The following is a 56,124-nucleotide window of genomic DNA, read 5'->3' on the forward strand; positions in this document are numbered from 1 at the left end:
TTTCCTGCGCGGTGGGCTGGTTGTTGGCGCGCGCGCGCATCACCGAGCGTATGCCGAAAACCACCACGCTGATCACCACGAACATGAAGATACCGCACAGGCTGGCGTTGATGTAGTCGTTCATGACCACGCGGCCCATCTCCTGCAAGGACTTGGCCGGCGCCAGCACCTTGCCCTCGGCGATGGCGGCGTTGTAGCGCGCCGCGTGGGCCAGGAAGCTCACCTTGGGATCGGCGTCGAAAATCTTCTGCCAGCCGGCGGTCAGCGTGCAAGCCAGCAGCCAGAGGGTCGGCAAAATCGTGACCCAGGCGTAACGGTCGCGCTTCATCTTGAACAGCACCACCGTGCCCAGCATGAGCGCCACCGCGGCCAGCATCTGGTTGGCGATACCGAACAGCGGCCACAAGGTGTTAATGCCACCCAGCGGATCCACCACGCCCTGATGCAGGAAATACCCCCAGGCAGCCACGCACAGGCCGGTGGCGATAAGGTTGGCAGGCAAGGATTCGGTGCGCTTGAGCGACGGCACGAACGTGCCCAGCAGATCTTGCAGCATGAAGCGGCCAGCGCGGGTGCCGGCATCGACGGCCGTCAGGATGAACAGCGCTTCGAAGAGAATCGCGAAGTGGTACCAGAAAGCCATCAGCGCCGGCCCGCCCAGGACCTGGTGCAGAATGTGCGCCATGCCCACGGCCAGCGTGGGTGCGCCGCCAGCGCGCGAGATGATGGTGCTCTCGCCCACGTCCTTGGCGGTTTGCACCAGTTCGGCCGGCGTGATTACGAAGCCCCAGCTGGAGACCACCTGGGCCACCTGATCCGGCGTGGTGCCAATGACGGCTGCCGGACTGTTCATCGCGTAATAGATGCCCGGCTCGATCACGCAAGCCGCCACCAGGGCCATGATGGCCACGAAGGACTCCATCAGCATGCCGCCGTAGCCGATGTAGCGCGCCTGGGTTTCGTTTTCGATCAGCTTGGGCGTGGTGCCCGAGGAGATCAAGGCATGAAAGCCCGACACCGCGCCGCAGGCGATGGTGATGAACAGGAAGGGGAACAGATTGCCCGACCACACCGGACCGCTGCCGTCGACGAACTTCGTCAGCGCCGGCATTTTCAATTCAGGCGCCACGATCAGGATGCCGATGGCCAACGCAAGAATGGTACCGATCTTCAGGAAGGTCGAGAGGTAATCGCGCGGCGCCAGCAGCAACCACACGGGCAGCACCGCGGCGACGAAGCCATAGCCGATCAGAACCCAGGTCAGGCCCACGCCGTCGAAATCGAAATGCTGCGCCCAGGTGGGGCTTTCGGCGACATTCTGGCCAAAGATGATGGCGGCCATCAGCAACACGAAGCCGATGACGGAGATCTCACCGATGCGGCCCGGCCGGATGTAGCGCAGATACACGCCCATGAAGATGGCGATCGGTATCGTGGCGGCCACCGTGAACGTGCCCCAAGGCGAATGCGTGAGCGCCTTGACCACGATCAGGGCCAGCACCGCCAGAATGATGACCATGATCATGAAAGCGCCGAACAGCGCGATCACGCCCGGGACCGTGCCGAGCTCTTCTCTGACCAATTCGCCCAGCGAACGGCCATCGCGGCGCGTGGAGATGAACAGGATGGTGAAATCCTGCACCGCGCCGGCAAAGACCACGCCGGCAAGAATCCACAGCATGCCAGGCAGATAACCCATCTGCGCGGCCAGCACGGGACCGACCAGGGGGCCAGCGCCCGCGATGGCGGCAAAGTGGTGGCCGAACAGCACGTGCTTGTTCGTCGGCACGTAATCCAGCCCGTCGTTGTACTTCCAGGCCGGCGTCATGCGCGTGCCGTCCAACTGGAAGACCTTATTGGCGATGAAACGGCTGTAATAGCGGTAGGCGATCAGGTAGACGCAGACGGCGGCAATCACCACCCACAGCGCATTGACGGTCTCGCCACGCGCCAGCGCAACGGTGCCGAGCGCGAACGCGCCCAGAATCGCCACGGCCACCCAGACCAGATGTTGGCCCAGTCCCTTACTGGTATGCATAGAACTCCTCCTGCAGGCTGATCGCGAACTGACGATCCTCGGGGCGGGTCTGCCTTGCCTGCTGTGTTGTCGTGGAGCGGCTGACCGCCACCCACCCGTTTCGGGCGGCAATAGTATTTCCATTCGGCACACGGCAAACAAGCGCGCCACTACGCAGGCGGATTACGTATTGCTGCGTAATTTTGGGGACGCATTAATGCCCAAGGCATGTCTCAATCTCGGCGAAAATGCTCGAAAAATCAACCCCCGGTTCTTGGCATTCCATGAAACTGCGTTCAAAAATCCTGCTGCTGGCGGTGGTGCCTCTGCTGGTCGCTGTCAGCGCCATTGCGCTGGGCATCACCATGCAGACGCTGGAACTGGCCCGGCACCAGAAGGAAGTGCTGCGCGCGGCCTGGATCGACACCAAGGAAGCCGAGTTGCGCCACTATGTGCGGCTGGCCCACAGCGCCATCGCGCCGCTGCTGGCCGCGCCGGACACCCCTCAGACCCGGGCGCGGGCCCTGGAAACACTGTCCAACATGGAGTTCGACCGCGACGGATACTTCTTCGTCTACGGCCTGGATGGCGTCAGCCTCATGCATCCCCGGCAGCCGGAGCTGGTAGGCCGCAATCTGCGCGATATGCGCGACCGCGAAGGCAATCTGGTCATCCGCGACCTGCTGGCCGCCGCGCGGGCCGGCGGCGCGGCCGGCAGCCCCATCCGCTATCTCTGGGAAAAGCCCTCGGCGCACGATACGGTGCGCAAGCTGGGCTACGTCATGGAAGTCCAGCCGTGGGGCTGGATGATAGGCACCGGAATCTATATTGACGATGTCCAGCACACCCTGGCCGAGGTCGATGCGGCCGTGCAGAGCAGCATCAGCGAGATGATCGGGTGGGTCGGCGGCATCTCTGCCCTGTGCCTGGTTTTCGTCGCGGTGTGCGGCCTGGCCCTGAACATCAGTGACCAACGCCAGTCCGACGCCAAGCTGCGTCTGTTGGCGCGGCAGGTGGTGCGCAGCCAGGAGGACGAACGCGCCAGGCTGTCGCGCGAACTGCACGACGGGCTCAGCCAGGTGCTCGTGTCCATCAAACTGCAACTCGAAGCCGCGCGCGCCCGGCTCAAACGCAGCCCGGCCGACGCCACGCAACAGGTCGATCCGCTGCTCGAAGGCGCGCTGGCGCGGCTCAATGGCGCGGTCGGCGAAATGCGGCGCATCTCCCACAACTTGCGCCCCACCCTGCTCGATGACCTGGGCCTGCCGGCCGCCCTGGAACATCTCACGCACGAACCTTGGGAAACACCGCAAGGAACACTGCACGCACAATTGCGCGTGCAGGGCACGCCCAGGCCGCTGCCCGAGAATCAGGCCACGGCGCTGTTCCGCCTGGCTCAGGAAGCCCTGGCCAATACGCTGCGCCATGCCCGGGCCACCCGGGTCGACATGGACCTGCGTTACGCTGTCGAACACACCGAGCTCATTATTCATGACAATGGCCGCGGTTTTGACCTGCATGCCGTGCGCGATGACCCGCGTGATGGCATCGGTCTGCACAATATGACCGAACGTATGGCCACCCTGGGCGGCGAGCTCGACATACAGAGCGGCCGCCAAGGCACCACCCTGCACGCCAGGCTGCCCCGCGCAGCCGCCACCGAGGCCTTTGCATGAGCCCCACGCGTATTTTGCTGATCGACGATCACGCGCTCGTGCGCGATGGCCTGAAGCTGCATCTGGAATCTCACCCCGATTGCGTGGTCGTGGGTGAAGCCGACCACGCCCAGGCCGCCCTGGATCTGCTGGCGCGCTGCGCCCCCGAAGCGATGCCCGACCTGGTGCTGCTCGACCTGTACATGCGCGGCATCGACGGGCTGGAACTGGCCCGGCTGCTGCACGAACGTTATCCCCAGACCGCCGTGCTCATCCTCTCCATGCATGACAACATGGAGTACATGCTGCAAGCCGTGCGCGCCGGCGCCCGGGGCTACCTGCTCAAGGACGAACCGGCCGAAGACATTCTCACGGCCATCGAGGCCGTGATGGCCGGCCGCAGCTATTTCAGCCCCCGTGTTTCCATGAAACTGGCGCAAAGCTGTGCGCCCGCGTCGCTGCTGACGCAGCGCGAGCGGGAAATCCTGCGCCATATCGGGCTGGGCCTGGCCAATAAACAGATCGCCCAGGCGCTCGACCTGTCGGTGCGCACGGTCGAAACCCATCGCCAGAACCTCAAGCGCAAGCTGGGCATCGAAGGCCAGGCCGAGCTCATCAAATACGCCATCGAGCACCGCGTCCTCTGAGCGGGGCCGCGCAGTGCGATCTGGCGGCCACGCCGCCGGCGCCGCCTGCCTGCTACGCTTGCGGCTGGCTCTTCTTTCGCTCTGCCCGCCATGCCCCTGCAACACAGCCCTGATGAACTCGCCGCCTGGCTGCGCCTGTCCCTCGAACCCGGCGTGGGCCCGGTCACGGCCTGTGGCCTGCTGCGCGCCTTCGGCCTGCCGCAGGCGCTCTACGCGCAAAGCGCCAGCGCGCTGGCGCGCCAACTGCCGCAGCATCTGGCCATACAGTTGGCCACCGAGGCCGAACCGGCGCTGCAAGCCCTGGTGGCCCGCGGGCTCGAATGGGCCGCCGCCCAAGACCAGCACATCCTGACCCTGGGCGATGCCGCCTATCCGCAATCGCTGCTGAGCATCACGGACCCGCCTGTGCTGCTGTATGTCAAAGGCCGGCCGGAGCTGCTCAACCGGCCGACGCTCGCCGTGGTCGGCGCCCGCAACGCCACGCCCATGGGAGCGCAGACTGCCCGCGCCTTTGCCCGCCACCTGGCCGCGCATGGCTGGTGCGTGGCCAGCGGCCTGGCGCTGGGTATCGACGCGGCCGCGCACGAGGGCGCCTTGGCGGCGGGCCCCGACGGCGGCGGGACCGTGGCGGTGCTGGGTACCGGCATCGATCGCATTTATCCGGCGTCCAATCGCAATCTGGCGCATGCCATCGCCGCGAGCGGCGCCCTGGTCTCCGAGTTCGCCCTGGGCAGCGGCGCGCAAGCGCATCACTTCCCGCAACGCAACCGGCTGGTCGCAGGCCTGGCGCGGGGGGTACTGGTCGTGGAGGCGGCGCGCCAGAGCGGCTCGCTCATCACCGCCCGGCTGGCCGGCGAAAGCGGCCGCGAGGTCTTTGCCATCCCGGGTTCGATTCATTCGCCGCTGTCGCGCGGCTGCCACGCCCTCATCCGGCAGGGGGCCAAACTGGTCGAAACCGCCCAGGACATCACCGACGAGCTGGGTTCGCCGCAACGCCCGGGCCCCGCCCGCGAGCCCGCCCCCGCCGCGCCGCCGGCCAGCGCGGTCCAGGCAGCCCTCGGCCACGATCCGCTGGACCGCGACACCCTGGCCGGCCTGAGCGGCGCGGATGCGGCCACCCTGGCCGCCGAACTCACCGAACTGGAACTCGGCGGATGGGTGGCGCGCCTGGACGATGGCCGCTACCAGCGCATCCGCTAGCCTGCCCGCCTGCCGTGCGCAGGCTGATCTACACTTGGCGATCTTCCGGATTCGCGCCACCCATCAGGAACAGACATGCCTTTGCCTTCCCGCGTCAAGATTGTCGAAGTCTCCCCCCGCGACGGTCTGCAGAACGAAAAAGAATTCGTCCCCACCGATATCAAAGTGGAGCTGGTCGACCGCCTCAGCGCGGCGGGCTTCCCCAATGTGGAAGCGGCGTCCTTCGTCTCGCCGAAATGGGTGCCGCAGATGGCTGACGGCGCCGAGGTCATGGGCCGCATCGCGCGCCGGCCAGGCACGATCTACTCGGTCCTGACGCCCAACCTGAAAGGCCTGGAAGGCGCGCTGGCCGCCAAGGCCGACGAGATTGTCATCTTTGGCGCGGCCAGCGAAGCGTTCTCGCAGAAAAACATCAATTGCTCCATCGCGGAATCCATCGCCCGCTTCGAGCCGGTGGCCGAGGCCGCGCGCGCTGCCGGCCTGCGCGTGCGCGGCAGCATCAGCTGTGCGCTGGGCTGCCCCTATCAGGGCGAGGTGGCCATCGACAGCGTGGTGGACGTGGCGCGCCGTTTCCAGGCGCTGGGCTGCGATGAGATCGATGTGGCCGACACCATCGGCGTGGGCACGCCGCGCCGCGTGCGCGAGGTCATGAGCGCGGTCAGCGCCATCGTGGATCCCGCCAGGCTGTCGGGGCATTTCCATGACACCTATGGCCAGGCGCTGGCCAATATCCTGGCGGCCCTGGAAACCGGCATCACGATCTTCCACAGCTCGGTCTCGGGACTGGGCGGCTGCCCCTATGCCAAAGGCGCCACGGGCAACGTGGCCACCGAAGATGTGCTCTACATGCTGCGCGGCCTGGATATCGATACCGGCGTGGATTTCGACGCCGTGGTGGACATCGGCCAATGGATGGCCGCCAACCTGAACCGCAAGGGATCCAGCCGCGCCGGCAACGCGATTGCCGCCAAGCGCCAGGCCTGAGGCGCACAGGCCGCGTAGAATCCAGGTTTTACGCCTGAGGCCATCCATGACTGCAACCGCGCCATCGCCCCAAGCACGGGCCGCGCTCCTGCAAGAGATCGGCCCGCTGCCCCTCAATGGTCAAGCCTGGCCCGATTGGGTCCGTATCCTGGCCTGGATTCTGCTGGCGGCGCTGGGCGTGCAACTGTTCAGCAGCGCCGCGCAGATGCCGCCAGGCCAGCTCAATCTGCTGCTGGCTGCGGTGGTGGGCCTGAGTTTTCTTGGGCTGGGGCTGGTGTCCTGGTTCATGCAGCAGTCCATCACCACGATCGATGACCAGGGCCTGCACCAGAGCTGGTTCACGCGGCGCGAGGTCGCCTGGGACGACATCCGTTTCGCCCGCTTCATGCCCTGGCTGTTTTCCAAACGCCTGGTGGTGTTTACGCGCCAGGGCCGTCCGGTGGTGTTTCAGGGCGGCACACGCGAACTGCAGGCCGCCTTCGCGAAGATTTCGCAGTTATACCGCCGCTGACCCGGGCGGCGCGCGCCCGGGTGGGGCGCTGGCCTTGCAGGCCAGCGCGGCCCCGCCTCAGCGGATGGGCAGGGCGTACATCAGGCCGCCCTGGTTCCATTGCGCGTTCAGGCCACGCGCGATTTTCAGCGGGCTGCCCTGGCCGACGTTGCGGTCAAAGCTCTCGCCGTAATTGCCCACCTGCTTGATGATGTTGTAGGCCCATTTTTCGTCCAGGCCCATATTGGCGCCCGCGCCCGGCACCACGCCCAGGATGCGGCGGATGTTGGGATTTTCGCTCTTGGCCTGCTCATCCACATTGGCCGACGTCACGCCGTATTCTTCCGCCTCGATCATGGCCGACAGCGCCCAGTGCACGATGTTCAGCCAGGCATCGTCGCCCTGGCGCACGAAGGGGCCCAGCGGCTCCTTGGAGATGATTTCCGGCAGCACGACGTAATCATCCGGTTTGTCGAGCTTGGAGATGCGGATCGAAGCCAGGCCCGAGGCATCGGTACTGAAGACATCGCAGCGGCCCGAGGCAAAAGCGTTGACCACTTCATTGAAGGTCTCGATCACCACAGGCTTGTAGGTGACCTTGTTGGCGCGCGCCCAATCCGCCAGCGTGTTCTCGTTGGACGTACCGGTCTGCAGGCAGATGGTCGCGCCATTGAGATCCTTGGCGCTCTTGACGCCCAGTTTCTTGGGCACCAGAAAGCCCTGGCCGTCATAGAAGTTGATGCCGGCATGAATGATGCCCAGGGCCGTATCGCGCTGCTGGGTCACCGTGGTGTTGCGGGTCAGCACATCCACCTCGCCCGACTGCAGCGCGGTGAAGCGCTGCTGGGAATTCAGGGGCACGATCTTGATCTTGTCGGCATCGCCCAGGACCGCCGCGGCCACCGCCCGGCACAGATCGACATCCAGGCCACGCCATACGCCCTTGGCGTCGGGTGCCGAAAATCCGGCAAACCCCGTCGTCGTACCGCACACGACTTCGCCGCGTTTCTTGACCACGTCCAGCGTGGCGCCCTGCGCGCTTTGCACGCCGGCCAGGGACAGGGCGCCAAGCGCCACCAGAGCTGCAATCTTCATACCGTACTCCTCTCTTTACCCAGCATGGCGCCTTGGGCGCCGAAACGTCCGCAAGCGTACCGAGAACGGGCGCGCAGGCAAAATAACCTGCGCGCTGCCCGATATAGCCGCAAGGCCTAAGGCCGCGACGCGCCGCTCAGGCGGCCAGTGAAATCGACACCGGTTCGTTGGCCTCGCAGGCCGCCAGCGCCTGGGCCAGCCGATTGATGCCCAGCGCGATCTTGGCTTCGTTCATCGTGGCAAACGACATGCGCATGGCGTACCTATCGGCCTGGGACTCATCGGGGTAGAACGCCTTGCCGGGCACATAGACCACTTCTTTTTCGATGGCGTAAGGCAGCAGCCGCGTCGCATCGATGTCGCCATTGAGCCGCGCCCAGAAAAACATCCCGCCCTCCGGCTTGGAGAACACCACCCGGCCCGGCAGCTCCCGCGCCAGGGCTTCGGCCAGGGCGTCGCAGCGCAGGCCATAGGCCTGGCGGATCCGCGGCACGTGCCGGGCATAGTGGCCATCGGCCAGATACTGCGCCACGATCTCCTGGATCCAGGCCGAGCAGGCCATGTCGTCGGCCGCCTTGGCGCTCACGCAGCGGCGGCGCACCTCGGCCGGGGCGATCATCCAGCCGATGCGCAACCCGGGCGCCATGGTTTTGGACATGCTGGAGATATAGACCGCCCAGTTGCGCTGTTCGGCATCGGCCAGCGCGGCGATGGGCGGCAGCATCTCGCCGGCGAACCGCAATTCGCCGTACGGATCGTCCTCGACGATCAGGAAGCGGTGCTTGACCGCCAGCTCCAGCAGACGCAGCCGCCGCTGACGGCTGATGGTCGCGCCGCAGGGATTGGAAAACGAAGCCACCACGCAGACCATCTTGGGCTTGACGCGCGCGGCCAGCTCATCGAGGGCATCGACGTCTATGCCTTGCGGCCCGGACTCGACGGTATGCACGTTGGCGCCCGTGTACAGCAGCGCCTGCACCGAATTCGGGAACGACGGGCTTTCGATGATGACGTTGTCGCCCTTTTGCAGCATCACCCGGGCCAGCAGCGCCATCGATTGCTGCGAGCCGCCGGTGACGGCCAGCTCGGTATCCGCGTCGCAATGCAAGCCGCGCTCGGCCGACAGCCGGGCCAACTCGTGGCGCAGACTGGCCTGCCCGTCGATATTGGAATACTGCAGGCAGCTCCCCAACCGGGTCAGCACCTGGTTCGAGGCGCTGGACAGGCCATCGATGTCGAACAGCTCCTGCGCCGGATAGCCGCCCGCCATGGAAATCGTGCCCGCGCGCAGGGCGTAGGGCATGAGCGAGCGGATCGGCGGAATGTAGGGCGCCTGAAACGGCGGGGCAAAAGCGTAGTCGGTTGCGGCAAGGGACATGGGAGCGAACGTAGACGATCCACGTCACGTGGCGGCGCGGCCAGCCCTGGCCGCGCTTGCGAGGCGCCAAGCAACGATGGCTTAATTCTTGAAATATGAAGTGCTTTGCCGATTCTATGCCTGCAAGGCATGTCCGGCAAAGCGGTCTCGCCGGCTCGCCGCAGCCGGCCTAAACTATGCCGTCATGGCCCGATCCGGCCCCGCCAACCACGAGAACCCCGCATGACCGACTCCATGGCCACCCGCCTGGCCGCCATCGAACAACGTATCGCCCAGGCCTGCGAGCGCGCGGGCCGCCCGGCGGGCAGTGTCGAACTGCTGCCGGTAAGCAAGACCTTCGACGCCAATGCCGTGCGCCAGGCCGCCGCGCTGGGATTGCGCCGCTTCGGCGAGAACAAAACCCAGGAAATCCGCGAGAAGGCCGAGCCCTTGGCCGAGCTAGGGCTGTCCTGGGTGATGATCGGCCACCTGCAAACCAACAAGGTCAAGGATGTGGTGCGCGACGTGGCCGAAGTCCAGTCCCTGGATCGCCAGGAGCTGGCCGACGCCCTGCAGCGCCGGCTGGCGTCTGCCGGGCGCAGCCTGGACGTGCTGATCCAGGTCAAAACCTCGCCCGAACCCAGCAAGTTCGGGCTGCCACCCGAAGCCCTGCCGGGCTTGCTGACCCACCTGAGCGAGGCTTGCCCGGCCCTGCGCGTGCAGGGCCTCATGACCATGGCCGTCAATTCGGAAGACAGCGCCGCGGTGCGTGCCTGCTTTCGGCGGCTGCGCGAATTGCGCGACACGCTGGCCTGCCCGGCGCTGCCGCTGCAGCGGCTGTCCATGGGCATGAGCGGCGACTTCGAAATCGCCATCGAAGAAGGCTCCACGGAGGTGCGCATCGGCAGCGCGCTGTTTGGCGCGCGCAGCTACGCAATCTGAAGCAAGACAGGCGGCAAGGGCGGCGGCATAATGAGCGCCGTAAAGGCGCAGCATCGCGCCTCATAACGATAATGTCCGCTAGGAGACAAGCCATGCACAAGCATGCCAAGCGCCTGTTGGCGTTTGCCGCCCTGAGTATTGCCGCCACCGCCTCGGCCCAGAACTGGCCCAACCAACCCATCCGCTGGATCGTGCCTTATCCGGCCGGCGGCGGCGCGGACGTCGTCGCCCGCACCGTGGCCAGCGGGCTGGAAAAACCGCTGGGCCAGACCATCGTGGTGGAGAACCGCCCGGGAGCGGCCACCATCATCGGCGCCACCGCGATCGCTCAGGCCGAACCCAACGGCTATATGGTGGGCACCGCCGACTCCGGCACGCTGGCCTTCAATCCCTCGCTCTACAGCAAGCTGTCATACGACCCGGCCAAGTTCAGCTACGTCGGCGGCATCGCGCGCTTCCCGCTGCTGCTGGCGGTCAACGCCAACTCCCCGTTCAAGACGGTGGACGATGTGCTGCAGGCCGCGCGCAAAGAGCCGGGCAAACTCACCGCCGCCTCGGCGGGCGCCGGGTCGCCCCATCACCTCGCGCTGGAACTGTTCAAACAGCGGGCCAACGTCAACATCCTGCACGTGCCTTACAAGGGCGCGGCGCCCGCCATCCAGGATCTGCTGGGCGGACAGGTGGACGTCATGTTCATCGATCTGGCTGCCGGCCTGCCCAACGTCAAGGCCGGCAAACTGCGCGTGCTGGCAGCGGCCACGCCCGAACGCCTGAAGACCTTGCCGGATGCGCCGACCATGGCCGAACAAGGCGTGCCCGACTTCACGGCCTATGCCTGGCAGGGCATGGTCGCCCCGGCCGGCCTGCCGCAACCGGTGATGGACAAACTGTCGGCCGAACTGCAAAAGACCATCACGTCCGAAGCCGTCTCGCAGAAACTCAACGACATGGGCGTCGAGCCCATGCCCATGAGCCCGCAGGCGTTCCAGGCCTTCGCCGAACGCGAGCGCGCCGCCTGGGCCGACGTCATCAAAAAGGCCAACATCCATCTGGAGTGAGGCGCACCGCGCCTGCCCTGATGAACCGCTATAGGGCGCCCGGGCGCCCTATAGCGGGCTGGCCGCGCCGCCAGCTTACGGCCATCCCCGGCATCACGGCTCGCCAATCATGCCGTTGCGGACTTCCAGCAGATGCTGGCGCACAGCCGCGCTGGCCGAGTCGGCATCGCGTACGCGCAAGGCATCGACGATGGCACGATGCTGGGCCCGATAACGCGCCAGCCTTTCAGGGGTCAGGCTGCGTTGCTTGAGCGACTCCCATTCGGGCTGTTTGCGAACGCCGTTGATGGCGTCATACAGGTCGATCAATAGATTATTGTGCGCTGCGCTCAGGATGGCCTGGTGCAGCATGCCGTCCCAATACTCGAAATCAAGCACGGTGCCGGCCTTCTCGCTCTCGAGCAGGCAGTGCGCGATCTGTTGCAGGTCTCGCCCCGACGCACGCGTGGCCGCCAGTTCGACAAACTGCGGCTCGATCAACAAGCGCAACTCCATCACTTCCGCCGGGCTCGCGCCGTGGATGCGCTGCAGCAGGGACTCCACCGCGCCGCTGGCCGCAGGGGGCGATTCAGCCACGAAGGTGCCGCGGCCGACGTGGCGCGTAATCAACCCCTCGCTTTCCAACTGATCCATGACTTTGCGCAGCGTGTTGCGCGCCAGGCCGAACTGCTCGACCAGATCCCGCTCGGCCGGCAATCGATAGCCGGCCGGCCATGTGCCATCGGCAATGCGTTTGCACACATGCTGCATGAGCGCGGCGCTGCCGTGTTGGGCCTTGCTGCGCAAGCCCTGCCTGGGGGCCGGATTCTGCATCGTTGAACCTCGCAATATTTGAACCAATTATAGTCCAATTTACGCAGCGCCGTCTAGTGGTTTTCGCTATGTACCGCAACTTTCTAGATGACCGCGCGGATGGAGTACGCAATAATGGTTCACGTTGATTAACATTGGTTCATTATTGGATTACCCGTATGAAACTGCTGACCTTCCGCAAGACCTCGGGCGATACCCAGGTCGCTCAACTGACCGCCGATGGCATGGTGCAACCCCTGGCCTACGCCGATGGCCGCGCGGTCGAGGATTTGCTTGCGCTGATCGCCAGCGCCGCCCCCTTGAGCGCGCTCAAGCCCGATGGCGCGGCCCAACCCCTGTCGGCCGTCAAGCTGCTCGCGCCCATTCCCCGCCCGGCCCGCAACCTGTTCTGCGTGGGCAAGAACTACACCAATCATGCGCAAGAGTTCACCAAGAGCGGGTTCGATGCCGGCCAGACCGCAGCCGATGCCATCCCGACCGACCCCATCGTGTTCTCCAAGACCCCGGAGACGGTCATCGCCCATGGCGAATGCATCTGGGATGCCGCGGAGGTAAGCACGGCGGTCGACTACGAGGCCGAACTGGCCGTGATCATCGGCAAGGGCGGACGCGGCATTTCGCGGGCTGACGCGATGTCGCATGTGTGGGGCTACACCATCATCAACGACGTGACCGCCCGCGACTGGCAAAAACGCCACAAGCAATGGCATATGGGCAAATCCTTCGACACCTTCGGCCCGATGGGCCCCGTGGCCGTGACCGCCGACGAAATCGACGGCAGCAACCTCGATGTCAAAGCCTGGGTCAACGGCGAACTGCGCCAGGACGCCAACACGCGCGACCTGATTTTCGACATCCCGGCCCTGATCGAAACCCTGTCCCGGGGCATCACGCTCAAGCCGGGCGACATCATCGCCACCGGCACGCCCGAAGGGGTGGGCATCGGGTTCAACCCGCCTCGCTTTCTCCAACGCGGCGATGTGGTCGCAATCGAGATCTCCGGCATCGGCCGCCTGGAAAACGTCATCGGTGAGGCCAAGGCATGAGCTCCGCACAAATCAATGGTCTGTGGGTCGAGGATTCCGGCGGCGAGGGCCAGGCCGTGCTGTGCATACACGGCCTGGGCGGAAGCTCCAATTTCTGGTCTCCCGTGCTCAGCGCCTTCGGTGAGCGGCGCGTCATCCGCCCCGACCTGGCCGGCGCCGGGCGCAGCGGCCCTGCGGCCCCTGGCCTGAGCATCGCGGCGCACGTGCAATCCTTGCTCGGCGTACTCGACACCCTGGGCATCGAGCAGGCCGATGTCGTGGCGCACTCCATGGGCACCATCATCGCGCAGCACCTTGCCGTCCTGCATCCGCGCCGCGTGCGCTCGCTCGCGCTGTTCGGTCCGCTGGCCGCCCCGGCCGAGGCGGCCCGCGCACCCACCCGCCAACGCGCCGCCCTGGCTCGCAGCGGACCGGCCGCCATGCAGGACATCGCCGACCTCATCGTCAAAGCCGCCACCAGCAGCGAAACCAAGACCGAACGCCCGACCGCGCTGGCCCTGGTGCGCGAGTCGATCATGCGGCAATCGCCCGAAGGCTACGCGCAGAACTGCGAAGCACTGGCCGACGCCACGTCCGCCGAGGTCGAGACGCTCGCCATTCCCGTGCTGTTGGTCACCGGCGACGAGGACGGCGTCGGCACCCCGGCCGGGACCGCGGCGCTGGCGCAACGGCTGACCGATTCCCGGTCTTACGTTCTGCAAGGATGCGGCCACTGGACGACTTACGAAAAGCCCTTCGAGAGCGCCCGCATCCTCACGGATTTCTATAAGCCATAGCGCGCGCAGCTTGCACCATCAGGAGACAAATCATGAATAAGATCGCCATCAGCAATGTATCCATCTTCGACGGCAGCGGCGCCGACCCCTACCCCGGCGAAGTACTGATCGAAGGCAACCGCATCAAATCCATCGCCCGCCGGGGCGAGTACCTGGAAACCGGCGAAGCCAGAATCATCGACGGCCAGGGCGCGCTGCTCATGCCCGGCATGACCGAAGGGCACACCCACTTCTCGTGGAATGATCAACCCAGTCTGTCGGCGATTCAGTTCATGCCGCCGGAGGAGCACATTCTGTGGTGCGTGCGCGTGGCCAAGCGCTATCTCGAGATGGGCTGGACAAGCGCCTTGGGCGCGGCCACCGCCAAGCCCCGTCTGGACGTGGTGACACGCAATGTGATTGAAACGGGCGCCTTCCCCGGCCCGCGCTATCTGGCCGGCAGCCAGGAAATCACCACGCCCGGCGGCCTGGGCGACAACACCTTGCCGCACTTGCCCGATCCGAGCATGAACTTCGGCGCGGTCTGTAATGGCCCCGAAGACATGCGCCGCATCGTGCGCATGTTCGTCAAGCTCGGCGTAGACCACCTCAAGATCAATCTCTCGGGCGAATACATCGCCGGCATACCGGCCGAATCCAATCCCTTCTCGGAAGAAGAGATCGCCATGCTGGCCGCCGAGGCGCGCCTGGCCGGCAAACGCGTCGCGGCTCACGCCCGATCCAAAGAGTCGGTCAAGGCCTGCGTCAGACACGGTTTCGAACTGGTGTTTCATGCCAGCTTCGCCGACGAAGAGGCGCTGGACATGCTGGAGGCCAACAAGGACAAGCATTTCGTCGTCCCCGGCCTGGGTTGGCTGGTCAACACGCTGTACAACGCCGCGGAGTACGGCATCACCGAAGAGATCGCCACCAAGATGGGCTACCGGCGCGAACTGGAGGTCGCGGCGGAAAGCCTGAGCAAGATGCACAAGCGCGGCATACGCGTACTGCCAGGCGGCGACTATGGCTTTGCCTGGATGCCGCATGGCACCAACGCGCGCGATCTCGAGTATCTGGTGAAGTACGTCGGGATGACGCCCAAGGAAGCCCTGGTCGCCGCAACCAAGTACGGCGCCGAGTTGATGCAGCGTCCCGAAGAGCTCGGGCAAATCAAAGAAGGCTTTCTGGCCGACGTCATCCTCATCGATGGCAACCCCATCGAGAACCTGAGCCTGCTGCAAGACCCGCAAAAGATTCTGATGGTGATGAAGGACGGCGAGATTTACAAAAATCAGCGCACCATCCTGCCCGCGCGCGGCGTCATTCGCTCCATCTATGGCGGCAATCCCTTGGTGGAAGCGGGCGTGCGCAAAGAAGCCCCCGCCGATCCGATGAACTCCAGAACCGCGTAAGGGGCGCGCCCTGCAAGGCATTGCCCGCGGCGGGCGCGCTCACGGTGAGGCGAGCGCGCGGCGCGCGCCCGGCCCGGCATCCTGCTAGTAGCGGATCTCCAGATTGACCGCGACATTGCGCCCCGGCGCGGTGTAGCGGTTCAGCCCTTCGCCATCCGGGTCGATGCGGCCGGTGGTCCCGAAGGTGGCCAGAGAACGCAAGGTGTCCCAACGGAAATAGCGCCTGTCAAAGAGGTTGTAGATGCCCGCCGACAAGGTCATGTTCGACCCGAGGCGGGCATAGGCGCTCAGGTCCACCAGAAAGACGGCCTGGCTGAGATACCGGGAGGGTTCTCGGACGGCGCCGCGCGCGCCGTAGGTCGTGCGCACCGTATCGCGCTCGCGTTTGGCGCCATGGTGCACGAGATCGGCGCGCACGCCCCAGGCCGCGGTGTCATAGAAAATACCCGCCACGACTTGCAGCGGCTGCAAGGCGCGCAGGCCATCTCCCAGACTGGTGCGCCCGCGCATGAAGCTGGCCCGCAGATCCATGCCCAGGCCCCGGGGCGCGCCCAGAGCATGGTGGGCGTCGAGCATCCCCTTGAGTTCCACCCCCCAGACCTTGGCCCGGTCGATGTTCTGCTGCTGGAAATAATCCTCGATCTGAAGCGGCGCAATACCCCAGGGGTTGAAGGGCTCGTAGAAAGGATTGGGCACCTCGCGCGTGCTGTGACGCTCTTCGATGAAGTCGCGGTAGCGGGTCTGGAACAGGGCTACGGCCAGGTTGCCCGCCTGTCCGTGCGCGGCCAGGGTCAGCTCCTGGTTCAGCGCGCGCTCGGCCTTCAGGCCCGGATTGGGCAAGAAGTAATTGAATCCACGCCGAAAGCGGAAGTACAGCTCCTGGGCCGACGGCGCGCGAAAACCTTGCGATACGGCGTAGCTCAGGCGCAAGTGCTTGGTCAGATCATGGTGCAGCTTCCCGAACCAGCTGCCTGCCGCAAAGCGGCGCTGCCCGACGGCTTCCAATCCGTAACCGGGCGCCACCCCGGGGGTGGGCTGATGCGCATAACGGTCAAAACGCCAGCCCAGCTCGCCGCGCCACGCCTGGCTCAGTTCGAAGGCGTCCATCAACTTGGCGCTCACACTGCGCACCCGCACCGGATCGACGATGCTGTAGCTGCTCTGCCCGCCCGCGGAATTCTTGAAGAACAAGCGATCGGTATTGTCGTTGTGCAAGCGGCGCTGCGTCCATGACAGTTCGCCCGAGACGCGGTGCCGCCCCCAGGCCGTATCCCACGCCCGTGCCGCCGCCTCTAGCCGCCACTGGCGATCGCGCTGGGTCGTGCGGCGGTCATAGCGCTGATCGAGAAAGCCATCCTTGATGTCACGGTTCTCCGTCAGCGCGCGCTGCAAGACGTTCTGCAGATGCAGGCCGGCCGACAGCGATTCGAGCACGCCGTCTGCCGGCGTCCAGCGATAGGTCAGCGCCTGCCGCTTGTAAGGCGAGCTGTCCCACGCCTGGCGTGTCTGGCCGAAGGCGCTGTAAGACCGCTCATCGGTGAAGCGCCGCTCAGCACGCTCGTCGTGCGAGAGCTGTACGCAATGGCCGCGGACCACGCAGACGTCCAGTTTGCTCAGCCAGGCCTGTGTATGCGCGTCCACCGGATCGGGCCGGCCGCGGCTGCGCCCGGCAATATCCTGGCCGCCGCCGTAATGCATGAGCTCGTGCCCGGAACGCCGCGTGTACTGCAGAAACACACTGGTTCCCAGATCGCCCAGGCGCGCCCCCGCGCCCGCCACGCCCACCCACTCCCGGCTGCGCGAGGCGTAACCCAGCTTGCTGTAGGCGCCGGCCGTCTTGCCCGGGTCGACGAAGTCGTTGATGTCTTTGGTCAGGAATTGCACGGAGCCGCCTATCCCGCCGCTACCGGACGAATAGGAGTCCGCGCCCTTGTGCAGCGTGACCTGTTTCATGTGCTCCAGCTCGACGCTGTTGCGGTTGCCGTTCAGGTAGCCGTAGCCGAGGTAGACCTCGGGCAGGAAATACTCGGCCTGCGCCACGCCATCGACCGTGACGGCGACACGGTTGCCCTCGACGCCCCGCATGGCATAGCCGTTGGCGCCGGCTCGGCCGCCTTCGGCCACCGTGACACCCGGGATATGGCGCACCAGATCGCGCGCGTCAAAGACGTTCTCGCGGCTGATCTGGCTCGCGCTGCGCACGTCGGTGGAGGTGGATTCGGCTTCAGCCTCGACCTGGATAGCTTCGAGCTGCCAGGCCGGCACGGGCTGCGCGGCCTCGGATGAGGGGTCGGCCATGACCGGCGAGGCCGCCAGCAATGACCAGAGGGCAAGGGGATGACGAACTGCCATGATGTCCTGTACTCCGGAATAAGCAACAGGACGCGCTGGCCGAAAGAAAATGGGTGAGCAGCATGGCCAAGCCCGCGCCGCGCCAGAGGCGGCGCGCCGGTCAAAAAACCCCCGCCGGTGGCGGGAAAGCTCTCACGATGACGCAAGGCCGGGCAAAGGCCGCGGCCGGTGGCCTGAATCAGATCAAACGAGAAGGAAGCTGGCCGGCAAGGATTTGCGAGGTTGCAACAATGACGTGGCCAAAACAAAACAGGCCCGCAGGCCTGTTTGCTCACTGCCCGCCAGACGGCTCAGTGCTTCATATGGCCGTGGTCCATGCCCGGATTGTGGCTGACCGCCTTGATCTTGAAATTCACGCCGACCTCGCCGGCTTTTTCGAACTTCAGGATGGCCGGCACCGTACCGCCTTCGGCAAAGGGCGACTTCAACTTGAGAAACATCACGTGATAGCCGCCCGGCTTGAGTTCGACCTTGCCGTCGGCCGGCACGACGATACCGCCATCGACTTCGCGCATGCGCGCCATGCCGTTTTCATTCTTGACGGTGTGCAGTTCGACGCGCTCGGCGGCCGGCGAAGTCACCGCCAGAAGACGGTCTGCCACCTTGCCGTCGTTTTCGATCTCCAGATAGCCCGCGCCGTTCTCCTGGCCCGGCGCCGAGGCCCGCACCCACAGATCATCCACCTCGATCTGGCCGACCTTGTAGTCAGCGGCCATGGCCGTCGCACCCGTGGTCAGCGCCAGCGTGGCCGCAAAGACGAACTTACGCAAAGTCATCGCATTACTCCAAAGCTATACCGGCTCGCAGCCGGCGGGTTACCCAGCCTGGCCCTGGCGCGTGCGCACCAGGGCGCGGGCGGCGGCCAGAACGGAATCCGTCAGGACCGACATCGCTTGGGAGTTTACTCGCCAATGCTGCCAATAGATGGGGACATCCTCCCAGGCACGGCTGCGCAAAGGCACGAGCCGGCCACTGTCCAGCTCGTCCTTGATGAGAGGAAGCGGATTCATGGTCCACCCCAGCCCATCGAGCGTTGCCTGCACGAAAGCGCGGCTCGATGGCACCCACCAGACGGGCGGCTGCCATGGCTGGCTGCGCATGATGCGGCGGGCGAAGCGGGCCTGCAGCCCGTCCTTGCGATTGAATACCAGCACGGGAGCCACGGCCAGGGTGCGTGCATTGACGCCCTGCACAAAATGCCGCGCCAGAAAATCCGGCGAACAGGTCGCCACGTAGCGCATGCTGCCCAACGGGTGGATGCGGCAGCCCTGTACCGGCTCGGCCAGTGTGGTCACCGCGCCCAGCACCGTGCCGTTACGCAGCAAGGCGGCGGTGTGGTCCTGATCCTCGGACTGCATGTCCAGCGTGGCACTCGAACGCGCGGCAAAACGGGTTGCCGCAGCGACGAACCAGGTCTCCAGGCTGTCGTGATTGACGGCCACCGGGATGCTGGCCTGAGTGATCTCGTCTTCGGCCACGCCCAGCCGCTGCAAGGCATCGTGCTCGAGCAAGGCGGTTTGCTCGGCAAGCTGGACCAGCACCTGGCCATCCGGTGTCGGCCGCGCCGGCACCGTGCGCTGCACCAGCAGCCGGCCGCTGCGGTCCTCCAGCGACTTGATACGCTGCGACACGGCCGAGGGCGTCACATGCAGCGCCGCGGCGGCACGCTCAAAGCTGCCTTCGCGCACGACGGCGGCCAGAGCCCGCAAATGATCGTGATCCAACTTCATCGGCGTGCCCGCCCGGGACGGCCGCCCAGGGAAAATCGCATACGCTTTCCTCAATTAAGTTTTGCTTAATATGCTTTATGGAAATTAGCTGTATTTCATCGTGAGCACAAGCCAGAATGGCAACATCCTGGCCGGGGAGACGCCCCCGGCCGGCTTCATTCCAGGCTGCAAAGATGTTCACCTTCACCCTCCCCGCTTTTTTCACCGCCTGGGCCAGCGGCACCGCCACCGGCCTGGGACTGTTCGCCGTGGTTGGCGCGCAAAGCGCCTTTGTGCTGCGTCAGGGGCTGATGCGCACCCATGTCATGACCGTACTGGCCACCTGCGCCCTCGTCGATGCGGTCTTCATTTTCGGCAGCGTCTGGGGCCTGCAGCGGTTGACGGAGCAGGTGCCCGGCCTGACGGAGGTCATCCTCTGGTTCGGCGTCGTGTTTCTGGCCTGGTATGGCCTGCAATCGGCGCGCCGCGCCTGGCGCGGCGGCTCCCTGGCCCATTGCCGTCAGGCCGTCCCCTCGCGCGGCGCGGCCTTGCTGGGCGCGCTGGGATTCTCGTTGCTGAACCCGCACTTCTGGCTGGACATGGTGGTGGTGGGCTCGCTGGCGCACGGCTTTGCCGACGCCCGGCTGGCTTTCGCCGTCGGCGTACTGACCGCCTCGGTGCTATGGCTGGCGGTACTGGGCGTGGGGTCGCGCCTGTTCGCGCCCTTTTTCAGCGACGCACGCGCCTGGCGCATCCTCGATGCGCTGATCGCGGTGATCATGCTGGGGCTGGCCTACGCCTTGGCCACCGGGGATCTGGGCGCCTGATCCTGTCCCTATAATGAAGCTCCGATCCTGCCTTGGCCGCGGCTGCGGCCCCAACGCCCATGCGCGGAAACCGAGAGCCACGCCTGCCGTCCCTGGCTGCCATACAGGCCTTCGAAGCCGCCGCCCGGCTGGGCGGCTTTGAGCCTGCCGGCAAAGAGCTGGGCGTCACGGCCAGCGCCATCGGCAAACGCATCACCACGCTGGAGGCCCAGCTCGACACGGTCCTGTTCCTGCGGGGCCGCCGCGGCGGCACCCTGACCGCCGCCGGGCGGGAATACCTCGAGCAGGTGCGCAGCGCACTCGGACAGTTGTCGGCCGCCACCCTCAAGGCCCGGGTAGAGCCGCCCACCGAATTGCTGCGCGTCGTGTCCACGCCCACCTTCGCGCGGCAAGTCCTCATCCCCTATCTGCCCGAGTTCACCGACGCCCACCCCCAGGTCGATCTCGAAATTCTGTTTTCGGTTCCCTATCTCGAGATCTCGCCCCCCAATGCCGATTTGTGGATACGTTTCGGCAATGGCCAATACCCGGGCCTGCAGGTCGAGAAGCTGACCCACGACGAGGTCTTCGCCGTGTGCACGCCGGCCTATCAGCAGCGTCATGGCCCGTTCGCCCAGCCGCAGGATCTCGCGCGGGCCGCCTTGCTGCGCTGCCCCATGGAACCCTGGCGGCCCTGGTTCGACCGCGCCGGCCTGGACTGGCCCGAGCCCACCAAGGGCGTATGGCTGGTAGACCTGGGCATGGTCCTGGCCGCGGCCCACGCCGGCCAGGGCGTGGCGCTCACCCGCCAGACCCTGGCGGCCGAGTGGCTCAACGACGGCAAGCTCATCCGGCTGTTCGACGTGAGTTCGCATGGCGACCTGCAGTACTACCTCTGCCACGAGCAGCGGCGCCCCCTGCAACGCGGCGCGCGCGCCTTCGCGGCCTGGATCGCCGACGTCTGCGCCCGCATTGCCCGCCGCTGACGCCCTGACCGGAAAATAATTCCGGTCAAAGACGGAAATCTGCTCCGATGGCCGCCCTTTCTTCTAGGGATTTACGTGAAACCCGCCGAAAACATAAGTTTCGCGTAAGCATTCAAGACCAGAGTACCGAGCACAACGAGGAGAGCGCCCCCGCAGCAGCACGATAAAGAGTGGCGCATGAGCTGGTTTTTTCGCAGTAGGACCACCCACCGCCCAACGCACTTTAGTGTGGGAGGTCCGCATACCAAACTCAACGGAGACATCATGGACTTTCGCTTGAAGCTGCTTGCCGGTACCTTGACGCTTGCCCTCTCGGCGGGGGCTTATGCCGCGGATCCCATCAAGATCGGTGTGGCCGGGCCCTACACGGGGGGGTCTTCCTCCATGGGCGTGAGCATGCGCGACGGCGTGCGCCTGGCCATCGAAGAAATCAACAAGAACGGCGGCGTGCTGGGCCGCCAGCTGGTCGGCGTCGAGCGCGATGACGAAGCCAAGAATGAGCGCGGCGTGCAGATCGCCCAGGAGCTCATCAACAAAGAGCACGTCGTGGCCTCCGTGGGCTACATCAACACCGGGGTTGCCCTGGCATCGCAACGGTTCTACCAGGACGCCAAGATTCCCGTGATGAACAACGTGGCCACCGGCAGCGTCATCACGCATCAGTTCAAGGCACCGGAATATCCCGACAACTACGTCTTCCGCAATGCCGCGCATGACAGCATCCAGGCGCCCATGATCGTCGAAGAAGCCGTGGCGCGCCGCGGCTTCAAGAAGGTCGCCATTCTGGCCGACTCGACCAACTACGGCCAGCTTGGCCGCGAAGACCTCGAAAAAGCCCTCGCCGCCAAGGGCATCAAGCCCGTGGCCGTCGAAAAGTTCAACATCAAGGATGTGGACATGACGGCCCAGCTGCTCAAGGCCAAGGAGGCCGGCGCCCAAGCCATCCTGACTTACGGCATCGGTCCTGAACTGGCCCAGATCGCCAACGGCATGGCCAAGCTCGGCTGGAAGGTGCCCATCATCGGCAGCTGGACACTGTCCATGGCCAACTACATCGACAACTCCGGCGCCAACGGCGAAGGCGCGCGCATGCCGCAGACCTTCATCCAGGATCCGGACACGCCGCGCCGCAAGGCCTTCATCGATGCCTATCTGGCCAAGTTCAAGCCCAAGAACAACCGCATCGACTCGCCGGTGTCGGCCGCTCAGGGCTATGACTCCATCTACCTGCTGGCCGCGGCCATCAAGCAGGCTGGCACCACCGACGGCCCCAAGGTGCGTGAGGCGCTGGAGAACCTCCAAGCGCCGGTCGAAGGCGTGGTAATGACCTACAACAAGCCCTTCACGCATGACAACCACGATGCCATCACCGAAAAAGAAGTCGTGATCGGCGAGGTCAAGGGCGGCCGGGTCGTCAAAGCCCAGTAAATCCTAAGTTGTTCACCGCAGCGCGGGCCCCACCGGGGCCCGCGCGGTATCCGCTCGGCGCGCGGGCCGGGACTCTCACTGCGCATACATGATGATTCTTCTACAGCTTATCTATAGCGGTATCGCGCTGGGCATGATCTATGCCGTCATAGCGTTCGGATATCAGCTCACGTTCGCCACATCGGGCACGCTGAACTTCGGCCAGGGGGAGGCCCTGATGCTGGGCGCGCTGGTCGGTCTGACCCTCGTCGGTCTGGGCGTGAATTATTGGGTCATGATTCCCATCGTCTGCGTCTTCGGCTTTCTGCAGGGCATGTTCGTCGAGCGGGTCGGCGTGCGTCCGGCGATCAAGACGCGCTCCGAGTTCGGCTGGATCATGGCCACCATCGCGCTGGGCATCATCTTTCGCAACGTGGCCGAGAATGTCTGGGGCCGCGACGATCTGCGCTTTCCTTCGCCGCTGCCGGAAGCCCCGCTGAAGATCCTGGGCGCCAATTTGCTGCCCATGGAACTGCTGGTGGTCTTCGGCGCGCTGGCCATGATGTTGCTGGTCGAGCTGTTCAACCGCAAATCCATCTATGGCAAAGCCTTCGTGGCCACGTCCAATGACCGTGACGCCGCCGGCCTGATGGGGATCAGCACCGGTCTGGTCATCACGTTTTCCTATGCCATGTCCTCGCTGACCGCCGCCTTCGCCGGCGTGCTGGTCGCTCCGCTGACGCTGACCGGCGCCACCATGGGTGCCGTGCTGGGCCTGAAAGCCTTTGCGGTAGCCATCATCGGCGGGCTGTCCAGCGGCATGGGCGTCGTCGTCGGCGGGCTCATCCTGGGCATCGCCGAAACCACCACCGGCTTCTATCTTTCGACCGGCTACAAGGACGTTCCCGGCCTCGTGCTCCTGCTCCTGGTGCTGACCTTCAAACCCGCCGGCCTGTTCGGCAAGACCGCGATCAAGAAGGTGTAAAGCCGATGAAACCTCTGCACCGAGTCCTGGCCCTCGTGGCCCTGGCCTGCCTGGCGGCCATTCCGCTGGGCGTGACCAACACCTATTATCTGCACCTCATCGAAACCATCATGATTTACTCGATCCTGTTGTTCGGGCTCGATATCGTGGTGGGTTACACCGGGCAGGTCTCCCTGGGCCATGCCGGCCTGTTCGGCATCGGCTCTTACGTCGCCGGCGTGCTGGTCTTCCATCTGCAGATGCCGATCTGGATCACCCTGCCCGCGGCCATCATCATCGCGGCCGCTTTCGGGGCGGTGCTGGCGCTGCCCGCGCTGCGCGTGACGGGCCCGTATCTGGCCATGGTGACCCTGGCCTTCGGGACCATCATCCAGATTCTCATCAATGAGATGACCTTCCTGACCGAAGGGCCGATGGGCATCAAGATCAACAAACCGGCCTTCGGCAGCCACATCCTGAACAAACAGGAGTACTTCTGGCTCGTCGCCCTGCTGCTGGTGTTGTCTCTCATCGTGGTGCACCGCATCCTGAAGTCGCATCTGGGGCGCTCTTTCGAAGCGCTGCGTGACAGCCCCATCGCGTCGGACTGCATGGGCGTATCAGTCTATCGCCACAAGGTCATCGCCTTCGTCATCAGCGCCGGCTTTGCCGGCCTGGCCGGCGCGCTGTACTCCTACTCCGAACAGTACATCTCGCCCAACACCTATAACTTCGAACTGACCATCCTGTTTTTGCTGGCCATCATCATGGGCGGGCGCAAGACGCGCACCGGCGCCATTCTGGGCGCCTCCATCATCGTGCTGCTGCCCAAGATGCTGGATGACATCGACACCTTCCGCCTCATCGCCCTGGCCGTCGCCATTCTGGTGGCCGCGGGCAGCGCGCTGGCCGTGGCGCGGGGCAAGACCGAGGCGCGCCGTGTCGCCGTGCCGGTGGTGGGCACCATCGCCCTGGCGGTGTTCGCCTACTGGCTGGACGTCGTCACCGACTGGCGCTTGAGCATTTTCGGCGTGATGATTCTGTTTGTCGTCTATTACCTGCCAGACGGCATCGTGGGTTTCGTGCGCAACCTGTTCTTCTCCACACGCCGCAAAGCGCTGTCGGTCCGCTCGGAACTGGCCGACCGCGCCGACGCCGTCCCGACGGCGGCGGCCGGGCCGGCCGAAACGCTGCTGCAGGCGCAAAGCATCCTGATGCAGTTCGGGGGCTTGAAGGCGCTGAACAACGTCGACCTTACCGTCAAGCGCGGCACCATCCACGGCCTGATCGGCCCGAATGGGTCGGGCAAGAGCACCATGATGAACGTGCTCACGGGCATCTATGTGCCCACGGCCGGCAGCGTCACGTTTGCAGGCCGCTCGCTGGTGGGCCTGACGCCGGCCGAGATTGCGGCCAACGGCGTGGCGCGAACCTTCCAGAACGTGCAGCTCTTTGGCGAGATGACGGCGCTGGAGAACGTGCTGGTGGGGCTGCATCACAGCTTCACGACCGGCCTGGGCAATATCGCGCTGCGCACCCCGCGCTGGAAAAACGAAGAACAACAGGCGCGCGCCCGGGCCCTGGCGCTGCTGGAGTTCGTTGGCCTGGCCGATTATGCCGGCGAAGAGGCGCGCAACCTGCCCTATGGCAAGCAACGTCTGCTGGAGATCGCCCGTGCGCTGGCGCTCGACCCGCAACTGCTGCTGCTCGATGAGCCGGCCGCAGGCCTGACCGCCCCGGACATCGCCGAGCTGCTGGTCATTATCCGCAAAGTGCGCGACCACGGCATCACCCTCATCCTGATCGAGCATCACATGGACGTGGTCATGAGCGTGTGCGACACGGTATCGGTGCTGGACTTCGGGCAGAAGATCGCCGAAGGCCTGCCTGCCGAGATCCAGCAGAACGCCAAAGTCATCGAAGCCTATCTGGGCGGCGCGACCGCCTGACGCCCCGGAGACACCCCTATGCTTACTGTGAAGAATCTCGAAGCGGGCTACGGCAAGGTCAAGGTGCTGCACGGCATCAGCCTGGATGTCCCCAAGGCCAAGGTCGTCACCCTGATCGGCTCCAATGGCGCCGGCAAGACCACCACCATGCGCGCCCTGTCGGGCATGATCCGGCCGTCGGCCGGCGAGATCACGCTCGACGGCCGATCGATCGCCGGTCAGGAGTCCTTTCGCATCGCGCGCATGGGACTGGCGCACTCGCCCGAAGGGCGACGCGTCTTTCCGACGCTGTCGGTCACCGACAACTTGCTGCTCGGCGCTTTTCCGCGCCTGACCGGCAGCCGCCCGCGCGGCGATGTGCAGGCCGATCTGGCGCGGGCAATGGATCTGTTTCCGCGCCTCAAAGAGCGGCGCGATCAGCTGGCCGGCACCCTGTCAGGCGGCGAGCAGCAAATGCTGGCCATGGCGCGCGCCATCATGCTCAACCCGCAGCTCGTGCTGCTGGACGAGCCGTCCATGGGGCTGGCGCCGATTCTGGTCGAAGAAGTGTTTCGCATCATCGCCCGCCTCAAGGAACAGGGCGTGACGATGCTGCTCGTCGAACAGTTCGCCGCGGCGGCGCTCAACGTGGCCGACTACGGCTATGTGCTGGAAAACGGTCGCATCTCGGTACACGGGCCGGCCGAGCAGCTCAAGCATGACCCGGCCGTGGTCGCCGCGTATCTGGGCGGCGGGCACTGACTGCTGACATGGCATAGCGCGCCGCAAGCCTGCGGCGCGCGGCCGCGTCAGTCTTCGTCCAGCGCCGCGCCATCGGCGCCATAGCGCTTGAGGCCGTCGAGATCCATGACGCGCACCGCGCCATACTCCACTTTGAGCAGGCCGGCCTCTTCGAGTTTGCGCAAGGCCTGGTTGGCGCGCTGGCGCGAGACGCGCGCCAGATAGCCCACCTCTTCCTGCGTGATCGTCAGGCGCATGCCCATGCCCGGGTAGAGCAAGGGATTGAACAGCTCGGCCAGGCAACGCGCCACGCGCGCGTCCGGATCGAGCAGGCGGTCATGCTCGGCCTTGCCAATGAACTGCGCCACACGCTCATTGAGCTGATGCAGCAAATAGCGATTGAACGGAATGCTGGTGTCGAGCAACCACTCGAAGGTCGCCGCGGGCAGGCGCGCCACCACGGAGTCGCGCAGGGCCACCACGTCGTATTTGCGCACTTCGCGCTTGAGCAACGATCCCTCACCGATCCAGCCGCCTGCGGGCACGCCGGTCAAGGACGCCACCTTGCCCTCGGCATTACCGACCGACACTTTCACCAGGCCGGACAACACGCCTATCCATGCCTGGGCGAGTTGACCTTTGCGCTCTATGATCGTGCCAGCCAAGGCATGCTGCACCGAGATGTCGCGCTCGACACGCGCGCGCTGTTCGCTGTCGAGCACGCGGAACCAGGCTGCGGCAAGGTGTAGCGAATCAGCTAGCTGCATCGGGAATACCCTAAATAAACCTTGAATGTCGTGATGGTGACAGTTGGAGGCGACCCAACCTTATACCTTAAGTCCTGCCGTAAATCTAAAACGAACTGGTCAAGCGCACGCCGGGATATCTAGCTCACCAGGCTACCCGTATCCGCCCAAACCGGAGGAGACAACGTGGCACATCCCCAGCCCCCGGCGCGACCGGTGGTAGCGCAGACTTTCCCCGCGCTTCTGCTCGAACACGCCAGCGTGCGCCCAACGCGCCCCGCCATCCGCGAAAAAGATCTGGGTATCTGGCAAACCCTGACCTGGGCCGAAGTGGCCGAGCGCGTGCGCCTGTTCGCTCATGGCCTGGCCGACCAGGGCATCGGCCCGGGCAAACACATCGCGGTCATCGGCGAAAACCGGCCGCGTCTTTACATCGCCATGATGGCCGCTCAGGCCCTTGGGGCCATTCCGGTGCCGCTCTACCAGGACGCCGTGGCTCAAGAGATGGTCTACGTTCTGCAGGACGCGCAGATCAGCGTGGTGGTCGTCGAAGACCAGGAGCAGGTCGACAAGATGCTCGAGGTACGCGCGCAATGCCCGGATCTCAAAACGGTGGTCTACGACGACCCGCGCGGCATGCGCCACTATCACGATGACATGTTGCAGTCCTACGAGGCGCTGGAAGACGCGGGCCGCCGCCATGCGCAAGCCCATCCGGACTTCTATCTGCAAGCTGCCCGTGCCGTGCAGCCCCAAGACACCGCGGCGATGTTCTATACCTCGGGCACCACGGGCAAACCCAAGGGCGTGGTGCTCACCCATCACGCCCTCATCGACCGCGCGCAAGCCGTGGCCCGGATGGAGGCGCTGACCGACCAGGAAGATGTGCTGGCCTATCTGCCGCCCGCCTGGATCGGCCAGAACATGTTCTCGTACACGCAGCTGCTGGTGTCCGGTTTTACGGTCAACCATCCGGAGTCGCCCGATACGGTGGCTATCGACATGCGCGACATCGGCCCGACCTACTACTTCGCGCCGCCGCGTGTGCTCGAAGGGCTGCTGACCCATGTGATGATCCGCATGGAAGACGCCGGGCTGATCAAACGCAAGCTGTTTCAAGCCTGCATGAATCTTGCCCGCCGGGTAGGCGCGCGCATTCTCGACGGCGAAGCGGTATCGGCCTGGGACGCGCTGCGCTACCGATTGGGCGACCTGATGATCTACGGCCCCCTGCGCAATGCCTTGGGGATGAGCCGGGTGCGCGTGGCCTATACCGCGGGCGAGGCCATCGGGCCGGATCTGTTCGTGTTCTATCGCTCCATCGGCATCAACCTCAAGCAACTGTATGGTTCGACGGAGACCTCGGTCTTTGTCTGTGTGCAACCCGACGGTCAGGTGCGCGACGACACCGTGGGGCCGCCGGTCGAGGGCGTCCAGATTCGCGTGGCCGACAACGGCGAGATCCTGGTCAAAAGCCCTGGGCTGTTCAAGGAGTACTACCGCAACCCGGCCGCCACGCAAGAAGCGCGCGATGCCGAGGGGTGGTTTCGCACCGGCGACGCCGGCTATCTGGACGGCGATGGCCAATTGAAGATCATCGATCGCGCCAAGGACGTGGGCAAGTTGGCCGACGGCAGCCTCTTCGCTCCCAAGTACATCGAGAACAAGCTCAAGTTCTTCCCGCATATCAAGGAAGCCGTGGCCTTCGGCGCGGACCGCGATCAGGCCTGCGCCTTCATCAATATCGACCTCGAGGCCGTCGGCAACTGGGCCGAGCGGCGTGGACTGGCTTATGCGGGCTATACCGACCTGGCGGGCAAGGACGAGGTCTACGCCCTGATCCGCGAGTGCCTGGAAAAGGTCAATGCCGACCTGGCCCACGATCCGCGCCTGGCCGCCTCCCAGATCCACCGCTTTCTCATTCTGCACAAGGAGCTGGATCCGGACGATGACGAACTCACGCGCACCCGCAAAGTGCGGCGCGCCTTCATCGCGCAGAAGTACGGCGTACTGATCGACGCCCTGTACAGCGGCAAGGACAGTCAGTTCATCGAAACCGAGGTCAAGTTCGAGGACGGTCGCAGCGGCAGCATTTCTGCCGACCTGCGCATCAGCCCGGCCAAGACTTATCCCGCCATCACCGCCAAGGCCGCTTGATCATGAGCACCTCTCCCCGCGACCAGCAGATCGGCGACGTCCTGCTGGACATGCAGAACATCTCGCTGTCTTTCGGCGGCGTCAAAGCGCTCACGGATATCTCCTTTAACGTGCGCGAGCACGAGATCCGCGCCATCATCGGGCCCAATGGCGCGGGCAAGAGCTCCATGCTCAATGTCATCAACGGCGTCTACACCCCGCAGCAAGGCAGCATCACGCTGCGCGGCGAACGCTTCTCGCGCATGAATCCGCGCCGCGCGGCCGAGATGGGCATCGCCCGCACCTTCCAGAACCTCGCGCTGTTCAAGGGCATGAGCGTCCTGGACAACATCATGACCGGCCGCAACCTGCGCATGAAGTGCGGGCTGCTGTCGCAGGCGCTGCGCCTGGGGCCGGCCGAACGCGAGGAGATCGCGCACCGCAAGTTCGTCGAGAACATCATCGACTTCCTGGAAATCCAGGCCTATCGCAAAGTGCCTGTCGGCCGTCTGCCCTATGGCCTGCAAAAGCGCGTCGACCTGGGCCGGGCGCTGGCCATGGAGCCGCGCCTGTTGCTGCTCGATGAACCGATGGCCGGCATGAATATCGAGGAGAAGCAGGACATGAGCCGCTTCATCCTCGATGTGAACGATGAATTCGGCACCACCATCGTGCTGATCGAGCACGATATGGGCGTGGTGATGGATATTTCCGATCGCGTCGTGGTGCTGGACTACGGCAAGAAGATCGGCGATGGCACACCCGACGAAGTGCGGGGCAATCCTGATGTGATCCGCGCCTATCTCGGCGTGGACCACGGCTGAAGGGACGGGATACAAAATGGGATTCTTTCTGGAAACCTTTCTGGGCGGCCTGATGAGCGGGATGATGTACTCGCTCATCGGCCTGGGCTTTGTGCTCATCTTCAAGGCGTCGGGCGTCTTCAACTTTGCCCAGGGCGCCATGGTGCTGGTGGCCGCCCTGTCGATGGCGCGCTTTTCCGAGTGGATACCGCGCTGGCTGGGCTTTGACAATCTGCTGCTGGCCAATGTGCTGGCCTTTATCGTCAGCGCGGCGGTCATGTTCCTGCTGGCGGTGGTGATCGAGCGGCTGGTGCTGCGCCATCTCGTCAATCAGGACCTGACGACCTTGCTCATGGCCACGCTGGGCATCAGCTACTTTCTCGACGGCCTGGGACAGATCACCTTCGGCAGTTCCGTCTACTCCATCAATGTGGGCATGCCCAAAGAGCCCTGGCTGGTGCTCGACTCGGTCTTCGAGGGCGGCGTGCTCATCAACCTGGAGGATCTGACCGCCGCGCTCATCGCCGCGCTGCTGGTCGCCGCGCTGGCCCTGTTCTTCCAGTTCACGTCCACGGGCCGGGCGCTGCGCGCGGTGGCCGACGACCACCAGGCCGCGCAATCGATCGGCATTCCGCTCAATCGCATCTGGGTCATCGTCTGGAGCGTCGCGGGACTGGTCGCGCTGGTGGCCGGCATCATCTGGGGTTCGAAATTCGGGGTGCAGTTCACGCTGTCGACGGCCGCGCTACGGGCCTTGCCCGTGGTGATCCTGGGCGGGTTGACGTCGGTGCCGGGCGCCATTCTGGGCGGCCTGATCATCGGCGTGGGCGAGAAGCTGTCGGAGGTCTATCTGGGTTCGCTGGTCGGCGGAGGCATTGAAATCTGGTTTGCCTACGTGTTGGCACTGGTCTTCCTGCTGTTCCGTCCGCAAGGATTGTTCGGCGAAAAAATCATCGACCGGGTCTAGCACCCTGGATTGGAGACACCATGTTCTACCGCGAAAACGGCCAGTTCAAGACCAGCTATCGCGCCGATCAACAGATATTCCCCATCCGGCAGGACCGTATCGTGTTCGGCCTGCTGATGGCGGTCGCCTTCGTGGCGGTGCCGCTGCTGGCCAGCGACTATCTGATGCGCGCCATCCTCATTCCTTTTCTCATCCTCGCCCTGGCGGCGGTGGGCCTGAATATTCTCGTGGGCTATTGCGGCCAGATCTCGCTCGGAACGGGGGCCTTCATGGCCGTGGGCGCCTATGCGGCCTGGAACATCGGAGTCCGCTTTCCCGGGTCTCCGCTGCTGCTGCAGATTCTGATCGGCGGGGGCTTCGCCACCCTGGTGGGCGTGATCTTCGGCATCCCCAGCCTGCGCATTCGCGGGCTGTATCTGGCCGTGGCCACGCTGGCCGCGCAGTTCTTCGTGGACTGGGCCTTTCTGCGCATCCCCTACTTCACCAACTACTCCTCCTCGGGCAACGTTTCGGTCCCGCCCCTCACGGCCTTCGGCCTGCCGGTGCAAAGTGCCCTGCAGAAGTACCTGTTCGTGCTCATCCTGGTCGTGGTCTTCACGCTGCTGGCGAAAAACCTCGTGCGCGGCGCCATCGGACGCCAATGGATGGCCATCCGCGACATGGACGTGGCCGCCGCGGTGATCGGTATCCGCCCCATGTACGCCAAGCTGTCGGCCTTCGCGGTCAGCTCGTTCATCGTCGGCGTGGCCGGCGCGCTCTGGGGCTACATCCATCTGGGCTCCTGGGAGCCGCTGGCCTTCGACCTGAGCCGCTCTTTCCAGCTGCTGTTCATGATCATCATCGGCGGGCTGGGCTCGATCCTGGGCAGCTTTTTCGGCGCGGCATTCATCGTGCTGGTACCCGTGGCCCTGACCAATATCCCCCATCTCTTCGGGCTGTCGCTGTCGGTGGACACGGCCGCCCACGTCGAACACATGGTGTTTGGCGCGCTCATCGTGTTCTTCCTGATCGCCGAGCCGCATGGTCTGGCGCGTCTGTGGAGCATAGGCAAGGAAAAGCTGCGTATCTGGCCGTTCCCGCATTGAAATGGCGCGGGCCCACCCGGCCCGTGCTTTTTTACACAACCCGGCTGCAGACCGGGCCAACCCCGGTGTTCGATAGCAAGCACCACGCAGGAGGTAAATGGAGATGAAGCGTCTTAACCTGAAATTGGCCGCCACCCTGATGGCCGCCACCGGCGCGCTCAGCGCCCTCGCCACGCCCGCGGCGGCCGCCGAGGAGCAGTTCGTGCCGCTGCTGGTCTACCGCACCGGCTCGTTCGCGCCGCTGGGCATCCCCTGGGCCGACGGCAAGCTGGACTATCTCAAGCTGGTCAACGAGCGCGACGGCGGCGTCAATGGCGTGAAAATCGCCTATGAAGAATGTGAAACCGCCTATGCCACCGATCGCGGCGTGGAGTGCTACGAACGGCTGAAGAACAAAGGCACCGGCGCCTCGGGCTTCGACTCGCAGTCCACCGGTATTACCTTCGCCGTGACCGACAAGGCCATGGTGGACAAAGTGCCGGTCGAAACCGTGGGATATGGCTTGTCGCAGTCGGTCGACGGCAGCGTCTTCGAATGGAACTTCCCGCTGCTGGGCACCTACTGGACGGCAGCCGACGTGATGATCCAGGACATCGCCAAGAAAGAAGGCGGCATGGACAAGCTCAAGGGCAAGAAGATCGCCCTGGTCTATCACGACTCGCCCTATGGCAAGGAACCCATCCAGCTGCTGCAAAAGCGCGCCGCCAAAGAGGGATTCGAGCTGCTGCTCTACCCGGTGACCGCGCCCGGCGTGGAACAGAAATCCACGTGGCTGCAGATCCGCCAGCAGCGCCCCAATTATGTGCTGCTCTGGAGCGCCGGCATCATGACGCCCACGGCCATCCGCGAAGCGCAGGCCAGCGGCTATCCGCGCGACAAGATGTACGCCATCTGGTGGGCCGGCTCCGAGGGGGACGTCAAGGATCTGGGCGACGTGGCCAAGGGCTATAACGCCATCACCATCCACAACAGCGCCGGCAGCGGCAAGGTCTACGACGATCTCAAAAAGTACGTCTATGACAAGGGCCAGGGCGCCGACAAATCCGGCAACACCACCCTGGGCACCATCGCGCACACGCGCGGCATGATGATCTCGATGCTGCAGGTCGAGGCCATCCGCACCGCGCAGGAAAAGTTCGGCAAGGGCAAGACCCTCACGCCCGAACAGGTGCGTTGGGGCTTCGAGCATCTGAACCTGACGCAGGAGCGTCTGAACGAGCTGGGCTTCGGCGAGATCATGCGCCCGGTCAAGACCAGCTGCAGCAACCATATGGGCGATGACTGGGCCCGCATCGTGCAGTGGGATGGCAAGAAGTTCAACGTCGTCTCCGACTGGTACCAGGCCGACAAGGCGCTGGTGGACCCGCTGGTCAAGGAAGGCGCCGCCAAGTACGCCCAGGAGAAGAAAATCACGCCGCGCAAGTGCGAAGACTGATGAGCACCGGCCGCCGGTTCAGGCCGGCGGCCTTTCTTATCCCGCAGGAACTGCCATGACTGTCGCTTCTTCCCCTCCGCCGACCAAAGTGCTGCTCGATGTCAATGGCATCGAAGTCATCTACAACCACGTCATCCTGGTGCTCAAGGGCGTATCGCTGCGCGTGCCGGAAGGCAAGATCGTGGCCTTGCTGGGCGCCAATGGCGCCGGCAAGACCACCACCTTGCGTGCCGTCTCCAACCTGCTCAAGGGCGAGCGCGGCGATGTCACCAAAGGCTATATCCAGTACCGCGACGAACGCATCGAACGGCTGTCCCCCGCCGAGCTGGTCAAACGCGGCGTGGTGCAGGTCATGGAGGGCCGCCACTGCTTCGCCCATCTGACCATCGAAGAAAACCTGCTGACTGGCGCCTACACGCGCGATCTGTCCCGCGCGGATGTCAACGCGGCCCTCGAACGCGTTTATCAGTACTTCCCGCGGCTCAAACAACGGCGCGGCAGCCAGGCGGGCTACACCTCCGGCGGCGAGCAGCAGATGACCGCCATCGGACGCGCGCTGATGGCCAGCCCCAACATGATCCTGCTGGACGAACCCTCCATGGGGCTGGCGCCGCAGATCGTCGAGGAAATCTTCGAGATCGTGCGCGACCTGAACCAGCGCGAAGCCGTGAGCTTTCTGCTGGCCGAACAGAACACCAATATCGCGCTGCGCTATGCCGATTACGGCTACATCCTGGAGAACGGCCGCGTCATGATGGACGGCGCGGCCAGCGACCTGGCACAGAACGAAGACGTCAAAGAGTTCTACCTCGGCATCTCCAGCGGAGAGCGCAAGAGTTTCCGCGACCAGAAGTTTTATCGCCGCCGCAAGCGTTGGCTGGCCTGATCCGATTCCCTACAGCAAGGGTGCCAACCCATGTCCCAGTTTTTCGATACCCTGGAAACCCGCGAGCCTGCCGCGCGCGAACGTGCCCTGATGCAAGCCCTGCCAGGTGCGATCGCCCACGCGCAGGCGCGCGCGCCTGCCATCGCGGCGCAGTTGCAAGGGGTGGACGCCGCGCGCATCAACAGCCGTCAGGCCCTGGCCGAGCTGCCCGTGCTGCGCAAGCACGAACTGCTGGAACTGCAGCAGCAACGCCGCGCCAGCGCCGGCCCCGACAACGCGCAGAAAAGCCTGGGCGGCTTCGCCGCCGTGGGCTGGGGCCAGGCAGTGCGCGTGTTTGCCTCGCCCGGCCCCATTTATGAGCCGGAAACCGCAAGGCCGGATTATTGGCGTTTTGCCCGCGCCCTCTACGCCGCGGGCTTTCGCGCCGGCGAACTGGCCTACAACTGCTTCTCCTATCACTTCACGCCCGCCGGCTCCATGATGGAGACGGCCGCGCATGCCGTGGGCTGCACGGTGTTTCCCGGCGGCACCGGGCAGACCGAGCAGCAGGTTCACGCCATCCGCGATCTGGCGCCTTCGGGTTACACCGGCACGCCCAGCTTCCTGAAGATCATCCTGGAGAAAGCCGACGAACTGGGCCTGCCGCTGACCTCGCTCAAGCGCGCCCTGGTCTCGGGTGAAGCCTTTCCGCCCTCCCTACGCGAGTGGCTGGCCGCGCGCGGCATTGCCGGCTATCAGGCCTATGGCAGCGCGGATCTGGGCATGATCGCCTTCGAAACGAGCGCACGTGAAGGCCTGGTCCTGGGCGAAGACCTGATTCTGGAAATCGTGCGTCCCGGCACGGGCGAGCCGGTGCCCGAGGGTGAGGTCGGCGAAGTGGTCATCACCACCCTGAATCCCGACTATCCGCTGGTGCGCTTCGGCACGGGCGACCTCTCGGCAATACTGCCCGGCGCCTCACCGTGCGGCCGCAGCAATACCCGCATCCGGGGTTGGTTGGGACGCGCCGATCAGACGACCAAGGTGCGCGGCATGTTCGTCCACCCCTCCCAAGTCGCCGAGGTCTTGCGCCGCCACCCTGAACTGGGGCGCGCCCGGCTGGTGATCTCCGGCACGACGGGCGCCGAGCAGATGGTGCTGCATGTCGAAGCGGCGCACCTTGCCCCCGAGGTGTCGCGGCGCCTGACCGAATCGGTGCGCGACATCACCAAATTGCGCGCCGACATCGTGCGCGCCGAGCCCGGCGGCCTGCCCAACGACGGCAAAGTGATCGAAGATCTGCGCACCTACGACTGAGACGGACGTGCGCGCGCCCGGCCGGGCGTGCGCACCGCAACTGCCCTCAGCGATGCCGGTCGGAAGTCGGCTTCTGCCAGAACGAGAACGCCCCCATGCCGACCAGCATCGCCAGCGCGAACGTCAGGGCATCTTCGTAACCCTGGGCGGCGTTCAGAACCGCCGAGACCGGGCTCATGCCCGCCAGCCCCCAGCCCAATCCGAAGATCAGGGCGCCAGCCAGCAAACGCTTGTCGATCTTCCAGGCGGTCGGCCATTGCAGCGGCGCGCCGGCCGTCAGCGTCCTGCCGCGACGTTTGAGCCGGGCATAAAGCGGCGCCGTGACGGCAATCGCCGCGGCGAACACCAGGAGGAGGGAGGGATCCCACTGCCCGCCGATATCCAGAAACGCCAGTACCTTGGCCGGATTGGTCAGCCCGGACAAGACCAGACCCAAGCCCATCAGCAGGCCGCACACGCACGCAAAGACCAAGTGCATATCAGTTCCCCGCCAGGTAGCGCACGATCGCAACCACCGCCATGGCGGTCAGCATGAAGACCAGCACCGCGGCGACCGAGCGCGGTGCGCCGCGCGCCAGCCCGCACACGCCATGCCCGGTGGTGCAGCCCGATCCCAGCCGCGTGCCGAAACCGACCAGCAGCCCGGCGAGAATCAGCCAGGGTGTGCTGGAGATAAAACGCGGCGCGGCCTGCTCGGCAAACAGGCCGTAGATCCAGGGCGCCAGCACCAGGCCGCCGAGGAATGCTACCCGCCAGGCCGAACCCGCTGCCGGCGGCACCAGCGCGCCCAGGATGCCGCTGACGCCCGCGATGCGGCCCAGGGTGGCCATCAGCAACGCGGCGCCCACGCCGATCAACACACCGCCGGCCAGGGCGCTGCCGGGCGTGAAGGATTGCCATGCAATGCTCATTGCGTTCGCTCCTGGGCCTGGCCGCAATACAGGCCGGAAAGGGTGTGCATGACCTGCCGGCCTTCGGCGCTGGCCATGCTGTAGTAAATATATTTGCCCGCGCGCCGGGTGGCTACCAGCCCTTCGTCGCGCAGCACCGCCAATTGCTGCGACAGGGTCGGCTGCCGTATGCCGGTGCGCGCTTCGAGCTGGCCCACGTTCAGCTCGCCTTCGACCAGTTGGCACAGCAGCAGCAGGCGATCGGTATTGGCCAGCGCTTTCAACAGCGCGCAGCAATGGTCGGCCGAGGCCCGCAAGGCCGGCAGATCCATATCGATGACAGTAGCGGGCATGGCAGGGGCGTGCGGTCCATTGATCTATGTTTTTATAGAATATCATTGAGTAGATTATCTGTTTTGCCGGGAGCCGCCATGCAACTCCAAGCTTTTTACGACCCCACGACCGGCACCATCAGCTACGTCGTGCATGACGGGCATGCATGCGCCGTGATCGATCCGGTGCTGGACTATGACCCGAAGTCCGGGCGCACCAGCACGGCCGGCGCGGATGCCATCGCGGCCTTCGTCCAGGCAGCCGGCCTGCGCTGCCAGTGGATACTGGAGACGCATGCGCATGCCGATCACCTGTCGGCGGCGCGCCACCTGCAAGGCCAGCTGGGCGGCAAACTGGCCATCGGCCGGCCGATCCGCGAGGTGCAGCGGGCCTTCAAGCCCATTTTCAATCTGGCGCTCCAGGCCGATGGCAGCCAGTTCGACCATTTGTTTGCACCCGACGAGGTTTTCACCATCGGCCGCCTGCAGGCCCGCGCCCTGCATGTGCCAGGCCATACGCCGGCCGACATGGCCTATCAGATCGGCGACGCGGTGTTTGTCGGCGATACGCTCTTCATGCCCGACGTCGGCACGGCGCGCTGCGATTTCCCCGGCGGCGATGCGGCCCAGCTCTACCGCTCCATCCAGCGGCTGCTGGCCTTGCCACCCGCCACGCGCCTGTTCATGTGCCATGACTATCCGCCCGCCGGGCGCGCGCCGGCCTGGCAGACCACCGTGGCCGCGCAACGCGCCGGCAATATCCATGTGCGCGAGGGCATCAGCGAGGCCGAGTTCGTCGCCATGCGCGAAAAGCGCGATGCCACGCTGGCCATGCCGACCCTGATCCTGCCCGCCATCCAGGTCAACATCCGCGCCAGCGAACTGCCCGAGCCCGAGGACAACGGCGTGCGCTACCTCAAGATCCCCTTGAACCGGCTCTAGGCAGGCCTTGCGCGGGCCGGCAATATCCCGCAACATCGACCGGTCGATAGTCAGACCGGAGCCGGAAACATGTTCATGGAAGCGCAGGCCGACCCCGTCCTCTCCAAAGAGGATTTCAAGGCGCGCGAACGCCAGTTGCGCACGGCTTTGCTCAAGGCCCAATACGACCGGCTCAACCGCGCCGACCGGACCTTGCTGATCGTCGTGGCCGGCATCGATGGCGCCGGCAAGGGGCAGACCATCAACCTGCTCAATGATTGGATGGATCCGCGCCACATCCACACCCTGGCCTTCGGCGAGCCGGATGACATCGAAGCCGAGTTTCCGCCCTATTGGCGCTACTGGAACGCCATGCCGGCCAAGGGTGAGACGGGCATCGTGTTCGGTTCCTGGTATGTCCGCCTGCTGCGTGAGTGCTATCGCAAAAAATCCAGCCCGGAGCGCATCGAAGCGCTGGCCGCGCAGATCCGCCGCTTCGAAGGCATGCTCACCACCGAAGGCGTGCAGATCGTCAAACTCTGGTATCACCTGTCGGCCAAGGCGCAGACCGAGCGCCTCAAGCGCCTGAAAGCCAGTCCGGAAACCTCCTGGCAGGTCTCGCCCGATGATTACCGGGTGGCCAAAAAGTACGACCGTCTGTGCGACGCCGCGCACATCGCGCTGGCGCATACCGACGCCGATCATGCCCCCTGGGTGGTCATCCCCAGCGCCGATGATCATCTGCGCGTGGTTCGCACCGCCGAGACGGTGCTGGCCACCATGAAACGACGCGCCATCCCGCTGGTCGCGCATGCCGGTCTGGACCGCCCCCGCCTGGGCCCGGTGGCCGACCGCCTGGGCGACCTCGACTACGCGGCGCGCGAAGACAAACATGACTACGACAGCGAGCTGGGCCTGCTGCAAGGCCGCCTGGCGCGCGCCGTGCGCAGCGAGAAATTCCGCGAGCGTTCGCTCATCCTGGCCTTCGAAGGACAGGACGCGGCCGGCAAGGGCGGCGCCATCCAACGCGTGGTGCAGGCGCTCGACGCCCGGCAATATGACATCACGCCCATCGCCGCGCCGCTGGCCCACGAACTGGCCCGGCCTTATCTGTGGCGCTTCTGGCGTCACGTCCCGCGCCAGAACCGCATCGCCATCTTCGATCGCAGCTGGTATGGCCGGGTGTTGGTCGAGCGGGTCGAAAAACTGACGCCGCCGGGCCTGTGGCGCCGCGCCTATGCGGAGATCAACGATTTCGAGCGCCAGCTCACCGACAATGGCGCCATCGTGATCAAGTTCTGGATGGCCATCACCGAAGACGTGCAGCTCGAGCGGTTCCAGGAACGCGAGAAAACACCCTTCAAACGCTACAAAATCACCCCTGACGATTGGCGCAACCGCAAGAAATGGCAGGAATATGCCCAGGCCGCCAACGAAATGCTGGCGCGCACCGACCTGCCGCATGCGCCCTGGTATCCGATACCCGCCAACGACAAACGCTATGCGCGCCTGCAGGTGCTGCGCCATATCGTCGAAACCCTCGAACAGCACGTCTAGCCCCAACCCCCCGGCCCCAAAGGAAAAGACACCCATGAGCACGCTAGATATCCGTCCCGTCTCCCAGGCCGACTTCGACGTCTGGCTGCCGCTATGGAAGGGCTACCAGGCCTTCTACAACGTCAGCATCGAAGAGGCGGTGACCCGCCTGACCTGGGAACGCTTGCTGGACCCGGCCCAGCCCATGCACGCCGCGCTCGCCTACGACCAGGGCCGCGCCATCGGCGTGGTGCATTGGATCTACCATCGCTCCACCTGGACGGCGGGCGACTACGTCTATCTGCAGGACCTCTTCGTGGCGCAGGACGTCCGTGGCAAAGGCGCCGGCCGCGCGCTGATCGAACATGTGTACCGCGACGCCGAGGCCAACAACGCGGCGCGCGTGTACTGGCTCACGCACGAAACCAATCACACCGCCATCCAGCTCTATGACCGCATCGCGGACCGCCCGGGCTTCATTCAGTATCGCAAGGTGATGGCTTGAGCACGCGCGACCCGCATTGCCCGCTGTGCCAGACCACGGGCGGCGAGCTGCTCTGGCAAGGCCCGCACCTGCGCATCATCGATGCGCAGGAGTCAGACTACCCGGGCTTTACCCGTGTCATCTGGAATGCGCACCTGCCTGAGATGACCAGTCTTTCCTTGCATGGCCGCGATCTGATCATGCGCGCGGTCTATGCCATAGAACAGGCGCAACGAGACACCCTCGCGCCGGACAAGATCAACCTTGCGGCACTGGGCAACATGGTGCCCCATCTGCATTGGCACGTGATCCCGCGCTGGCGCGAAGATCGCCATTTCCCCAATGCGGTCTGGGCGGCGCCGCGCTTTGCCGCCGGCCAGGAGCCGGAGGCTTTCCTGGCCCGCCAGCAAGCGATCCAGGCGCGGGTGCAGCGTTACCGGGACCGCGTGACCGAGGTCATGAACGCGCTGCTCTGGCACTGACGGCGCCGCGCACAGGTAAACCCATCCCATTTGGCGCGGCCTCTCATTCCGTCTGACTTGTTCAGCTAAAATTCAGCTCATGATCCGCTGACCCGAAGGTGGCCCTGGCAGGCCGCCTTTTTCATTTGACTCCGCCGCCGTGCCTCAGTCCCACCCGCGTTCCCCCTCCTTTCTGCAGGCGTTTCTTGCTTCCGAAGCCCTGGGCGGCTACATCCTGATGCTGGCCGCCCTGCTGGCGCTCGGGCTGGCCAACTCGGCCTGGGCCGGCAACTACTTCGACTGGCTGGGCATCAAGCTGGGCTTTCATATCGGCCCGGTCATGTTGCGCGAAACCGTGCAGCATTGGATCAACGACGGCCTGATGGCGGTTTTCTTCTTGCTGGTCGGGCTGGAGATCAAACGCGAAATCCTCGACGGCCAATTGCGCGGCGCGGCGCGCGTGGTGCTGCCGGGCGTGGCGGCGGCAGGCGGCATGCTGGTCCCGGCCCTGATCTATCTGGCCATCAATGCCGGCAATCCGGCGGGGCTGCGAGGCTGGGCGATCCCCGCGGCCACCGACATCGCCTTCGCACTGGGCATCCTGGCGTTGTTGGGCAGCCGGGTGCCCACCTCGCTGAAGATTTTTCTCACCGCGCTGGCCATTCTGGATGACCTGGGCGCCATCCTCATCATCGCCTTCTTCTATACCGCCGATCTCAACCACTTTGCGCTGGCGATGGCCGGCGCGCTGCTGCTGTGCCTGATCATTCTCAACCGCCTGGGCGTATTGAGCGTACTGCCCTATCTCGCCCTGGGTGTGCTGCTGTGGTTTTTCGTGCTGAAATCGGGCGTGCATGCCACGCTGGCCGGCGTGGCCCTGGCGCTGACCATCCCCTTGCGCCGCCACGGCGCGGCGTCCCCGCTGCACCGGCTCGAGCATGCCCTGCATCGGCCGGTCGCCCTGCTCGTGCTTCCCCTCTTCGGCTTTGCCAACGCCGGGGTGTCGTTTCAGGGGTTGGGACTGGACGCCCTGACCGCCCCCGTCCCGCTGGGGATCGCCGCCGGCCTGTTTCTGGGCAAGCAGCTGGGCGTATTCGGCTTTGCCTGGCTGGCCATCCGCCTGGGCATCGCCAGCCTGCCGCGCCAGGCCAGCTATCTGCAGCTCTACGGCGTGGCCTTGCTATGCGGCATCGGCTTTACCATGAGTCTGTTCATCGGCGCGCTGGCCTTCGACAGCCAGGCCGCCAGAGATGCCACCAAGATCGGGGTGCTGGCGGGCACCGTGTGCTCGGCCCTGGCCGGCTATCTGCTGCTCAGATCAAGCCGCCGCGCCGTGCGCATCCAGGCCGGCCATTAGGCGGTGCGCCGCCTGGCGCGCCTCGACCATGCTGCCCACCACCACGAACGGGAAGTCAAAGGCGCGCGTCATTTTCTCGGCTTGCTTGCTGGCGCGCTCATAACCCGAGATATCCGGCTTGACGGCCACATAACCACGGCTGGCCTGCCGGATGCGGTGCATGTTTTCGGTTTGCCACTGCACCATCTGTTTGCGATCCTCATGCGCGATCGGCGCGCCCAGATCCTGGGTCACCAGCACGAAAGGCTCGGGGCTGGCCATCAATTGCTCCATCTCCGCAATCCAGGCTTGGGCATACCCTTGCGGCGCGCCGAGATGACGGGTCAGCACCAGCGGAAACTGCGACAGATCGTGGTATTGAAAAAGCGCGGGATTCATTCGAACACTCCTTTGATCGCCTTGCGGCAGCTCGTACAGCGTCCGTAGAGCGCCAGGCTGTAGCTTTGCAACGTGAAACCGTGGCGTTCGGCGATGCGCGCGGCCTGCCCGGCGATGCTCGCGCCGCTGGTCTCGGCCACGGCGCCGCACCCGGTGCACACGAGATGATCATGGCGGCCCTTGGCGGCCAGCTCGAACACACTGGTCTGCGCGTCGAACTGGTTGCGCGCCAGCAAGCCGGCATGCGCCAACTGGCCCAGCACGCGATAGACCGTCGCCAGGCCGATGTCGACCTGTTCGCCCAGCAATTGCCGATAGACATCGGCGGCACTCATATGGCGCTCCGGATAGCGCTGAAACATATCCAGGATCTTCAGCCGCGGATAGGTCGCTTTCATGCCGGCGCCCTGCAACGGTGTCTGGTCCATCCGATTCTCCCGAGAAAACCAACACAATGAGAATGATGTACATTTTCATCACCGAGCACTAACGAAAAGCCGTCAACAACTTGCGCAAAACTGCCAACCTGCCATTGCCCGCCGATCCGCAATGGCTGCTCGAATCCCATCAGCTCCTGAGCGAACGCCAGCCGCAGGGCATGGAAGTGCTGCCGCACTCCCATATCGACGGGATGTTTCTGCTGGTGCAGGAAGGGCAGATGGTGCTGCACAGCGGCGGGGCATTCAGCTCCCTGACGCCGGGCCTGCTGGCCTGGATCCCGCCTGGCGTGCAAGTGCAGGCGCGCTGGTTCGGGCGTGCGCGCGGCACCGCCATGTTCGTGCGGGCGCACGCTTGCGCCACGCTGCCGGCGCTGTCTTGCAGTTGGCGCGCCACGGCCCTCATCGAGGCGCTGTTTGTGCGGCTCACGCAAGGCGTTGCGCTGGCCGACAGCCATGCGCACCGCCTGTTCGAGGTCATGATCGCGGAGCTGGGCCTGCTCGAAACCGAGCGTCTGTCGCTGCCGCTGCCGCACGACGAACGCCTGCTCAACCTCGCCTACGCCTTGCTGGCCGCGCCCGACGATGGGCGCGGCATCGACGCCTGGGCGCGCGCCTGCAATATGTCCGAGCGCACGCTCATGCGGCGGTTTCGCGCCGAAACGGGCGTAACGCTGGGGCAATGGCGCGTGCAGGCGCGCATGCTGCGCGCGCTGGAGCTGCTGGCTCAAGGCGAAGCCGTCACGCAGGTGGCCCTGGCCGTCGGCTATGAAAGCATCAGCGCTTTCATCGGCATTTTCCGCGAGCAGTTCGGCGTCACGCCCAGCCGCTACGTCTCCAGCGGCTGATGCAAAGAATGGCCAGCATGGCTATGCTCTGCCCCGGAACCGAAGGAGAGCATCATCGCTATAGGCATTCTGGCCGCCCTGGCCGACGAAATCCGAGACCTCATCGCCGCCATGGAGCCGGGCGCCAGACTGCATCGCATCGGCATGCGTGACTACCATCACGGCCGGCTGCACGGCCACGAATGCGTAATCGCACTGACCCGCGTGGGCAAAGTCGCCGCGGCGGCCACCACGGCCACGCTGCTGCAGCGCTTTGACGTCGAACAGGTCATTTTCACCGGCGTGGCCGGCGGCATCCATGCCGAGGTCAACGTCGGCGACGTCGTGATCGGCAACCAGGCGCTGCAGCACGATATGGACGCCCGGCCGCTCTTTGCCCGCTACGAAATCCCGCTCTTGGGCGTGACGCGGCTGCAGGCAGACCCTGCCCTGAGCCAGCAACTGGCCGCGTGCGCCGCGCACTTCGTGCAAGGCCGGCAAAGCCGCGTGCATTGCGGCCTGATCGCCACCGGAGACCGCTTCGTCGGCGACGCCGATACCGGCCGCGATCTGCGCGCCAGCCTGCCCGATGCCTTGTGCGTCGAAATGGAAGGCGCCGCCGTGGCCCAGATCTGTCATGAGTTCGGCGTGCCCTGGGCCCTGCTGCGCACCATCTCCGACCATGCCGATTCGCATGCCGACATCGATTTCCTGCAGTTTCTGCGCGAAGTCGCCAGCGTCTATTCCAGCGGCATCCTGCGCCGCTATCTGCAATCGCGGCCGCAGCCGGCCTGAGGCTTGTGCCACAATCGCCGCCATGGCTATCGACAATCGCTTGCTTCCTCATACTCTGGCCGCCCAGGCGGCCGGCCTGCCCGCCGATTGGGCCCAGGCACTGGCCAAGCCGCGCGTGGCGCTGGCGCTGGAGAGCATCATCGGGCATGTGGAGGCCCGGCTGGCCGAAGGCGCCACCGTCTATCCGGCCACGCCGCTGCGCGCGCTCGAAGCGCTTGCGCCCTCGGCCGTGCGCGTCGTGATCCTCGGCCAGGATCCCTACCACGGCCCTGGCCAGGCGCAGGGCCTGGCCTTCTCGGTGCCCGAAGACTGCAAGTGCCCGCCCAGCTTGCGCAATATGTTCAAGGAAATCGGGCGCGACTACGCGCTGACGGGCACGCCGGGCCACGACCTGAGCGCCTGGGTCGATCAGGGAGTGTTGCTTTTAAACACCTCGCTGACAGTCGAAGACGGCCAGCCCGGCTCGCATGCCAAAAAGGGCTGGGAAACCGTCACCGACGCGCTCTTCACCCGCGTGGCCGAAGACCCCGCTCCCAAGGCTTTCCTGCTCTGGGGCGCCCACGCCCAGGCCAAGGCGGGGCTTTTGCCTGCCGGACACCCCCATCTCGTGCTGACCGCCAACCATCCCTCGCCGCTGTCGGCCACGCGTCCGCCGGCGCCCTTCATCGGTTGCGGCCACTTCCGCCTGACCAATGACTGGCTGCAAAAACAAGGTCAAACCCTGATTGACTGGACGGTAACTTTCAAAAAAAACCCCAAGCAAGCGGAATTTGGGTTATGATCGCCGCACTGCACCAATAGATTCGGCATTTTTCCTCGCCTCAAGGCGCTATGCAGTCGATGCCCGTAACGGGCCCCATGCCGAACTTCATCGATTCCTGACCTCTTTCCTTTCGCCCCGCAGGCCGTTACTGGTTGCCTGCATTACGCGCACGGTTGATTCGGTCGGCACGATGCTTCCATCAACCGTTGCCTGGTCCCGGGGCTGATTCATGCTGCCCGCTGCCCATGCATCTGCGCCGCCCTGTGCGGCAAGGAAAAGTTATGTCTTTCGAAGACTTGGGCTTGTCGCCCAGCATTCTCTCCGCCCTGCAAACCGCTGGTTTCACCGAGCCCACCCCTGTGCAGGCCGCCGCGATTCCGCGTGCCCTGGCTGGCGCTGACCTCATGGTGTCCTCGCAGACGGGTAGCGGCAAGACCGCCGCCTTCATGCTGCCGGCCCTGAACCGCGTTGCCGGCATGTCGCCCAACAAGGGCGTGGGCGTGCAGATCCTGGTGCTGACCCCGACTCGCGAACTGGCCCTGCAAGTGGCCGACGCCACGACGGCCTATGGCGCCAATCTGCCCGGCCTGCGCGCCACCACCGTGGTCGGCGGCGTGCCTTACGGCGCCCAGCTCAAGGCGCTGTCGCGCCGCGTTGACGTGCTCGTGGCCACGCCGGGCCGCCTGATCGACCACCTCAAGGCTGGCCGCGTCAAGCTGAACACCGTCCACACCCTGGTGCTCGACGAAGCCGACCGCATGCTGGACATGGGCTTCATCGAAGATATCGAAACCATCATCGAACGCCTGCCGGAAAGCCGCCAGACCCTGCTGTTCTCGGCCACGCTGGACGGCAGCGTCGCTCGCCTGGCCGAAAAGATGATGCGCGCACCCGAGCGCATCGAAATCGCCGGCCACCGCGACAAGCACGCCAACATCACGCAAAGCCTGCTGTACGCCGACGACTCCTCGCACAAGCTGCGTCTGCTGGATCACCTGCTGCGCGACACGCGCCTGGATCAGGCCATCGTCTTCACCGCCACCAAGCGCGGCGCCGATGACCTGGCCGACCGCCTGGCCGAACAAGGCTTTGCCGCCGCTGCCCTGCATGGCGACATGAACCAACGCCAACGCACCCGCACCCTGACCCAACTGCAACGCGGCCAGGTCCGTGTGCTGGTGGCCACCGACGTGGCTGCCCGCGGTATCGACGTCCAGGGCATCAGCCACGCCGTGAACTTCGACCTGCCGCTGCAGGCCGAAGACTACGTGCACCGCATCGGCCGTACCGGCCGTGCTGGCCGCGACGGCCTGGCCTACACGCTGGCCGTGCACTCCGAGCGCCACAAGGTCCGCCGTATCGAGCATTACATCGGCCAGACCATCACGCCCGAAACCATTGCCGGCCTGGAACCCCAGCGCACCGCGCGTCCCAGCAGCGGCCCGCGCTTCGGCGGCAACAAGCGTCCTGGCGAGCGCCGCTTCGGTGACCGTCCGCAAGGCGACCGTCCTCAGGGCGACCGTCCGCAACGGGATTTCGGTGATCGTCCCCAGCGCAGCTTTGGTGATCGTCCCCAACGCGACTTCGGCGACCGCCCGCAGCGCAGCTTCGGCGACCGTCCCCAGCGCGACTTCGGTGATCGTCCCCAGCGCAGCTTCGGCGACCGCCCCCAGCGTGACTTCGGTGACCGTCCCCAGCGCAGCTTCGGCGACCGCCCCCAGCGCGACTTCGGTGACCGCCCGCAGCGCCCCTTCGGCGACCGTCCCCAACGCGATGCCGGCGACCGTCCGCAGCGCAGCTTTGGCGACCGGCCCCAGCGCAGCTTCGGTGATCGCCCCCAGCGCGATTTCGGCGACCGCCCCCAGCGCCCCTTCGGCGATCGCCCGCAGCGCGACTTCGGTGACCGCCCGCAACGCAGCTTCGGCGACCGCCCCCAGCGCGATGCCGGCGACCGTCCGCAGCGCAGCTTCGGCGACCGCCCGCAGCGTGACTTCGGCGATCGTGCCCAGCCGCGCAGCTTCGACAAGCGCGCCGCCCCGGGGGGCAAGCGTTTCGGCAAACCCGCCGGCGACCGCCGCGGCTAAGCACCCGCAGTCATGAAAACCGGGCCCTTATCGGGCCCGGTTTTTTTTTCGTCCTGCGCCGGCCCGGCCCGCGTGGGAAAATAACGCATGCAATCGACCCGCCCTTCTTCCCTGCCCGCCCTGGATGCCGAGGCCCAAGCGCACAGCGCCGCCGTCGTCGACCACCTGCGTCAGCACATTGCCGCCTCGGGCGGTTGGCTGTCTTTCGACCACTGGATGGCCCAGGCCCTCTATGCCCCCGGCCTGGGTTATTACACCGCCGGCTCGGTAAAGCTGGCTTCCGATCCCGGCAGCGCGCGCCACCCCGGCGGCGATTTCGTTACCGCGCCCGAACTTACGCCGCTGTATGCCGCCACCCTGGCGCGGCAAGCCGCGCAATGGCTGCAGGCCACCGGCACCCGGCAGGTGCTCGAATTCGGCGCCGGGTCCGGGGCGCTGGCCGAAGGCGTGCTGGCTGAGCTCGATCGGCTTGGTGTCCCGGCCGACTATGCCATCGTCGAAGTCTCGGCAGACCTGCGCGCACGCCAGCAAACCCGGCTCGCGCCCCTGGGCGCGCGGGTGCAATGGCGGGATCGCCTGCCGACAAGCTTTGAAGGCGTGGTGTTGGCCAATGAGGTGCTCGACGCCATGCCCGTGCGCCTGTTCGGCTTTACCGAAGATGGGCAGGCCTTCGAGCGCGGCGTGAGCTGGCAGGACGGCTTCGTCTGGCAGGATCGGCCCGCCGATCCTGCTCTGGCAGCCACACTGGCCACACGCCTGCCCGCCCTGCCGGGCTATGTCTCCGAAATCAATCTGCAAGGCGAGGCTTGGGTGCGCGAAATGGGCCTTTGGCTCAAGCGCGGCGCGGCGCTGCTCGTGGACTATGGTTTTCCGCGGCGCGAGTATTACCATCCCCAGCGGGCCGCGGGCACCCTCATGTGTCATCTGCGCCATCACGCGCATGCCGATCCTTTCGTCGCCCCGGGCATGCAGGACATCACGGCCCATGTCGACTTCACCGCCATGGCCGATGCCGCCCTCGAAGGCGGCCTGGATGTGATCGGCTTTACCTCGCAGGCGCGCTTTCTGATGAATGCCGGCCTGCTGGATCTGTTGGGCGGCCTGGATCCGACGGACACCCGCGCCTATGCGCAGGCAACTGCGCCGGTGCAGAAACTGCTCTCCGAAGCCGAAATGGGCGAACTATTCAAAGTGTTGGCCATCGGCCGCGATGTGCCCGTGGCATCGATGGGCTTTGCGCGCGGCGACCGGCGCGATCATCTCTAGCCCGGGGCATCGGCCTGGGCGGCTTGCAGCGCCGCCAGGCGCGCCTGACGCAAGCCCGCCTTGATACGTGCCGGCTCGCCCGCGCACTGCCTGGCGATGGCGCCGGCGTCCACGCCACGCACGGCAGATAGCGCACGCGCCCACAGGCCGGCATCGATCTGGGCCACCACGCCCGCGGCCTCGATCAAGGCGGCAAAGCGATCCGGTTTGCGCAGGCCGTCGCAACGCTCGATGGCGTCCAGGCGTTGCGCCGCCAAAGACGCCGGCAAGGCCTGCAACAGCACCGGCAACAGGCGCGCCTGATCGGCGCATTCGGCAGGCACCCGCAAGCGCGCGGCCAAGGCGTCGCGCTCGGGGCTCAGGCGTACCAGCAACGCGTAGCGGCCGGGCAAAGCCAGCCCGCGCCGCGCGGCCGCATCCAGATCCTCGGCCACGGCCTGCCACTGATGCAACTGCGGCATCACGCGCGCCAGCGCGCCGCACGCATCCCACACTTGCAGCATGCGCGAGGGCCTGGCCTCCATCAACCCCCGTGACAACTCCTTCCACACGCGCTCCGGCACCAAGGCATCGACTTCACCGTCTTCCACCATCTTGCGGCACAGCGCCTGCGTTTCGGCGGCCACGCTGAAATCGGTAAACCGCGCGGAAAAGCGCCCCAGGCGGAGAATGCGCACCGGATCTTCGGCAAAGGCGGCGCCCACATGCCGAAAGCAACGCGCGCGCAGATCGGCCTGACCGTCAAGCGGATCGATCAGCTCGCCTTGCGGCGTCCGCGCCATGGCATTGACCGTGAAATCCCGGCGCCGCAGATCCTGCTCCAGGCTCACATCGGCGCCGGTATAAAAGGTGAAACCCTTGTATCCCCGCCCCGACTTGCGCTCGGTCCGCGCCAGCGCGTACTCCTCTTTGCTCGCGGGATGCAGAAAGACGGGGAAATCTCCGCCCACCGGAATGAAGCCGCGCCGCGCCATCTCTTCCGGCGTGGCCCCGACCACCACCCAATCACGATCACCGGCAGGCAGCCCCAGCAGGGCATCGCGCACGGCTCCGCCCACGATATAGACACGCAGGCCCGCCACGGCCGGGTCCGCCGCCGCGCTCATGGCGACTTGGCCATGACGGCGGCCGGCGGCACCACATTACCCAAGCGTTCCTTGAGCGACTGCGGCTGGCCGGTGAACATGGCCGCGTAATAGACGGCATTGGACATCACGTGCTTGACGTACAAGCGCGTCTCGGTAAACGGGATCGTCTCGGCAAACACCGCGCCTTCGACGGGGTAGGTAAACGTCGCGCGCCAATTGCGCGGCCGCCCCGGGCCGGCGTTGTAGCCCGCACTGGCCAGCATCTGCGAGCCATCCAGGTCGCGCAGCACGATGTTCAGATACTGCGTGCCCAGCTCGGTGTTGACGTCGAAATCATTGACGCTGGCAGGCGTGAAATCGGTCATGCCGATCTTGCCCGCCACCCACTTGGCCGTCGAGGGCATGAGCTGCATCAGGCCGGAAGCACCCACATGCGAGCGCGCATCCATGATGAAGCGCGACTCCTGGCGGATCAGGCCGTAGACCCAGGCCGGATCCACGTCCAGCGCACGCGCCTTGGCCGACACGCGGCCCTCGAACGGCGCGATATAGCGCTGCGAAAAATCGAACTCGCGTTCGGTGCGTTCCGACGTATTGACCACCCGGTCGTAGATGCCTTCGGCGCGGGCCAGCTCGGCGGCCGCCAGCAGTTGCCGGTCGCTCATGCCCCGCAGGGCGAAATTCCATTCGGGCACCGCTTCGGCGCGCCATCCCAGGCGGAACATATGTATCGCTCGCACCAGCGCCGGATTGGCGCGGGCCTCGCGGATCTCCGCGTCGTTGACCGGCGCGGCCTGCGGCGGCACCTGGATGCGCTGCCCGAGTTCTTCGGTGGCCAGTTGGCCATAGAAGTTGAACTGGTCGGCGATGCGCGCATAGGCCCGGCGCGCCTCCGCTTGCTGGCCCAGCGCCGCCTGGCCCCGCGCCTTCCAGTAGACCCAGACCTCTTCGTTGCGTTGCGCGGGCGACATCTCGTCCACCGAGGCAACCACCCACTTCCAGTCCACCCGCTGCTGCCGCAGCGCGGCGCGGACTTTCCAGGCGTGATTGTTATCCGTCATGCGGATGTGCCCGGCCTCGCGGTACCAGTCATTGGCGCGCGGATCGAGCGAAATGGCGGCAGCCAGCGCATATTGCCCGCGTATCCAGGCCAGATGCGCGCGCGGCAGATGGCGCGCCCATTCCCGTTCGAGATAGGAGTCGGCCACGTTGACGTCCGAGCGCGCCAGGCGAGCCAAGGCCAGCGCCACCAGCTCTTTCTCGTTGCGGCCCACGGGTGTCTTGCTCTGGCGCACCAGCCATTTCATGGGATCGCGCATCATCAGGTCGTAGGTCTTGACGTCCTGCGGCTCGAAGAGATACTGCACCAGCTTGCGCGCATCGGTGGTCCGGTTGCTTTCGACGGCGTCACGCAGCTGCGGCAAAAGCTCATCCCAGCCCAATATGCGGTCGGCCACCAGCTGGTCATAAAGCGTCCAGCAGGCCGAGCCTGCGCCAAAGGCCTTCATGGCCTCGTCGGCCGAGACCCGCTGGCCGGTCATGTGGCGGGCATTCAGCACGGCGCAATTGACCTGGGCGTTACCCGATTTGACCGGCGCCAGGCGGCGCACCGTTTCAAAATCGCCGCTGCGCGCGGCGGCCAGTATCCAATCGGCGCGCAGCCGGTCTTCGAGGTAGCTGCCGGCATTGGCCGCCAGGAAACGCTCCAGCTGGCCGTCCGGCCGCACGCCGTTGGGCGGCGCGGCCAATTGATAGCGCAGCAGCCAATATTGCGGATACGCGCCCAGAACGTCGGATTCAGCCTGAGGCGCCAGCGCGCCGAGCACCGACCATTGCTTGCGCGTCATGGCGTCGCGCGCCGACACGACAGCCTGCCGCGCGGTGGAGTCGGGCGAGACCGGCAAGCCCGCCAGCACGGCGCGCGGCACGGCAATCGAGCGCGCGCCCTGATCGGGGCTGAGCGAGGCCTGCAGGCCCGGCGTCTGCGACGCGGCGCGCTGCTGCGCATCGACGGGCGCGCAACCGACGGCCAGCAAGGCCAAAAGCGGCAGCATGCGCGGCAAGCCGCCCGCTGCCAGTGAATTCTGATACCGTTGGGATTGACGCCCCGCTATGACTCTAGGCTTCATCGTCCGCCCCTTCACGTCTCACAACGCTAGACCAGGCCCGCTCGCATGCAGACCCAAAATACTGGAGAGAATACCGCAGTCACGCTGCGCGCGCGATTGCGCCGCCTGCGCGCCGAACTGCCCGAAAGCCAACGCAGCAGAGGCGCGCTGATGATGCGCGGCCGCCTGTTTACCTGGCTGAATGTCGCGCGCGAGCGCGGCGCCATCCTGGGGCGGCCGCTGCAAAGCGTGGCCGCCTTCTGGCCCATGGCCGAAGAGCCCGACCTACGCCCGTTGTTACAACAATGGGCCGCCAACGGCATCACCGTCAGCTTGCCCGTGGTGAACGACGCCGGCAGCCCGCTGGCGTTTCATGTCTGGACCCCGGACACCCCCATGCGCACGGGCGCCTACGGGATTGCCGAGCCCGAGTCGGGGCAAGCCGTGCTGCCTGATGTCGTGCTGGTGCCCACGCTGGGATATACCGCCCGCGCCGAGCGGCTGGGCTACGGTGGCGGTTATTACGACCGCACCCTGGCAGCCCTGACCGAGGCCGGTCACCCGCACACGGCCATCGGCATCGCCTGGGACGAGGGCCTGCTGCCCCACGACTACACCCCGGCCGCGCACGATATGCCGCTGGCCGCGGTGCTCACGCCCTCGGGCTGGGTGCCCGAAGCGCCGCTGGAAACCGGGGGCCTGGCCGCCGGCCGCGGCACCGTGTTTTCGCGCACGCTGCGCTGAGCGCACCATTCTGAAGCGCCGGCCGCCACCTCTTGTGGTGCGCGCCGGCGTGCGCCGCCGCCGCGCTGCCGCGTTTGCGGCCCGCGCGGGGCGATTTGGCAGGCGGCAGCACCTGCACCGCGCCTGCGGCACGCCTGTCAGAGTTGGCATGAGGCTTGCTACTGCTTCTGTAAAACGCGTGGCCGCCTTGGCCGCGTACTGCAGGAGACGCCATGAAGGACGGCCTGGCCATTGCTTTTGACGAGATGTTCGACGCCCAGGGTCGCGTCCGTCCCCATTACGAAGGCTATGCCTATTGGCTCGACAGCCAGGCGGCTGACACCATGGCGGCGCGGCGCATCGAAGCCGACCTGAATTTCCGCCGCGTGGGTATCACCTTCTCGATGGCGGGCGACGCGGCCGGCACCGAACGGCTCATCCCCTTCGATCTCATTCCCCGCATCATCGCCGCGCAAGAGTGGCAGCGCCTGGATGCGGGCCTGAAGCAGCGCGTGCGCGCCCTCAACCGCTTCATCCACGACATCTATCACGACCACGACATCGTGCGCGCCGGCATCGTCCCAGCCGAACAGGTATTTCTCAATGCGCAGTACCGGCCCGAGATGCAGGATATCGACGTGGCCGAGGACATCTACTGCCATGTCGCGGGGGTGGATATCGTGCGCGCCGGCCCGGGCGATTTCTATGTCCTGGAAGACAACCTGCGCGTGCCCTCGGGCGTCTCCTACATGCTGGAGAACCGCAAGATGTCCATGCGCTTGATGCCGGAGGCCTTTGCCGGCAACAAGGTGCGCCCCGTGGCGCATTACCCGGATCTGTTGCTGGACAATCTGCGCGAGGTCGCCCCGGGCGGCAACGTGGATCCCACGGTCGTGGTGCTCACCCCCGGCATGTACAACTCGGCCTATTTCGAACACGCTTTCCTGGCGCAGCAAATGGGCGTAGAACTGGTCGAAGGCCAGGATCTGTTCGTCGAGCAGAACACCGTCTACATGCGCACCACGCGCGGGCCGCGCCGGGTGGATGTGATCTACCGGCGGCTGGATGACGATTTTCTCGATCCGCTGTCCTTTCGCGCCGACTCCGCGCTAGGCGTGCCGGGCCTGCTGTCGGCCTACCGCGCCGGACGCGTGACCCTGGCCAACGCCATCGGCACGGGCATCGCCGACGACAAGTCCACCTACCTCTACGTGCCGGAGATGATCCGGTTTTATCTGGGAGAAGAGCCTATCCTGTCCAACGTGCCGACCTGGCAGTGCGCGCGGCCCGACGAGTGCTCGCACGTGCTGGCGAACATGCATGAGCTGGTCGTCAAGGAAGTGCATGGCGCCGGCGGCTACGGCATGCTGGTCGGCCCCTGCTCCACGCGCCAGGAAATCGACGATTTCAAGCAAAGGGTGCGCGCCCATCCGGCCAACTACATCGCGCAGCCCACGCTGTCGTTGTCGACCATTCCGACGTATGTGGCATCCGGCGTGGCCCCGCGCCACGTCGATCTGCGCCCCTATGTGCTGTGCGGCAAGGACATCCGCACGGTGCCGGGCGGATTGTGCCGCGTCGCGCTGACCGAAGGATCGCTGGTGGTCAACAGCAGCCAGGGCGGCGGCACCAAGGACACCTGGGTACTGGAAGACTGACCATGCTGAGCCGAACCGCCGACCACCTTTTCTGGATGTGCCGCTACATCGAACGCGCCGAAAGCACCGCGCGCATGCTCGATGTCAATCTGCAGATGTCGCTGCTGCCGCAGGATGCGCTGAGCCGCGAAAACTCCTGGCGTGCGCTGCTGCGTATCTCCGAGCTGCACCGCCACTTCGAATCCCGGCACGATGCGCTCACGCCGGCCAGCGTCCTGCACTACATGGTGCGCGACTCGGACAACCCCTCGTCCATTTACGCCTGCCTGCGCGCCGCGCGCGAAAACGCCCGGGCCGTGCGCGGCAGCCTCACCACCGAACTCTGGGAAACCCACAACAGCACCTGGCTCGAACTGCAAAAGCATCTCGAATCCGGCCTGCTGGAGCGCAATCCGGGCGAGTTCTTCGAGTGGGTGAAATTCCGTTCCCATGTCGCGCGCGGCGTCACCCAAGGCACCATGCTGGAAGACGAAGCACTGTGCTTTCTGCGCCTGGGCATGCATCTGGAGCGCGCCGACAATACCGCACGCCTGCTGGACGTGAAGTTCCACGAAGGCGAGCATGGCCCGCAGAACGAGTTCTACCGCTGGTCAGCCATCCTCAGTTCGGTCTCCGGCCTGGAGGTCTACCGCAAGGTCTACCGTGACGTCGTCACCCCGGAGCGCGTGGCCGAACTGCTCATCCTGCGGGGCGACATGCCCCGTTCGCTTCTGGCGTCGACACAGGCCGTGGCCGACAACCTCAGCCGCGTGGCCAATCAGCGTTCAGCCGAAACCGAACGCCGCGCCGGCATGCTCAGCGCGGAGCTGCGCTTTGGCCGCGTCGAGGACATCCTGCGCGGCGGGCTGCACGGCTTTCTGGAAGCCTTCCTCGAACGCATCAATGACCTGGGCAACCGCATCAGCCAGGACTTCCTGTTGCCGCTGTCGACCTGAATCCGGAGCCTGCATGAAACACCTCATCCGCCACGTCACCCACTATCGCTACACCGCGCCGGTCAGCTACAGCATCCAGGTGCTGCGCCTGACGCCACGGCAGGACGACCATCAACGCGCCCTGCGCTGGTTCATCGACGCGCCCGCCCCCCTGCAAGAGCAGGTCGATGCTTTCGGCAACATTACCCATACGCTGACCATGACGCGGCCCCACGAAGAGATCGAGCTGCGCGTCACCGGCCACATCGAAATCGACACGCTGGCGCAGGGGCGTCTGCCCGCCGAAGACCACCGTTTGCCGCTGCAGGCCTTTTGCGTGCCCACCGCACTGACGCAGCCGGATGCGGCGGTGCGCGACCTCAGCCGCAGCGCGCTGGCACAGGGCCTGAAGACCGCCGACGATGCCCTCACCCTGGCCGAAGCCATCTGCGACCGCGTCAAGTACGAGCCTGGCACGACCGATGTGACCACCGCCGCCGGCGAGGTACTGCGCCTGGGCCACGGGGTCTGCCAGGACCATGCGCATCTGTTTCTGGCCTGCGCGCGCGGGCTGGGTGTGCCGGCCCGTTATGTCAGCGGTTACCTCTATACTGAGGCCGCGCATGCCGCCAGCCATGCCTGGGCCGACGTCTGGCTCGACGGCCTGGGCTGGGTCAGCGTAGACATCACCAACCGGCAGTTCGCCTCGGATTGCCACTGCCGCCTGGCCGTGGCCCGGGACTACGACTCGGCCTCGCCGGTGCGCGGCGTGCGCAATGGCGGCGGCGGTGAAGTCATGAGCGTTTCGGTTCAGGTTCAGGCCGCCTACCAACAATAAGCCCGCCCCACCCCTCTTTCGCGTCCTTGCCCCATGACCTACTGCATCGCGGCCCAGCTCAACCAGGGCCTGGTCTTTCTCTCCGATTCCCGCACCAATGCCGGGGTGGATCAGATCAGCATCTTCCGCAAGCTGCATGTCTTCGAGCTGCCCGGCGACCGCGTCATGGTGCTGATGACCTCCGGCAACCTGGCCATCAGCCAGGCCGTGCTCAATGTGCTCGCAGAAGAAAATGCGCGCCGGCCGGATTCGATATGGCGCGTGCCGAATATGGTCGAGGCCGCCCGCCGCGTGGGGCAGGCGGTGCGGCGGGTCTACGAGCGCGACGCCGAGGCCTTGCGCGAACAAGGGGTGGAGTTCAATATCAATCTGATTTTTGGCGGCCAGATCGGTACGGCGCCCTGCCGCCTGTTTCAGGTGTATGCCGCCGGCAATTTCATCGAGGCCACGCCCGAGTGCCCCTATTTCCAGATCGGTGAGGCCAAGTACGGCAAACCCATCCTGGATCGGGTCTTGCAGCCCGACACCCCGCTCGATGAGGCCGCC

At 65.6% G+C, this 56,124-nt stretch carries 53 protein-coding genes (2 of these 53 running past the window's edge); 38 read left to right on the forward strand and 15 right to left on the reverse strand.

Going from position 1 to position 56,124, the window contains the following annotated elements:
- Window positions 1–2,038, reverse strand: partial view of a pyruvate/proton symporter CstA gene (cstA, locus tag CAL22_RS19985; RefSeq protein WP_094816167.1) — the 5' portion only. The gene continues 47 nt to the left of window position 1, outside the view; the window shows 2,038 of its 2,085 coding nt (coding positions 1–2,038); it begins with the start codon at window positions 2,036–2,038; its stop codon lies off the left edge, out of view.
- Between the two features lie 263 nt (window positions 2,039–2,301).
- Between cstA and CAL22_RS19990 the strand changes: the two genes are divergently transcribed.
- The 5 genes from CAL22_RS19990 (at window position 2,302) to CAL22_RS20010 (ending at window position 7,014) form a co-directional block, all read left to right on the forward strand.
- Entirely contained in the window at window positions 2,302–3,693 is a 1,392-nt protein-coding gene (locus CAL22_RS19990) for a cache domain-containing protein (RefSeq protein ID WP_094816169.1), read from the forward strand.
- On the forward strand, window positions 3,690–4,319 hold the full coding sequence (locus CAL22_RS19995) for a response regulator (RefSeq protein WP_094816171.1): 630 nt from the start codon (window positions 3,690–3,692) through the stop codon (window positions 4,317–4,319). The genes CAL22_RS19990 and CAL22_RS19995 overlap by 4 nt, the downstream gene beginning before the upstream one ends.
- A gap of 90 nt (window positions 4,320–4,409) precedes the next feature.
- Window positions 4,410–5,519: a DNA-processing protein DprA gene (dprA, locus tag CAL22_RS20000; RefSeq protein WP_094816173.1), complete on the forward strand. Its 1,110-nt coding sequence runs from the start codon at window positions 4,410–4,412 to the stop codon at window positions 5,517–5,519.
- A 75-nt stretch (window positions 5,520–5,594) separates the two neighbouring features.
- Complete coding sequence (locus CAL22_RS20005; RefSeq protein WP_094816175.1) at window positions 5,595–6,503, forward strand: hydroxymethylglutaryl-CoA lyase; 909 nt, start codon at window positions 5,595–5,597, stop codon at window positions 6,501–6,503.
- Between the two features lie 46 nt (window positions 6,504–6,549).
- Complete coding sequence (locus tag CAL22_RS20010; protein WP_094816177.1) at window positions 6,550–7,014, forward strand: hypothetical protein; 465 nt, start codon at window positions 6,550–6,552, stop codon at window positions 7,012–7,014.
- Window positions 7,015–7,071: 57 nt separating this feature from the next.
- On the opposite strand, the gene CAL22_RS20015 is transcribed toward CAL22_RS20010, so the two are convergent.
- The gene (locus CAL22_RS20015; protein WP_094816179.1) at window positions 7,072–8,088 is read right to left on the reverse strand and encodes an amino acid ABC transporter substrate-binding protein; all 1,017 of its coding nucleotides are present in this window, start codon (window positions 8,086–8,088) and stop codon (window positions 7,072–7,074) included.
- Between the two features lie 136 nt (window positions 8,089–8,224).
- Entirely contained in the window at window positions 8,225–9,466 is a 1,242-nt protein-coding gene (locus tag CAL22_RS20020; protein ID WP_094816181.1) for a PLP-dependent aminotransferase family protein, read from the reverse strand.
- Between the two features lie 222 nt (window positions 9,467–9,688).
- Between CAL22_RS20020 and CAL22_RS20025 the strand changes: the two genes are divergently transcribed.
- Window positions 9,689–10,387, forward strand: coding sequence for a YggS family pyridoxal phosphate-dependent enzyme (locus CAL22_RS20025; RefSeq protein ID WP_094816182.1), 699 nt, complete (start codon window positions 9,689–9,691; stop codon window positions 10,385–10,387).
- 92 nt (window positions 10,388–10,479) lie between these two features.
- Window positions 10,480–11,445 carry a Bug family tripartite tricarboxylate transporter substrate binding protein gene (locus tag CAL22_RS20030; protein WP_094816184.1) on the forward strand — a complete coding sequence of 322 codons (966 nt, stop codon included), beginning with the start codon at window positions 10,480–10,482 and terminating at the stop codon, window positions 11,443–11,445.
- Between the two features lie 93 nt (window positions 11,446–11,538).
- Here the strand turns inward: CAL22_RS20030 and CAL22_RS20035 are convergent, their stop codons facing one another.
- Complete coding sequence (locus CAL22_RS20035) at window positions 11,539–12,258, reverse strand: FadR/GntR family transcriptional regulator (protein ID WP_094816186.1); 720 nt, start codon at window positions 12,256–12,258, stop codon at window positions 11,539–11,541.
- A 158-nt stretch (window positions 12,259–12,416) separates the two neighbouring features.
- Between CAL22_RS20035 and CAL22_RS20040 the strand changes: the two genes are divergently transcribed.
- The 3 genes from CAL22_RS20040 to CAL22_RS20050 are packed head-to-tail and all read left to right on the forward strand — an operon-like array spanning window position 12,417 to window position 15,471.
- Window positions 12,417–13,304, forward strand: coding sequence for a fumarylacetoacetate hydrolase family protein (locus tag CAL22_RS20040; RefSeq protein WP_094816188.1), 888 nt, complete (start codon window positions 12,417–12,419; stop codon window positions 13,302–13,304).
- The gene (locus CAL22_RS20045; protein ID WP_094816190.1) at window positions 13,301–14,080 is read left to right on the forward strand and encodes an alpha/beta fold hydrolase; all 780 of its coding nucleotides are present in this window, start codon (window positions 13,301–13,303) and stop codon (window positions 14,078–14,080) included. Before CAL22_RS20040 ends, CAL22_RS20045 begins: the two co-directional genes overlap by 4 nt.
- 32 nt (window positions 14,081–14,112) lie before the next feature.
- A complete protein-coding gene (locus CAL22_RS20050) occupies window positions 14,113–15,471 on the forward strand; it encodes a metal-dependent hydrolase family protein (protein ID WP_094816192.1) in 1,359 nt (452 codons plus the stop codon).
- 84 nt (window positions 15,472–15,555) lie between these two features.
- On the opposite strand, the gene CAL22_RS20055 is transcribed toward CAL22_RS20050, so the two are convergent.
- The 3 genes from CAL22_RS20055 to CAL22_RS20065 form a co-directional block, all read right to left on the reverse strand.
- Window positions 15,556–17,823, reverse strand: coding sequence for a TonB-dependent hemoglobin/transferrin/lactoferrin family receptor (locus tag CAL22_RS20055; RefSeq protein ID WP_094816194.1), 2,268 nt, complete (start codon window positions 17,821–17,823; stop codon window positions 15,556–15,558).
- A 290-nt stretch (window positions 17,824–18,113) separates the two neighbouring features.
- The gene (locus CAL22_RS20060) at window positions 18,114–18,599 is read right to left on the reverse strand and encodes a copper chaperone PCu(A)C (protein WP_094816196.1); all 486 of its coding nucleotides are present in this window, start codon (window positions 18,597–18,599) and stop codon (window positions 18,114–18,116) included.
- Window positions 18,600–18,638: 39 nt separating this feature from the next.
- Window positions 18,639–19,553: a LysR family transcriptional regulator ArgP gene (locus tag CAL22_RS20065; RefSeq protein ID WP_094816199.1), complete on the reverse strand. Its 915-nt coding sequence runs from the start codon at window positions 19,551–19,553 to the stop codon at window positions 18,639–18,641.
- A 173-nt stretch (window positions 19,554–19,726) separates the two neighbouring features.
- Between CAL22_RS20065 and CAL22_RS20070 the strand changes: the two genes are divergently transcribed.
- From CAL22_RS20070 to CAL22_RS20095, 6 genes are all read left to right on the forward strand, one after another.
- Entirely contained in the window at window positions 19,727–20,359 is a 633-nt protein-coding gene (locus CAL22_RS20070) for a LysE/ArgO family amino acid transporter (protein ID WP_094816201.1), read from the forward strand.
- A gap of 59 nt (window positions 20,360–20,418) precedes the next feature.
- Complete coding sequence (locus CAL22_RS20075) at window positions 20,419–21,324, forward strand: LysR substrate-binding domain-containing protein (protein ID WP_094816203.1); 906 nt, start codon at window positions 20,419–20,421, stop codon at window positions 21,322–21,324.
- A 264-nt stretch (window positions 21,325–21,588) separates the two neighbouring features.
- Window positions 21,589–22,752 carry an ABC transporter substrate-binding protein gene (locus CAL22_RS20080; protein ID WP_094816205.1) on the forward strand — a complete coding sequence of 388 codons (1,164 nt, stop codon included), beginning with the start codon at window positions 21,589–21,591 and terminating at the stop codon, window positions 22,750–22,752.
- An 88-nt stretch (window positions 22,753–22,840) separates the two neighbouring features.
- A complete protein-coding gene (locus tag CAL22_RS20085; protein ID WP_094816207.1) occupies window positions 22,841–23,716 on the forward strand; it encodes a branched-chain amino acid ABC transporter permease in 876 nt (291 codons plus the stop codon).
- A gap of 5 nt (window positions 23,717–23,721) precedes the next feature.
- Window positions 23,722–25,644, forward strand: coding sequence for a branched-chain amino acid ABC transporter ATP-binding protein/permease (locus CAL22_RS20090; protein WP_094816209.1), 1,923 nt, complete (start codon window positions 23,722–23,724; stop codon window positions 25,642–25,644).
- An 18-nt stretch (window positions 25,645–25,662) separates the two neighbouring features.
- A complete protein-coding gene (locus CAL22_RS20095) occupies window positions 25,663–26,385 on the forward strand; it encodes an ABC transporter ATP-binding protein (protein ID WP_094816210.1) in 723 nt (240 codons plus the stop codon).
- 47 nt (window positions 26,386–26,432) lie between these two features.
- Here the strand turns inward: CAL22_RS20095 and CAL22_RS20100 are convergent, their stop codons facing one another.
- The gene (locus CAL22_RS20100) at window positions 26,433–27,131 is read right to left on the reverse strand and encodes a Crp/Fnr family transcriptional regulator (protein WP_094816212.1); all 699 of its coding nucleotides are present in this window, start codon (window positions 27,129–27,131) and stop codon (window positions 26,433–26,435) included.
- Between the two features lie 165 nt (window positions 27,132–27,296).
- On the opposite strand from CAL22_RS20100, the gene CAL22_RS20105 reads away from it, so the two are divergent.
- From CAL22_RS20105 to CAL22_RS20135, 7 genes are all read left to right on the forward strand, one after another.
- Window positions 27,297–29,267 (forward strand): AMP-dependent synthetase/ligase, encoded by a 1,971-nt coding sequence (locus tag CAL22_RS20105; RefSeq protein WP_094816214.1) that lies wholly within the window; start codon window positions 27,297–27,299, stop codon window positions 29,265–29,267.
- 2 nt (window positions 29,268–29,269) lie between these two features.
- On the forward strand, window positions 29,270–30,070 hold the full coding sequence (locus CAL22_RS20110) for an ABC transporter ATP-binding protein (protein ID WP_094816216.1): 801 nt from the start codon (window positions 29,270–29,272) through the stop codon (window positions 30,068–30,070).
- A 16-nt stretch (window positions 30,071–30,086) separates the two neighbouring features.
- Window positions 30,087–31,016 carry a branched-chain amino acid ABC transporter permease gene (locus CAL22_RS20115; protein WP_094816218.1) on the forward strand — a complete coding sequence of 310 codons (930 nt, stop codon included), beginning with the start codon at window positions 30,087–30,089 and terminating at the stop codon, window positions 31,014–31,016.
- Window positions 31,017–31,036: 20 nt separating this feature from the next.
- Window positions 31,037–32,101, forward strand: a complete 1,065-nt coding sequence (locus CAL22_RS20120; RefSeq protein WP_094816220.1) for a branched-chain amino acid ABC transporter permease — start codon at window positions 31,037–31,039, stop codon at window positions 32,099–32,101.
- Window positions 32,102–32,198: 97 nt separating this feature from the next.
- Window positions 32,199–33,536, forward strand: coding sequence for an ABC transporter substrate-binding protein (locus tag CAL22_RS20125; protein WP_094816222.1), 1,338 nt, complete (start codon window positions 32,199–32,201; stop codon window positions 33,534–33,536).
- A 55-nt stretch (window positions 33,537–33,591) separates the two neighbouring features.
- Entirely contained in the window at window positions 33,592–34,422 is an 831-nt protein-coding gene (locus tag CAL22_RS20130) for an ABC transporter ATP-binding protein (RefSeq protein ID WP_094816224.1), read from the forward strand.
- A 30-nt stretch (window positions 34,423–34,452) separates the two neighbouring features.
- Window positions 34,453–35,718 carry a phenylacetate--CoA ligase family protein gene (locus tag CAL22_RS20135; protein WP_094816226.1) on the forward strand — a complete coding sequence of 422 codons (1,266 nt, stop codon included), beginning with the start codon at window positions 34,453–34,455 and terminating at the stop codon, window positions 35,716–35,718.
- A gap of 46 nt (window positions 35,719–35,764) precedes the next feature.
- On the opposite strand, the gene CAL22_RS20140 is transcribed toward CAL22_RS20135, so the two are convergent.
- Genes CAL22_RS20140 through CAL22_RS20150 form a run of 3 tightly spaced genes read right to left on the reverse strand, consistent with a single transcriptional unit; the run spans window position 35,765 to window position 36,961 of the window.
- A complete protein-coding gene (locus tag CAL22_RS20140) occupies window positions 35,765–36,196 on the reverse strand; it encodes a DUF6691 family protein (protein WP_094816228.1) in 432 nt (143 codons plus the stop codon).
- A gap of 1 nt (window position 36,197) precedes the next feature.
- A complete protein-coding gene (locus CAL22_RS20145; protein WP_094816230.1) occupies window positions 36,198–36,629 on the reverse strand; it encodes a YeeE/YedE family protein in 432 nt (143 codons plus the stop codon).
- Window positions 36,626–36,961, reverse strand: a complete 336-nt coding sequence (locus tag CAL22_RS20150) for an ArsR/SmtB family transcription factor (RefSeq protein WP_094816232.1) — start codon at window positions 36,959–36,961, stop codon at window positions 36,626–36,628. The genes CAL22_RS20145 and CAL22_RS20150 overlap by 4 nt, the downstream gene beginning before the upstream one ends.
- A 78-nt stretch (window positions 36,962–37,039) precedes the next feature.
- On the opposite strand from CAL22_RS20150, the gene CAL22_RS20155 reads away from it, so the two are divergent.
- The 5 genes from CAL22_RS20155 to nhaA all read left to right on the forward strand — a co-directional run bounded on the left by CAL22_RS20155 (window position 37,040) and on the right by nhaA (window position 41,699).
- Window positions 37,040–37,882: an MBL fold metallo-hydrolase gene (locus tag CAL22_RS20155; protein WP_094816233.1), complete on the forward strand. Its 843-nt coding sequence runs from the start codon at window positions 37,040–37,042 to the stop codon at window positions 37,880–37,882.
- Window positions 37,883–37,951: 69 nt separating this feature from the next.
- On the forward strand, window positions 37,952–39,418 hold the full coding sequence (pap, locus tag CAL22_RS20160; protein ID WP_094816235.1) for a polyphosphate:AMP phosphotransferase: 1,467 nt from the start codon (window positions 37,952–37,954) through the stop codon (window positions 39,416–39,418).
- A 34-nt stretch (window positions 39,419–39,452) separates the two neighbouring features.
- The gene (locus tag CAL22_RS20165; RefSeq protein ID WP_094816236.1) at window positions 39,453–39,902 is read left to right on the forward strand and encodes a GNAT family N-acetyltransferase; all 450 of its coding nucleotides are present in this window, start codon (window positions 39,453–39,455) and stop codon (window positions 39,900–39,902) included.
- The gene (locus CAL22_RS20170) at window positions 39,899–40,363 is read left to right on the forward strand and encodes an HIT family protein (RefSeq protein ID WP_094816238.1); all 465 of its coding nucleotides are present in this window, start codon (window positions 39,899–39,901) and stop codon (window positions 40,361–40,363) included. The genes CAL22_RS20165 and CAL22_RS20170 overlap by 4 nt, the downstream gene beginning before the upstream one ends.
- 139 nt (window positions 40,364–40,502) lie before the next feature.
- Window positions 40,503–41,699: a Na+/H+ antiporter NhaA gene (gene nhaA / locus CAL22_RS20175; protein ID WP_094816240.1), complete on the forward strand. Its 1,197-nt coding sequence runs from the start codon at window positions 40,503–40,505 to the stop codon at window positions 41,697–41,699.
- On the opposite strand, the gene CAL22_RS20180 is transcribed toward nhaA, so the two are convergent.
- Window positions 41,661–42,077, reverse strand: a complete 417-nt coding sequence (locus tag CAL22_RS20180) for a hypothetical protein (RefSeq protein WP_094816242.1) — start codon at window positions 42,075–42,077, stop codon at window positions 41,661–41,663. The two genes, nhaA and CAL22_RS20180, sit on opposite strands and share 39 nt — an antisense overlap.
- Window positions 42,074–42,505 carry a transcriptional repressor gene (locus tag CAL22_RS20185; protein ID WP_094816244.1) on the reverse strand — a complete coding sequence of 144 codons (432 nt, stop codon included), beginning with the start codon at window positions 42,503–42,505 and terminating at the stop codon, window positions 42,074–42,076. Before CAL22_RS20185 ends, CAL22_RS20180 begins: the two co-directional genes overlap by 4 nt.
- 203 nt (window positions 42,506–42,708) lie before the next feature.
- On the opposite strand from CAL22_RS20185, the gene CAL22_RS20190 reads away from it, so the two are divergent.
- The 5 genes from CAL22_RS20190 to CAL22_RS20210 all read left to right on the forward strand — a co-directional run bounded on the left by CAL22_RS20190 (window position 42,709) and on the right by CAL22_RS20210 (window position 48,249).
- Complete coding sequence (locus CAL22_RS20190) at window positions 42,709–43,362, forward strand: helix-turn-helix transcriptional regulator (RefSeq protein ID WP_094816826.1); 654 nt, start codon at window positions 42,709–42,711, stop codon at window positions 43,360–43,362.
- Between the two features lie 111 nt (window positions 43,363–43,473).
- The gene (locus CAL22_RS20195) at window positions 43,474–44,136 is read left to right on the forward strand and encodes a 5'-methylthioadenosine/adenosylhomocysteine nucleosidase (protein WP_244193952.1); all 663 of its coding nucleotides are present in this window, start codon (window positions 43,474–43,476) and stop codon (window positions 44,134–44,136) included.
- Window positions 44,137–44,158: 22 nt separating this feature from the next.
- A complete protein-coding gene (locus CAL22_RS20200) occupies window positions 44,159–44,917 on the forward strand; it encodes a uracil-DNA glycosylase (RefSeq protein ID WP_094816246.1) in 759 nt (252 codons plus the stop codon).
- A 227-nt stretch (window positions 44,918–45,144) separates the two neighbouring features.
- Window positions 45,145–46,983: a DEAD/DEAH box helicase gene (locus CAL22_RS20205; protein ID WP_094816248.1), complete on the forward strand. Its 1,839-nt coding sequence runs from the start codon at window positions 45,145–45,147 to the stop codon at window positions 46,981–46,983.
- 87 nt (window positions 46,984–47,070) lie between these two features.
- Window positions 47,071–48,249, forward strand: coding sequence for a class I SAM-dependent methyltransferase (locus tag CAL22_RS20210; protein WP_094816250.1), 1,179 nt, complete (start codon window positions 47,071–47,073; stop codon window positions 48,247–48,249).
- Here CAL22_RS20210 and CAL22_RS20215 read toward each other — a convergent pair.
- Both CAL22_RS20215 and CAL22_RS20220 read right to left on the reverse strand, forming a co-directional pair.
- The gene (locus CAL22_RS20215; protein WP_094816252.1) at window positions 48,246–49,355 is read right to left on the reverse strand and encodes a CCA tRNA nucleotidyltransferase; all 1,110 of its coding nucleotides are present in this window, start codon (window positions 49,353–49,355) and stop codon (window positions 48,246–48,248) included. The two genes, CAL22_RS20210 and CAL22_RS20215, sit on opposite strands and share 4 nt — an antisense overlap.
- Window positions 49,352–51,391, reverse strand: a complete 2,040-nt coding sequence (locus CAL22_RS20220; protein WP_167383699.1) for a lytic transglycosylase domain-containing protein — start codon at window positions 51,389–51,391, stop codon at window positions 49,352–49,354. Before CAL22_RS20220 ends, CAL22_RS20215 begins: the two co-directional genes overlap by 4 nt.
- Window positions 51,392–51,511: 120 nt before the next feature.
- On the opposite strand from CAL22_RS20220, the gene CAL22_RS20225 reads away from it, so the two are divergent.
- The 5 genes from CAL22_RS20225 to CAL22_RS20245 form a co-directional block, all read left to right on the forward strand.
- Window positions 51,512–52,189 (forward strand): 5-formyltetrahydrofolate cyclo-ligase, encoded by a 678-nt coding sequence (locus CAL22_RS20225; protein ID WP_094816256.1) that lies wholly within the window; start codon window positions 51,512–51,514, stop codon window positions 52,187–52,189.
- Between the two features lie 212 nt (window positions 52,190–52,401).
- Complete coding sequence (locus CAL22_RS20230) at window positions 52,402–53,826, forward strand: circularly permuted type 2 ATP-grasp protein (RefSeq protein WP_244193953.1); 1,425 nt, start codon at window positions 52,402–52,404, stop codon at window positions 53,824–53,826.
- Between the two features lie 2 nt (window positions 53,827–53,828).
- On the forward strand, window positions 53,829–54,761 hold the full coding sequence (locus tag CAL22_RS20235; protein ID WP_094816258.1) for an alpha-E domain-containing protein: 933 nt from the start codon (window positions 53,829–53,831) through the stop codon (window positions 54,759–54,761).
- A gap of 13 nt (window positions 54,762–54,774) precedes the next feature.
- The gene (locus CAL22_RS20240) at window positions 54,775–55,578 is read left to right on the forward strand and encodes a transglutaminase family protein (RefSeq protein WP_094816260.1); all 804 of its coding nucleotides are present in this window, start codon (window positions 54,775–54,777) and stop codon (window positions 55,576–55,578) included.
- Between the two features lie 33 nt (window positions 55,579–55,611).
- On the forward strand, window positions 55,612–56,124 hold the 5' portion of the coding sequence (locus CAL22_RS20245; protein ID WP_094816262.1) for a proteasome-type protease. The gene runs 351 nt beyond the window's last position; only the first 513 of its 864 coding nucleotides appear in the window; its start codon is at window positions 55,612–55,614; its stop codon lies beyond the right edge, outside the window.

This window comes from Bordetella genomosp. 12 (genome assembly GCF_002261355.1).
Classification (GTDB): Bacteria; Pseudomonadota; Gammaproteobacteria; order Burkholderiales; family Burkholderiaceae_B; genus Bordetella.

Coding starts and splice junctions, on each gene's coding strand:
- CAL22_RS20060 (WP_094816196.1), bottom strand. CDS start 18,599: ATGACTTTGCGTAAGTTCGTCTTTGCGGCCACGCTGGCGCTGACCACG.
- CAL22_RS19995 (WP_094816171.1), top strand. CDS start 3,690: ATGAGCCCCACGCGTATTTTGCTGATCGACGATCACGCGCTCGTGCGC.
- CAL22_RS20010 (WP_094816177.1), top strand. CDS start 6,550: ATGACTGCAACCGCGCCATCGCCCCAAGCACGGGCCGCGCTCCTGCAA.
- CAL22_RS20150 (WP_094816232.1), bottom strand. CDS start 36,961: ATGCCCGCTACTGTCATCGATATGGATCTGCCGGCCTTGCGGGCCTCG.
- CAL22_RS20030 (WP_094816184.1), top strand. CDS start 10,480: ATGCACAAGCATGCCAAGCGCCTGTTGGCGTTTGCCGCCCTGAGTATT.
- CAL22_RS20135 (WP_094816226.1), top strand. CDS start 34,453: ATGTCCCAGTTTTTCGATACCCTGGAAACCCGCGAGCCTGCCGCGCGC.
- CAL22_RS20205 (WP_094816248.1), top strand. CDS start 45,145: ATGCATCTGCGCCGCCCTGTGCGGCAAGGAAAAGTTATGTCTTTCGAA.
- CAL22_RS20095 (WP_094816210.1), top strand. CDS start 25,663: ATGCTTACTGTGAAGAATCTCGAAGCGGGCTACGGCAAGGTCAAGGTG.
- pap (WP_094816235.1), top strand. CDS start 37,952: ATGTTCATGGAAGCGCAGGCCGACCCCGTCCTCTCCAAAGAGGATTTC.
- CAL22_RS20210 (WP_094816250.1), top strand. CDS start 47,071: ATGCAATCGACCCGCCCTTCTTCCCTGCCCGCCCTGGATGCCGAGGCC.
- CAL22_RS20075 (WP_094816203.1), top strand. CDS start 20,419: ATGCGCGGAAACCGAGAGCCACGCCTGCCGTCCCTGGCTGCCATACAG.
- CAL22_RS20180 (WP_094816242.1), bottom strand. CDS start 42,077: ATGAATCCCGCGCTTTTTCAATACCACGATCTGTCGCAGTTTCCGCTG.
- CAL22_RS20025 (WP_094816182.1), top strand. CDS start 9,689: ATGACCGACTCCATGGCCACCCGCCTGGCCGCCATCGAACAACGTATC.
- CAL22_RS20145 (WP_094816230.1), bottom strand. CDS start 36,629: ATGAGCATTGCATGGCAATCCTTCACGCCCGGCAGCGCCCTGGCCGGC.
- CAL22_RS20040 (WP_094816188.1), top strand. CDS start 12,417: ATGAAACTGCTGACCTTCCGCAAGACCTCGGGCGATACCCAGGTCGCT.
- CAL22_RS20035 (WP_094816186.1), bottom strand. CDS start 12,258: ATGCAGAATCCGGCCCCCAGGCAGGGCTTGCGCAGCAAGGCCCAACAC.
- CAL22_RS20120 (WP_094816220.1), top strand. CDS start 31,037: ATGTTCTACCGCGAAAACGGCCAGTTCAAGACCAGCTATCGCGCCGAT.
- CAL22_RS20235 (WP_094816258.1), top strand. CDS start 53,829: ATGCTGAGCCGAACCGCCGACCACCTTTTCTGGATGTGCCGCTACATC.
- CAL22_RS20110 (WP_094816216.1), top strand. CDS start 29,270: ATGAGCACCTCTCCCCGCGACCAGCAGATCGGCGACGTCCTGCTGGAC.
- CAL22_RS20020 (WP_094816181.1), bottom strand. CDS start 9,466: ATGTCCCTTGCCGCAACCGACTACGCTTTTGCCCCGCCGTTTCAGGCG.
- CAL22_RS20055 (WP_094816194.1), bottom strand. CDS start 17,823: ATGGCAGTTCGTCATCCCCTTGCCCTCTGGTCATTGCTGGCGGCCTCG.
- CAL22_RS20125 (WP_094816222.1), top strand. CDS start 32,199: ATGGAGATGAAGCGTCTTAACCTGAAATTGGCCGCCACCCTGATGGCC.
- CAL22_RS20115 (WP_094816218.1), top strand. CDS start 30,087: ATGGGATTCTTTCTGGAAACCTTTCTGGGCGGCCTGATGAGCGGGATG.
- CAL22_RS20215 (WP_094816252.1), bottom strand. CDS start 49,355: ATGAGCGCGGCGGCGGACCCGGCCGTGGCGGGCCTGCGTGTCTATATC.
- CAL22_RS20140 (WP_094816228.1), bottom strand. CDS start 36,196: ATGCACTTGGTCTTTGCGTGCGTGTGCGGCCTGCTGATGGGCTTGGGT.
- CAL22_RS20090 (WP_094816209.1), top strand. CDS start 23,722: ATGAAACCTCTGCACCGAGTCCTGGCCCTCGTGGCCCTGGCCTGCCTG.
- CAL22_RS20050 (WP_094816192.1), top strand. CDS start 14,113: ATGAATAAGATCGCCATCAGCAATGTATCCATCTTCGACGGCAGCGGC.
- CAL22_RS20190 (WP_094816826.1), top strand. CDS start 42,709: ATGTTTCTGCTGGTGCAGGAAGGGCAGATGGTGCTGCACAGCGGCGGG.
- CAL22_RS20220 (WP_167383699.1), bottom strand. CDS start 51,391: ATGCTGCCGCTTTTGGCCTTGCTGGCCGTCGGTTGCGCGCCCGTCGAT.
- CAL22_RS20185 (WP_094816244.1), bottom strand. CDS start 42,505: ATGGACCAGACACCGTTGCAGGGCGCCGGCATGAAAGCGACCTATCCG.
- dprA (WP_094816173.1), top strand. CDS start 4,410: ATGCCCCTGCAACACAGCCCTGATGAACTCGCCGCCTGGCTGCGCCTG.
- CAL22_RS20195 (WP_244193952.1), top strand. CDS start 43,474: ATGGAGCCGGGCGCCAGACTGCATCGCATCGGCATGCGTGACTACCAT.
- CAL22_RS20070 (WP_094816201.1), top strand. CDS start 19,727: ATGTTCACCTTCACCCTCCCCGCTTTTTTCACCGCCTGGGCCAGCGGC.
- CAL22_RS19990 (WP_094816169.1), top strand. CDS start 2,302: ATGAAACTGCGTTCAAAAATCCTGCTGCTGGCGGTGGTGCCTCTGCTG.
- CAL22_RS20015 (WP_094816179.1), bottom strand. CDS start 8,088: ATGAAGATTGCAGCTCTGGTGGCGCTTGGCGCCCTGTCCCTGGCCGGC.
- CAL22_RS20200 (WP_094816246.1), top strand. CDS start 44,159: ATGGCTATCGACAATCGCTTGCTTCCTCATACTCTGGCCGCCCAGGCG.
- CAL22_RS20240 (WP_094816260.1), top strand. CDS start 54,775: ATGAAACACCTCATCCGCCACGTCACCCACTATCGCTACACCGCGCCG.
- CAL22_RS20230 (WP_244193953.1), top strand. CDS start 52,402: ATGAAGGACGGCCTGGCCATTGCTTTTGACGAGATGTTCGACGCCCAG.
- CAL22_RS20065 (WP_094816199.1), bottom strand. CDS start 19,553: ATGAAGTTGGATCACGATCATTTGCGGGCTCTGGCCGCCGTCGTGCGC.
- CAL22_RS20165 (WP_094816236.1), top strand. CDS start 39,453: ATGAGCACGCTAGATATCCGTCCCGTCTCCCAGGCCGACTTCGACGTC.
- CAL22_RS20130 (WP_094816224.1), top strand. CDS start 33,592: ATGACTGTCGCTTCTTCCCCTCCGCCGACCAAAGTGCTGCTCGATGTC.
- CAL22_RS20085 (WP_094816207.1), top strand. CDS start 22,841: ATGATGATTCTTCTACAGCTTATCTATAGCGGTATCGCGCTGGGCATG.
- CAL22_RS20045 (WP_094816190.1), top strand. CDS start 13,301: ATGAGCTCCGCACAAATCAATGGTCTGTGGGTCGAGGATTCCGGCGGC.
- CAL22_RS20225 (WP_094816256.1), top strand. CDS start 51,512: ATGCAGACCCAAAATACTGGAGAGAATACCGCAGTCACGCTGCGCGCG.
- CAL22_RS20100 (WP_094816212.1), bottom strand. CDS start 27,131: ATGCAGCTAGCTGATTCGCTACACCTTGCCGCAGCCTGGTTCCGCGTG.
- CAL22_RS20080 (WP_094816205.1), top strand. CDS start 21,589: ATGGACTTTCGCTTGAAGCTGCTTGCCGGTACCTTGACGCTTGCCCTC.
- CAL22_RS20155 (WP_094816233.1), top strand. CDS start 37,040: ATGCAACTCCAAGCTTTTTACGACCCCACGACCGGCACCATCAGCTAC.
- CAL22_RS20005 (WP_094816175.1), top strand. CDS start 5,595: ATGCCTTTGCCTTCCCGCGTCAAGATTGTCGAAGTCTCCCCCCGCGAC.